This is a genomic window from Dendronalium sp. ChiSLP03b (assembly GCF_034531165.2).
Lineage (GTDB): Bacteria > Cyanobacteriota > Cyanobacteriia > Cyanobacteriales > Nostocaceae > Dendronalium > Dendronalium minutum.
On record NZ_JAVRBR020000040.1, the window covers coordinates 1 to 41,651 of the forward strand.

At 40.5% G+C, this 41,651-nt stretch carries 25 protein-coding genes and 3 pseudogenes; 16 read left to right on the top strand and 12 right to left on the bottom strand.

What is annotated here, in order from left to right:
- Positions 1 to 237: 237 nt before the first annotated feature.
- From RMY31_RS09415 to RMY31_RS09435, 5 genes are all read right to left on the bottom strand, one after another.
- Positions 238 to 2,133, bottom strand: a complete 1,896-nt coding sequence (locus RMY31_RS09415; RefSeq protein ID WP_409877814.1) for an iron uptake porin — start codon at positions 2,131 to 2,133, stop codon at positions 238 to 240.
- 330 nt (positions 2,134 to 2,463) lie between these two features.
- Entirely contained in the window at positions 2,464 to 3,276 is an 813-nt protein-coding gene (locus RMY31_RS09420) for a response regulator (RefSeq protein WP_322664382.1), read from the bottom strand.
- A complete protein-coding gene (locus RMY31_RS09425) occupies positions 3,269 to 5,794 on the bottom strand; it encodes a hybrid sensor histidine kinase/response regulator (RefSeq protein ID WP_322664380.1) in 2,526 nt (841 codons plus the stop codon). The genes RMY31_RS09420 and RMY31_RS09425 overlap by 8 nt, the downstream gene beginning before the upstream one ends.
- A gap of 132 nt (positions 5,795 to 5,926) precedes the next feature.
- The gene (locus tag RMY31_RS09430) at positions 5,927 to 7,435 is read right to left on the bottom strand and encodes an ABC transporter substrate-binding protein (protein ID WP_322664378.1); all 1,509 of its coding nucleotides are present in this window, start codon (positions 7,433 to 7,435) and stop codon (positions 5,927 to 5,929) included.
- A gap of 87 nt (positions 7,436 to 7,522) precedes the next feature.
- Positions 7,523 to 7,822 (bottom strand): hypothetical protein, encoded by a 300-nt coding sequence (locus RMY31_RS09435; protein ID WP_322664376.1) that lies wholly within the window; start codon positions 7,820 to 7,822, stop codon positions 7,523 to 7,525.
- Between the two features lie 495 nt (positions 7,823 to 8,317).
- On the opposite strand from RMY31_RS09435, the gene RMY31_RS09440 reads away from it, so the two are divergent.
- From RMY31_RS09440 to RMY31_RS09485, 10 genes and pseudogenes are all read left to right on the top strand, one after another.
- Complete coding sequence (locus RMY31_RS09440) at positions 8,318 to 9,601, top strand: serine hydrolase (protein WP_322664374.1); 1,284 nt, start codon at positions 8,318 to 8,320, stop codon at positions 9,599 to 9,601.
- Between the two features lie 250 nt (positions 9,602 to 9,851).
- Positions 9,852 to 10,361 carry a pentapeptide repeat-containing protein gene (locus RMY31_RS09445; protein ID WP_322664372.1) on the top strand — a complete coding sequence of 170 codons (510 nt, stop codon included), beginning with the start codon at positions 9,852 to 9,854 and terminating at the stop codon, positions 10,359 to 10,361.
- Positions 10,362 to 10,905: 544 nt separating this feature from the next.
- On the top strand, positions 10,906 to 12,699 hold the full coding sequence (locus RMY31_RS09450; RefSeq protein ID WP_322664370.1) for a peptidoglycan-binding protein: 1,794 nt from the start codon (positions 10,906 to 10,908) through the stop codon (positions 12,697 to 12,699).
- 675 nt (positions 12,700 to 13,374) lie between these two features.
- Positions 13,375 to 14,580, top strand: coding sequence for a response regulator (locus RMY31_RS09455; RefSeq protein ID WP_322664368.1), 1,206 nt, complete (start codon positions 13,375 to 13,377; stop codon positions 14,578 to 14,580).
- A gap of 460 nt (positions 14,581 to 15,040) precedes the next feature.
- Positions 15,041 to 15,402: pseudogene (locus RMY31_RS09460) on the top strand (response regulator transcription factor).
- 54 nt (positions 15,403 to 15,456) lie between these two features.
- Complete coding sequence (locus tag RMY31_RS09465) at positions 15,457 to 15,927, top strand: chemotaxis protein CheW (protein ID WP_322664366.1); 471 nt, start codon at positions 15,457 to 15,459, stop codon at positions 15,925 to 15,927.
- A 132-nt stretch (positions 15,928 to 16,059) separates the two neighbouring features.
- Positions 16,060 to 19,356: a GAF domain-containing protein gene (locus RMY31_RS09470; RefSeq protein WP_322664364.1), complete on the top strand. Its 3,297-nt coding sequence runs from the start codon at positions 16,060 to 16,062 to the stop codon at positions 19,354 to 19,356.
- A gap of 297 nt (positions 19,357 to 19,653) precedes the next feature.
- Complete coding sequence (locus RMY31_RS09475; RefSeq protein ID WP_322664362.1) at positions 19,654 to 23,277, top strand: hybrid sensor histidine kinase/response regulator; 3,624 nt, start codon at positions 19,654 to 19,656, stop codon at positions 23,275 to 23,277.
- Between the two features lie 631 nt (positions 23,278 to 23,908).
- Positions 23,909 to 25,912: a potassium channel family protein gene (locus RMY31_RS09480; RefSeq protein WP_322664360.1), complete on the top strand. Its 2,004-nt coding sequence runs from the start codon at positions 23,909 to 23,911 to the stop codon at positions 25,910 to 25,912.
- An 82-nt stretch (positions 25,913 to 25,994) separates the two neighbouring features.
- A pseudogene (locus RMY31_RS09485) lies at positions 25,995 to 27,231 on the top strand (sensor histidine kinase).
- 32 nt (positions 27,232 to 27,263) lie between these two features.
- Here RMY31_RS09485 and RMY31_RS09490 read toward each other — a convergent pair.
- From RMY31_RS09490 to RMY31_RS09510, 5 genes and pseudogenes are all read right to left on the bottom strand, one after another.
- Positions 27,264 to 28,373 carry an NAD(P)/FAD-dependent oxidoreductase gene (locus RMY31_RS09490; RefSeq protein WP_322664359.1) on the bottom strand — a complete coding sequence of 370 codons (1,110 nt, stop codon included), beginning with the start codon at positions 28,371 to 28,373 and terminating at the stop codon, positions 27,264 to 27,266.
- A gap of 140 nt (positions 28,374 to 28,513) precedes the next feature.
- Positions 28,514 to 29,623, bottom strand: a complete 1,110-nt coding sequence (locus RMY31_RS09495; RefSeq protein ID WP_322664357.1) for a histidine decarboxylase — start codon at positions 29,621 to 29,623, stop codon at positions 28,514 to 28,516.
- A 487-nt stretch (positions 29,624 to 30,110) separates the two neighbouring features.
- Positions 30,111 to 32,327, bottom strand: a complete 2,217-nt coding sequence (locus RMY31_RS09500; protein ID WP_322664356.1) for an adenylate/guanylate cyclase domain-containing protein — start codon at positions 32,325 to 32,327, stop codon at positions 30,111 to 30,113.
- Positions 32,328 to 32,445: 118 nt separating this feature from the next.
- Positions 32,446 to 33,210, bottom strand: coding sequence for a DUF928 domain-containing protein (locus RMY31_RS09505; protein WP_322664353.1), 765 nt, complete (start codon positions 33,208 to 33,210; stop codon positions 32,446 to 32,448).
- A 242-nt stretch (positions 33,211 to 33,452) separates the two neighbouring features.
- Positions 33,453 to 33,793 (bottom strand): annotated as a pseudogene (locus RMY31_RS09510) (helix-turn-helix domain-containing protein); the annotation flags it as partial.
- A 165-nt stretch (positions 33,794 to 33,958) separates the two neighbouring features.
- On the opposite strand from RMY31_RS09510, the gene RMY31_RS09515 reads away from it, so the two are divergent.
- A complete protein-coding gene (locus tag RMY31_RS09515) occupies positions 33,959 to 34,288 on the top strand; it encodes a hypothetical protein (RefSeq protein ID WP_322664348.1) in 330 nt (109 codons plus the stop codon).
- Positions 34,289 to 34,468: 180 nt separating this feature from the next.
- On the opposite strand, the gene RMY31_RS09520 is transcribed toward RMY31_RS09515, so the two are convergent.
- Positions 34,469 to 34,912, bottom strand: a complete 444-nt coding sequence (locus RMY31_RS09520; RefSeq protein ID WP_322664346.1) for a hypothetical protein — start codon at positions 34,910 to 34,912, stop codon at positions 34,469 to 34,471.
- 149 nt (positions 34,913 to 35,061) lie between these two features.
- The gene (locus tag RMY31_RS09525; RefSeq protein WP_322664344.1) at positions 35,062 to 38,073 is read right to left on the bottom strand and encodes a valine--tRNA ligase; all 3,012 of its coding nucleotides are present in this window, start codon (positions 38,071 to 38,073) and stop codon (positions 35,062 to 35,064) included.
- A 61-nt stretch (positions 38,074 to 38,134) separates the two neighbouring features.
- On the opposite strand from RMY31_RS09525, the gene RMY31_RS09530 reads away from it, so the two are divergent.
- The 5 genes from RMY31_RS09530 (at position 38,135) to RMY31_RS09550 (ending at position 41,606) form a co-directional block, all read left to right on the top strand.
- Positions 38,135 to 38,602: a GxxExxY protein gene (locus RMY31_RS09530; protein WP_409877815.1), complete on the top strand. Its 468-nt coding sequence runs from the start codon at positions 38,135 to 38,137 to the stop codon at positions 38,600 to 38,602.
- Between the two features lie 41 nt (positions 38,603 to 38,643).
- Entirely contained in the window at positions 38,644 to 39,906 is a 1,263-nt protein-coding gene (locus RMY31_RS09535) for an MFS transporter (protein WP_322664342.1), read from the top strand.
- An 18-nt stretch (positions 39,907 to 39,924) separates the two neighbouring features.
- Positions 39,925 to 40,899: an N-acetylglucosamine kinase gene (locus tag RMY31_RS09540; protein WP_322664340.1), complete on the top strand. Its 975-nt coding sequence runs from the start codon at positions 39,925 to 39,927 to the stop codon at positions 40,897 to 40,899.
- Positions 40,900 to 41,012: 113 nt separating this feature from the next.
- Positions 41,013 to 41,153, top strand: a complete 141-nt coding sequence (locus RMY31_RS09545) for a hypothetical protein (protein ID WP_409877816.1) — start codon at positions 41,013 to 41,015, stop codon at positions 41,151 to 41,153.
- Between the two features lie 6 nt (positions 41,154 to 41,159).
- Positions 41,160 to 41,606: a hypothetical protein gene (locus RMY31_RS09550; protein WP_322664338.1), complete on the top strand. Its 447-nt coding sequence runs from the start codon at positions 41,160 to 41,162 to the stop codon at positions 41,604 to 41,606.
- Positions 41,607 to 41,651 lie beyond the last annotated feature (45 nt).

Consider the following 41,651-nt stretch of genomic DNA (forward strand, 5'->3'; position numbering starts at 1 on the left):
GATTCTAATGCAACATTTTAGCCTTGACACGCCACTACTGGCGTGTCAAGGCTAAAGTAGTGCAATAGAAAAATTCGATTATGTGTCTAAACTTCAATTTTTCAGAGATTTTTAATGCAACATTTTAGCCTTGCCATGCCACTACTGGCTACTCAGCAACGCCAGTCGCCTCAACGGGGGGAACCCCCGCACGGCGCTGGCTCCTCAGCGCTCAGCACTTTCAAGCTAGCGCGAACGCTAAAAGCTGAACGTCGTTCTAAAACCACCTATAATAATATCTTCGTTGTTAGCATCTTGGTTTGGCGCTGTAATCCAAGTCAAAGAGGGAGTTATAGAGATTTGGTCTGAAAGCTGATGCCGATAATAAGCTTCGATATGCAGTGATGTATCATTTTTAAACTTTGGATATGGTATGTCGCTTCTTAGACCCGTAAGAGTCGGCTCCATGCCTACAACTAATCCCCCTTGGTTTCCTTTCTTAAACAAATCAGGAAAGGCAGCTTGCACTGAGTAAGTCCAAATATCAGCATCTCCTTTACCAAGTAGTCTGGCTTGGATGAGGTTAGCCCAACCCCCAATTACCACTTTCGGACTTATAGCGAAGTAGCCACCAATTTGATAAGCATTGCTACTAACCGCTGATGCTTCGTCAAACAAAACACCAGCATCATCAAAACGATTTGCCAGGGCAGTACCGACAAAACCATTGCCTCTGAAAACTTGACCATTATTAAAGCCAAAATTGCCAGGATTAAAGTAGCCGTGTTGATATAAAAGTTGCAAAAACAAGCCAGGATTGGGGTTGTAGTTAATCTGGGCAGCAGCAACGTAGTCTCCATTGAACAAACCCCCTGCTTGGGACTCGTTGGCAAAAGTTCCTAAGTAGGTCAAAGTTAGTACTGTTGAGTCTACAACCTTATAACTGGCTGCAATACCAGCCCCTCCCCCCACTAAATAAATAGGGGGTGCCTCGGCAAAAGCACTAGTAGGGCCGCTACCAAGGCGATAGTAAGGAAGAAACTGGGAGAGTAAAATTGGACTAAAACGATACCTATTAGCTGCAACCACATTTATTAATAAATTTTCACCGATTGGAAATTGATATTCCAAACCGAGTATTCTAAAAGTGTTAAGAGTATCGCCTGAACCAGTGGTATCGCTTGAACCTTCTCTTGTAGAACCGACATCTCTGCCATTGTTGTTTGTTGCTAGCTCAGGAAATGCAGAGCTTGTGGCTCCAATAGCGGTAAATAACGAATCTCGACCTGTAAAGCTAGTCAGCAGGCCCAAGAAGAGATTGTATTGAACGTTAGCTTGGGGATTACCATCTCCTGAAAAATAAGCATTAGTTTGAACTCTTAAATTACCCAACAGTTTGGTGGTGGTAGAGAATTGATTTGCTTCTATTTCCGCTGTTTGAGCTTCTAGTGTATCTACACGACCGCGCAGAGTTGCCAGTTCGGCAGAAAATTCATCTTGTAAGCGCTTTAAAGATACTAAGTCTTCTTTAGTAACTAGATTATTTGTCGCTGTAGCAATCAGTTCGTTTATCCGGTCTAAACAAGTATTCAAACCTGCGGCAAATTCATAACGGGTTAAAGCACGATCTCCACGGAATGTAGCATTAGGATATCCAGCAATACAACCGTAACGCTCAACTAGCGATTGCAAAGCAGCAAATGCCCAGTCTGTTGATTGTACATCAGAAAACTGAGAAACACTATTAATTTGCCCTAAACTTTCATCAGTATTGCTATTCTCTTCGTCAAAGTTGTAGTTTGGCTTGACGTTATTATCTGAATAAAAGTTAACAGGAGCAGAACTATTTGGCAGCCACTCTACTTGACTAGTATTTGCTAGATTTAAGCTTGATGAAGTATTTGAAGATGTTTGAGCAGATTGGTTAAAAAAAATGACAGAAGCTGGGAAAGTTTTTGTATTTACCTGATTTATAACAGGAATTTGAAGCTCGATCGGGTGTGACTCGTTAGTAATTTGTGGTTCTTGATGAGGAAATGTTTGAGTGGGAGTTGCTTGAGGTGTGGTTGAACTATCTATAATTGTTGCTTGAGAAGGATTAATACTAATAACTGAAGTAGCGATCGCAGCAACTGTCACAATTGGACTAGTCAATAATTTTTTTAAAAAAAACATTTTCGTAACTCCCATACCACACATTAAATGCACTGAAACGCGAAAACTAACTTTATACTTTAAACTTTTAGGTTAGCAGCAGTACATAAGTATAATTATTTGTAATAAAGTTTTAAAATATACCAAATTTTTTCAGAAATCTTTGAATTAATAACTTCCAACAAGTTATGCTTCTGCCTAATCTTATATGAATCGCAGCTATGAATTGAATCCAACAATTAACATAGGGTAGGTGATGTAGTTTCTAAACAAGCAAGGGAAACTTATTAAAATAATTACTTCTAATCCACAGCGATCGCCTGTTCAAAATTACTCAGAGTTAAGATAGCGGATGCTAGCACAATGGTATTCTTGTCCGTTAAATTCTAGATAATCGACGCTGATTTCTACGTTGACATGGCGATTATCTTGAGTTCGGTGAGTAGATTCAAGCACTAAAGAGCCTTTGCTTCTCACTTCTTGCCAATGCGATCGCCACTTAGCTTCCTGATAATTTGGGTCTATATCATAAACAGACATGTTCAGCAATTGTTCGCGAGAGTAGCCTAAATTACGGCCAGCTGCTTCATTTACGTAAACAAACTGGGCATCGTAATTCACAAAAAAGATCGAATCCTTAAATCTGTCTAAGTAAAACTGACTAAGCCGCAGTGCTGATTCTGCTTTTTGGCGATCGCGAATTTCCTGTTGTAAAAGTATATTTTGCTCTGTGAGTTGCTTTTGCAACCTACGAATAGTCAAATTATTCTCTACACGAGCAAAAACCTCTTCTTCGCTAAAAGGTTTGGTGATGTAATCGACCCCACCAACAGCAAAAGCTTTGACTTTATCGAGTACTTCATCCAAAGCGCTAATAAATATTATTGGAATATCGCGGGTTTTCTCGGAAGCTTTCAGGCGTTGACAAACTTCATAGCCATTCATATCTGGCATCATGATGTCAAGTAAAATTAAATCTGGTGGGGCAGCTTGGGCTGTCTTTAAAGCTGTTTGTCCGTTAATGACTCTGCGGATTTCATACCCCATCTGAGTTAGCATAGCAGATAACAGTCGCAGATTGTCTGGAGTATCGTCAACAACCAGAATATTTGCTTTCGGCAGCTGAACTCGATCGTTATCCATTGTTTTCTGGTTGTGTTAAATCAATGACTTTATCAATGCGAAAGTTATTGACCCAATCAGTCAGGGCGTGTGCTAAATAAGCTGATTCTTCAGGAATTTGCTCGAGCAAGCTGAAAATCAGCTTCTCATCAGTACACAGAGCTGCTTGGTGTAGCTGTGCTATCCACGCAGAGGGCATCCGAGCTAGCGCCCCTTCTAATGATAAAAGCTGATGGTGTGAATTTTTTCCTAATTGCTCTTGTTTAATAGTTGCTTGCTCATAGACATAACGCACCCCCAGATATTTAGCCATTTTGTTCAAGATGACCTCCTCGCGGAAGGGCTTACGTACAAAGTCATTACAGCCTGTAGATAGAATCACAGACCGTTCCTCATCAAAGGCGCTAGCAGTCAAAGCAATGATGACAGCAGCTTGGCCTTTTAGAGTACCTCTAATCTGTTTTGTGGCTTCATACCCATCCATCACGGGCATTCGCATATCCATCCAAATCAGATGCGGTTCCCAACTTTCCCAAAGGTTTATCCCTTCTTGACCGTTTTCTGCTTCGCGCACCTCAAAGCCAAGTGAACCCAGCATTTTGACTAGGAGTAGACGATTCTCCCATTTATCTTCAACTACTAAAATACGGTACTTTGGTTGATTGGGTTCTAGAGCGATCGCTCTTCGTTTTTGTTGGAGAATTTGAACTTCAGTTACTGCGGTTGGACTAATTTGTATCTCAAAAGAGAAAATAGTTCCTTGACCCAAAGTACTGCTGACAGTAATATGTCCACCCATCAAACGCACGAATTGTTGACTAATGGTTAAACCCAAACCTGTTCCTTGCTGAGATTTCCGACCAGCTTCGGTTTGGACAAAGGGTCTAAACAATTTTTCCACTTCATCGGGTGCAATACCAAGACCAGTATCTTCTATTTCAAAGTGAAGGTGAGTGGGAGGTGGGGACTGGGGATTAGGGAACTCAGGGCCCCCTCTGGGGATTAAGGGCAATGGAGACTGAGAATTAGAAGTTTCTCCATTTGCAGTCTTTGCTCTGACGCGGAGTGTTACACCACCTTCTTCAGTAAATTTGATGGCGTTACCAAGAAGGTTAATTAGCACTTGACGCAATTTACTTTCGTCTGTTTGCAAGTATTGGGGAAGTTCGGGGCTGCGCTCAAAAATTAGCCGTAAACCTTTGGATTCTGCTTTTAATTGGAACATCTCTTCGAGTGAGTCAAGCAGACTGTGTAGGTTAAAGCTGTTTTCGTTGAGTGTTGTCAGACCTGCCTCAATTTTGGCCATTGACAATACGTCATTAATTAAGGTCAGCAAATGCTCGCCACTGCGATTAATAATTTCCAGATGTTCTAACTGAGAAGGATTGATAGAGCGATCGCGGATCATAATCTGAGTGAAGCCGAGTATGCTATTGAGGGGTGTGCGGAGTTCGTGGCTCATGTTTGCCAAGAATTCGCTTTTAGCACGGTTGGCAGCTTCAGCTTCTTGGGCTTTTACCTCTAATCTGTGGCTGTAATTTTCTAGCTGTTCGCGAGAAATTTTCAACTGCCGCGTCAGCCAATACACTCCGAGCAATAGCACTCCTACCGACACCAGTCCTACTAGCACAATTGACCCTGCCAGTTGGCGAGCTGGGGCAAATGCTTCTGCCTGATGCATCTCCACCAATAAAGCTAGGTCTTGGTCATTCAGCCAGTGATAGACTCCAATTACTGGCACATTAGCGTAGTTATTATAAAGTCCAGAACCACTAACTCCGCTCATGGCTGCATCAATGCCTTGGCTGCTAATTCCTTCAGGAAAATCTTGGTTGTTGGCTTGCCCTTTCGAGATAAAAGTGTTTTTAGTGACTAGAGATCCTACTAAGTAGGTTTCGCCGCTTTTACCCAAGCCTGTACGTTCGCGGACAATACTATCAATTCTGTTTAAGTTCAGGTGAGCTAAAATTACACCTTGGCGGACTCCGGCTTTGTTACGTAGAGGTGTTGCCAAGGTGACTGATGGTTTACTAGTCAGAGGTGAAACATAGAAAATCGGGGCGAAAGAATCCCCAATCTCATTTTTTTCAAAGTAGGTAACGTTAGCTAAAATTTCGTAGTCGCCTTCGCGACTCTTATTAGTAGATACGATAATCTGATTACTGCGGTCAAGAATAAAAACTTCTTTAAAACTAGGCTTGATTTTGGCTACAGCCTTCAGGTAATCTGAAAGAATTTTTTGTGATGCACGATAATTTGCATCAGAGCGTTGTTTGGAACTAAATATGATGTTTAGATTGCTTTGGATGTCTGGAAACTGAGTTATGAGCAAAAAATCTCGTTGTTGATCTTCAAACCAACGGGCAATTTCTTCTTCTTTGAGAGTAGCAGCAACACTAAGTCGGTTAAAAGCAGCTTGCTTTAGTGCCTCCCTAGCTTTAAAGAAAGCAACTCCTCCCACCACACCAACAGTCACTAGGGACAGGAGTAAGAAAGAATTGGCGACTCTAGTGGTTAAATAATGATTCCAGAACTTCATAAGTTAGGGACTTTGAAATCCATTGGATTTTAGATTTTGGATGAAAAGTCTTAACTGTAATTTTGCATTTTACACTACTCCCTAATCCTATCTGGGCGCAAGGCCTTGCGCCTCTGCCCACTCCCGATCTTCTTAGCGCCATTGGGCGAAAATTTGCTTGATGCGTGCGATCGCTTCATCAGCTGCTTGCTCAGGAGTGATATGATTGACAACAATTCGATTGAGAGCCTTACCCCAGACATTTTCTGCCAAAACTAAGCTATAAGCTGGGTTTTGGATGCTGTAATAAAAGCGCGTTTCACCCGCAACTAATGTTTTAGTAACAGTCGATATATGCGGGTCAATGGGATTTGTCCAAAAGGAGTTTTGCCAGACTGGCTTCATGACTGGAAAATGACGACCTCCAGCAGCTTCGAGATATTTTTCTGTTACCTCTGGTCGGATTAAATAAGCGAGAAAGTCTTTAGCGATTTTCTGGTTCTGAGACTTAGCCAATAAAACCGCTTCTTTCAGGGTGACTAAGTAGCGCATTGATTTCCCGTTGGGTTTATTAGGAAATTCCATAGTGCCCAGCTTTTTATAATAGGTGTTAGGGTCTTGACGAACAGCAACAGGTATCGACAGCGTGACGTTGGGAGTCATCACCAAAGCGCGATTCAGTAATTTGCGATTATTGTCTGGATTTAACCATTTGATTGCATCTGGTGGGACATAACTCTGCTGGTAAAATTTTGTATACCAATCTAAACTTTTCACAATACCTTGACGCACGTTCAGTTCATCGAGTCGAAGTTGACCCTGTGCATCTAGAAGTTGAATATCGTATGCCTCTAATATCTGCTCAAATAAGTAGTAAGTATCGGAAGCGCCGATAGAGAAAGGAAATCCTAACCCGTAAATTTTTGATTTTTTATCTTGTTTTTGTTGTCCTTGGAGGTCATCCTGCACTTGTTTCCAAAACTCCCAAAAACCATCCCAATCTTTCGGAATATCACTTTCATTCCGACCTACTTGCTGGAGTAAATCCCGCCAATAAAAGATGTGAATAGTTCCTTGATGAATTGGTACTGCATAGTAGCTTTGTTTTTTAGTAACGTTGCTATAAAAGTAAACAGCTTTTAGTATACCTTCAGAAAAAAAACTCTTAACTGGCTCAATTACATCTGAAACATCTGCTAGTTTGCCTGCCCAAGCAAGCCGTGGATTTAGCTCTGTCTCAGCATTGTAACCCATCATAATATTAGGTGGATTGCCAGACTGAATTGCTCTTTGAGTTTTCTGTGGTAGTTCGTCGTTAGTATAAAAAGAAAGTTTAACTTTATTACCAGTTTGTTTTTCCCAGTTGCGAACAATCTGCTGGAGTGCTTCATCTTCTTCTACGGTGAAGGCCTTATCACACCAAATCTTCAAAGTTTTGCCAGTACTAGCAGGTGCAATAACTGAAGATAGGTCTGATTTCGACGTATGAGTACAGGCAATAAAAATCAAATTAAGTATTAATGCTATGAGTACATAACAACGATTTAACTTTTGGCGGAGCTGAGTTTGCTTGCGTACTGAATTATGGTTTTGATGAAATATTTGCTGATGCTTAAAATATTTGATAATTTGATAAAATTTTCTTTTAAATACTATGTTCACAGCAGCTCACCTTGAATCTCCTTGTTGTTGCTGATTGAGGTAATTATCTTTGAATCGGGAATTGAGTAAAAAATTAGTTGTTTTGAATTAGCGCCATTGGGGGAAAATTTGCTGAATGCGGGCGATCGCCTCGTCGGCTGCTTGCTCGGGAGTGATACGATCTAAAACTATACGAGTTAAAGCCTTACCCCAAACATTCTCATCTAAAACTATGCTATGAGCTGGGTTTTGGGAACTATAATACAGGCGAGTTTGACCCTCAAGTATTGTCCTAGCAGCAGCTGAAATATGCGGAGCGTTGGGATTTGTCCAAAAAGGATCTTGCCAAACTGGTTTCAGTACTGGTAAATTGCGTCCTCCCGCAGCTTTGAGATAATCTCCTATCACCTCTGGTTTGCTTAAATAAGTTAATTTATCTAAAGCTAGCGATCGCAGTCAACTTTGGTTAAGTAGCCCTCATGAACAGCTTACACCAGATGAAAACGTTAAAAGAGGCGCATGGCCTTGCACCTGTACAGGAATTGGGACTAGGAAAGATTAAATTTTTACTTTCAACCTTATGCCTTCTGCCTTCGGATTAAATATTGTAATTTTCATCAAAAATCATCGGTATTGAACCTCTGAAAATACTTTTACGTTTATTTCAGCTTCTCAGCCTGAATATATTGATTTTTCAGCAATTAAACCCCAATATTTTGATTGAAAATAAATAAAGCATAAATATCAGTCAAAATTTTTTTATTTTGTAGTGGAACTATTTTGTGCTATCAATGTCTTGACTAAAAAATTATCACTTATTTTCATCTGCTTTCTTCCGGATATACCGGGGAAGCGAGGAAAATTTGTGCTAGTAAATCCTACTGTCGCTCATAAATCACACGAATGAGATTACGCTTTTTCTTGCCTAGCGTTATCAGCATTTTGCTGCTTTCTTCTGCTGCCAAAGCAGCTAGTTTAGAATCTTGGTACTTTGACACCGCACAAAATCAACTCAACATCACTACAGAGTCGGGAGTTCAACCAAGAGCATTTTTAATTAATAATCCAACGCGACTAGTTATTGACCTTCCTAAAACCCAACTCGATGGAAATACGGTTCGTCAACGCTTTGGCTCAAAAGTTCAAGAAATACGCATTGGAAAAGTTGACTCCGACACAACCAGATTAGTGGTTGAATTAGCACCTGGATACACAATCTCTCCTGAAAAATTGCTCATTAAAGGTGACTCTTCCTCTCACTGGATAGTTAACTTTGCATCAATTGAGCGCAGCAATGATAATATTGCGTCCTCTGTTGAAGAAAAGATTCCTGTTACCATAGGTGGTGTTTCTCCTTTTGCTGGCGTTGTTCCTTTAGGCAGAGAAATATCGCAGCTAAGTTCTCAGGTTAAAGGATTGATGGCTCGTTACGGTTCTCTGGAACCGGGAATGTTTTTCTTGGATTTAGACACTGGTAACTATCTGGACTTTAACGGTGAGAAAGCATTTCCAGCTGCTAGCACAATTAAGTTTCCTGTTTTGGTGGCGTTATTTCAAGAAGTGGATGCAGGTAGAGTCAAGCTCAATGAAAGCTTGGTTATGCGGCGTGACTTAATGACTGGGGGTTCAGGAGTAATACAGTACAAACGACCTGGAACTAAGTTTAGTCTTTTGGACACTGCTACCAAAATGATTACCATCAGCGACAATACCGCTACCAACATGATTATTGACCGCTTAGGTGGTAAGGCTAAGTTAAATCAGCGTTTCCGGAACTGGGGACTACAAAACACTGTGATTCGGAATCTGCTTGGCGACTTCAAGGGTACTAACACAACTAGCGCTAAAGATTTGGTCAGACTGTCAGCGCTAATTGTTAATCAGAACAATCAAGTACTGAGTAATTCTAGTCGTAGCCAGGTCTTGAGTCTGATGCGTCGTGTCGAAAACAGAAGCTTACTACCTTCTGGACTTGGTAAAGGCGCAGTAATAGCTCACAAAACTGGAACGTTGGGAGTGCTTCTCGGTGATGCCGGTATTATTGAGATGCCGTCGGGTAAACGCTATTTAGCAGGCATTATGGTGAGAAGACCTTTTAACGATTTAAGAGGTAAGGCTTTTATTAGTCAAGTTTCCCGACTCGTGTATAGCTACTTAGGTCAGCCGAACATAGCTAGCCAACGTTGATAAGTAGAAGGTAGAGGGGTAAAGGAGCAGAGGGGAATTTATTACAAGTCTTTTCCCCCATCTCTTCATTTCCCCTACTATTTCGATGGAGGATAATGTCTCTGATTGGCAGTGGGAAAAAATAGTGTTTAATCACTTGAATTTATCAATTGGAATAAAGATAGTATTTGATATTATTAATCGACTTATTTAAAGTAAAAACATCAAGCAGTTTAGTGGCGGTTCTAAGAAGCAAAGCCGCCGAAGTCTTATGAATAAATCAACTTCAAAAAAATTAACTAACTGGCTCGTCAGCGCAGTATTTCTGGTACTTGTAGGGGCATTTTCTCTACTTAACCAGCCTAGTGCTAGCGCTCAATTACAAACACCACCCGTAACCACGCAATATACAGCTGTTCCCATAACATCCGTAGCAGCAAACGTTAGGCATTTACTAGAAACTAACGAATGTGTAGGGTGCAACCTCATGGGAGCTACGCTCAAAGATGCAAACTTGCCTGCTGCAAATCTGGAAAATGCAAACTTACAAGGTGCTGACTTAGAAAGAGCAAACTTACAAGGAACTAATCTGCAAGGTGCAAACCTACAAGGTGCAGATTTGGGCAAAGCGAACATCATCGGAGCAAACTTGGAGAGAGCTAACCTATTTGATGCGGACTTAGAGAAAGCAAATCTCACAGACGCGAATATATTAGGCGCAAACTTCCAAGGGGCTGATTTGGAAAAGGCGATCGGGCCACAAGGATTCACTATGCAGTGATGAAAAGTGTATAGCTATAGTGCGTTAAAAACAAAGGCAGCTATGCTAGAGGATGACAGTTGCTACAACTTTGGCAACCAAAGCAAGGCGCTGTCTCCAGGAAACTGATTCCAGGGAAGATTCTTTAGATTCACAAAACACTACAAAATTGTCAGCGTATCTAACAACAGGTTTAATAAACATTAAGTATATCTTCATGGAGAATCGGTATAGTTGTTAGGACTTACGCATTGACAGCATTTGAAATAACCCACGTAACCAGCTAAGAACAACTTTGAAAACTCATAGAGTATTGTCCTAGCTGACGGATCTATCACTAATAGAGAAGCTACAGTTGCTTTCTGTAAGGTGGGCTTTTTGCCCACCTATTCCTCATTTTTCATTAGCAGATGCAATTGATGAGGCATATCAGACTAAACAGTTTGGTAAACAGAGGCAGAAAAACTTTCATACTCATTTAACACCTATACTTTTACAAGTATAATTATTTAGATGTAAGTAACATTTTTTACTATTTAAGCCTTGCTTTGGCTATTCCTTAACTATGGACACACTTGCCTACCTTCATTTAGCCGAAACTTATGAGGCTGCTGCTAATTCGGAACTGCAAGTTGTTGCTGATTCCGATTTATTTTTCCGAGAACTAGAGTGGGCAAAGGATTGCAGAGGAACGTTGATGCTCTTGGCCTCTTTTGCGGTTGGTCTGGGTTGTTTTAGCTGGTCTAACCCAGCTCTAGCTTTAAAAAAGGGTAACAGAAGTTCGCAAGTGACAGCCCTCCAGCAAAAGCTACAAGCATCTGGATACTTTCAGGAATCTATCACAGGATATTTCGGCCCCGTAACAGAAGCAGCTGTAATTAAATTTCAGAAAGCCAATGGATTAATCGCTGATGGGATTGTTGGCCCCCAGACGTTATCAGTGCTGGAATCTGGTTTAGGAACATCAAAACCTTCATTCTCCCAAGACACTGCCCCGTCTTCTTCAGTCAATGATGAGCAAGCAAAATTGGCTGTCTCTCCTTTACTTCTGCGAAGAGGTGTCAACAGTTCTCAAGTGATTTCCCTCCAGCAAAAACTGCATACAGCGGGATACTTTAAAGAACCCATTACAGGATATTTTAATGCTGCAACTGAAGCGGCTGTGATTAGATTTCAAAAAGCCAATAGACTAGTTGTTGATGGCATTGCTGGCCCAAAGACACTATCAGCACTAGAATCTAGTCCAGAAACACCGATATCCTCAGCTTCCCAAGCTACTCCTTCGTATCCTGTGGTTGCTGAAATCCCTAAACAACTAAAAAATCACGACAAAAAAGAGGATATCCAGAAAACTTTTCCCAGTCCTCAAAGCCAGATGAAGCTCACAAAAACTATTTCTGGCAAGATTTCACCCAAATCGGTAGTGTATTCGGGTAATGGTTTATTCTTTGCCCAAAACATGATGTATAACCATACGATAACTGTATACAACCGAGAGTATGAGTTAGTCAAAGTCATTCCTGATGAAGTAAATTTATCCAAATACGGTTATTCAAACTTTAAAGGTAATTACAAAGGTGCGCCTGTCGAGGCCAGTTTTTCCCATAATGGCAAGTATGCTTGGGTTTCTAACTACAAAATGTATGGTCCTGGTTTTAACAGGCCTGGTAGCGATAAATGCAGCCCATCTCAAAAAACTGACAAAAGTTTTTTGTATCGAATTGATACTGAAACTTTAGATATCGATCGTGTAATTCAAGTTGGGTCTGTGCCAAAATTTGTAGCAACTTCAGCCGATGAGCGTTTGGTACTAGTTAGTAACTGGTGTTCCTGGGACTTAAGTGTTGTAGATACTGAAAAGAATCAAGAAATTAAACGGATTAAACTAGGCCCATATCCTCGAGGAATTGTTGTGGATGCCGCTTCAGAAAAAGCCTATGTTGCCGTAATGGGTTCTTACGAAATAGCGGAAATAAATCTCAGAAATTTTTCGGTTAAATGGCTAAGAAATATTGGTCAGTCACCACGGCATCTGAACATAGACCCCGCAGGTAAGTATCTCTACGCCTCATTGAATGGTGAAGGTAAAATTGCCAAAATTAGTTTGCCAAATGGTAAGTTAATAAATAAAATCTCCACAGGTAATGCTCCGCGTAGCATGGTTCTATCGGATAATGGTCAACGGCTTTACGTTGTTAATTACGGGGACAACACAGTCAGTAAAGTTCGCACCAGTGACATGAAAGTAATCCAAAAAGTTAATGTTGATGCCAATCCAATTGGGATTACTTACGATCCAGAAACTAGGGAAGTTTGGGTAGCTTGCTATTCTGGTAATATTATGGTGTTTCAGGATTAAATAAAAAGTTTATTAGCAGTGTAGAGTTTTACTGTTTGTCCATTTGATTTGCTAAAAATATGTGGAAACTTACCATTGTAATATTCCTTAATTCAACGAAATTCAGATAACGACATTCAGCAACTCTACATCATTGATAGATAACTATAAATATTATTAGTAATAATAATTTATTTCGCTTATTCACGCTTAAAATACAATATTTATTAATAAATATAAATTTTGTAACAATAGTTTAACATGTTTGAAAGTCTAATAAGACAATCAAAAATTTACATAACACACTATCTTTTTAAATAAAAATCAGAAATTCCACGGTTATGAATTAGCATCAAAGTGCTTAATAATGATATAACACTAATGAATGCATCTTAATCTTGGAGTGTAGCAATCTTACTTGAGAGGTGAAAATTAGTGAGGCAGTAGAGTCATTTGAGAGGAAATTCTGTATGAGATAGCTCCTCTACTAGTACTGCATTTGCTGTCTCCTCACTTCTGTTGAGTCTCTCAATGTTGACTCAAGAAAGCTATATACCACCACATCTAAAATAAATGGGCTGCTATCAGAATTAGCTTGCCGATTTTATTTGCGATCGTAAATATGCTTGCAGATAACTATATAACTAGTGTGGGTTTTGAAAGGGCTGACTTACTTCTTAATTCAGGGAACAAAGTATGACCCACCCGGAACTGATGGTATCGAATAATATACTTAATGAATTTAAAAACTGTACTCAACTGCAATATAATGGGCAGTTAAATATTAAGAGTTCAAAAGGAAATCAATGGACTTTTTACTATCGGTTAGGACGAATTGTTTGGGCAACAGGGGGAACTCATCCTTTTAGACGTTGGCGGCGTTATATGGCTCAACATTGCCCACAAATTGATGTGGATAAAATGCAGTTACGCCAGCAAGACATATCAATTAGTTACTGGGATTATCGCCTCTGGGAGATTTTGTATAAAAAACAAAAAATTCAACGAGAACAAATTAATACTATTGTAGAAAATACGATCGCAGAACTTTTATTTGACCTAGCACAGCAGACAAATTTTGTGGCTGGAAGTTGCGATCGCAATCAAGAAGTCATTCTAGAAACACCAATGAGCTTCACGAGCGCAGATGTGTCTATGAAGTATATGCAGGACTCGTGGAAGATGTGGTCAGAAGCTGGTTTAGCGAATTTTGCTCCTGACTTAGCACCAATCTTGCGGAAACCAGAACAACTCCAGCAGTTGGTAAGTCCATCTGTCTACAAAAACTTTGTAACTTTGATTAACGGCAAACACACACTGCGGGATTTAGCAGCAAAAATGAAGCAGAGTGTTTTGCCTGTCACTCGTTCGTTACTTCCCTATATTCTCAAAGGCATTATTGAACTAGTAGAAGTACCCGATTTGCCTTTGCTAGTTACGGATGTAAAAAACAATATCTCCACACAACCAAAAAAATCGACTGCCCCACTGGTAGCCTGTGTGGATGATAGCCCTCAAGTCTGTAAAATGTTAGAGGAAATTCTCACCTCAAATGGCTTAAGGTTTATCAAGATCCAAGATGCTGTACAAGCTCTACCAACTATCATTCAAGATAAGCCAGATCTAATTTTCTTAGATTTGATCATGCCAGTCGCCAGCGGTTATGAAATCTGTACTCAGTTGCGACGAATTTCTGCCTTCGCTAATACACCCGTGATTATCTTAACGGGCAACGACGGTCTTTTAGATAGAGTCCGTGCTAAGGTAGTTGGTTCTACAGATTTTCTTACTAAACCTGTAGCAACCGATAAAGTCATGAGTGTAGTACGTAAGTATCTACCTGTACAGGCTCCTCCTCAAGTTAACAGCAAACCTCAATCTTCTTTAAAGGTTTGTCCTTAGGAGGCAGAAGAATTTTAAATTTAAGATTTAAGATTTTTGATTGAACAATATAAAATCCAAAATTTGATGGGCAAAATAGGTTTTCAGTATTAGGTTAGCACTTGTACAAAATTTGGATAGGTAGTATTTGTTCAGATTCCTGACAGGAGAAAACTTTTTCTGAAAAATTTTAATCGCAACTTCAAAATCTAAAATCAAAAATTAGTATTAGTTATAGTCATACTAAAAAAATTTTGTTTTGGATTTAATGACTATAGTCTCTACTATTTGTTGGAGTCATAAAATATTTTTGTGGCTTTTAATATCAATGTGAAAGATGTGAAGATTAAGTATTTTTTCTGAGTCATATATAGCAATGATGAATCAAAATTAGATAAATACAAGTTTTTGTATTTATCTAATTTTGATTCACCTTTGAAATTTGCTTTTCATCTTTAGGATAAGTTGATAGATAGTTATTATGAATACCGTTTTGGTTGTTGAAGATGGTTTGACTAATATGGAAATCCTCAGCCGTTACTTGCAACAAGCAGGTTATTCTGTGATAAGCGCTATAAGTAGTGAAGAAGCTCAAGTCAAAACAGACAGAACTAAGCCAGACCTAATATTTCTCGACGTAATTTTGCCAGGTAAAAGCGGATTTTAAATTTGTAGAGAGCTAAAAAATAATCCCGATACTAGTAAGATACCTATGGTTTTTGCTCTACAAAAAATAGCGATGTAGATAAAATTTGGAGCAATATGTTAGGTGCAGAAGCTTACCTTTCTAAGCCGATTAATCAAGAAGAACTCATATTAATTTTAAAGCAATTAAGCAAATAAAAGTATATACAATAGTAAATCAAAAAATTATTAACAATTAAAGGACAAATTACTTTGGACAAGCAAAAATTTTTAAGTTTTAATTTAGGAGTAAGAGATACAGCAGTAATTTCGTTGCAGCACGTTACAGAAGTTGTGCAAATATCATTGGCGGAAATATGTGCCGTGCCTCAAGTGCCGAGTTGTGTTTTAGGTATATACAACTGGCGTGGCGAGATGCTTTGGTTGGTTGATTTAGAGGAGATGCTAGGTTATTCATCACTTTCGCAAGGAGGAAATTTTCTCTCTAAAATGATGGTTATTGTATTAGAGATAGAAGGTAAATTTTTGGGACTATTAGTGCGGCAATTTATGGATATTGAGTGGCTTGATACTAGTCAAATGAAAGCTCCATCTACTGAGTTATTTTACTCGAAAATGACACCTTTTTTACGAGGATACTTTATTAATAATGCTGAGGAGATGATGTTTAGTTTAGATGTAGTAGCAATTATTCAGTCTCCTATGTGGGCTATTCATAATTGACAGTCATACTTCTAAGGGAGAGAGCATTATACATTTGCTGGTATCAAGTTTAATTCAAAAATACCTTAGAATATCGAGCTTTTAATTAGTAAATTATTAATCTGATAATAACAGAAGTTGAGGTTTTTGGAAATGACGATCGCTTATCATAAAAGTCAGGAAAATGAACATCTACTTTCTGAAGTTAAATCTTTAGAAAATCAGGAAATGACTGTTAATAATTTATCTCCATTAAATGTAGTTTCTCAAGAGTTTAAAATTTGGCGACAGCAATTGCAAGAAATTGTTACTCAGATGCGCCAACCTTCAGATATGGATACACTCCTGAAAGTTACTGTAACAAAAGTCAGGGAGAAAATTGCTAGCGATCGCGCCTTGATTTATCAATTTAATTCGCTGGAATCCGGTACTGTTTTAGCAGAATCGAGAACACTAGGTTGGACACCTACTCATGGCGAAAATATTCCCGGAATTCTTTTTGGTTTATATAGCAATCAAGACTATTTAGAACCTGTAGCTGTTGACGATATCAATCAGATACAACTCACACCACATCAAAAACAACTGCTAGAGAAATTTCAAGTCAAAGCCTGTTTGAGTTTACCGATTGTACTACAAGGTCAAATATGGGGTTTACTAGCAGTTAACAGCTGTACTTCTGCACGCCAGTGGCAAGAAGCTGAAATTACTCTGCTATCTCAAGTTACAACAGAACTAGCTCATAGATTGCAGAGCTTTGAATTTCAAAGAGAATTGCATCAGCGAACATTAGCAAAAAAATCAGTAGCTAAAGTCGTTGACAAGATTCTGCGGGTATCGAATGTCGATAAACTGTTCCAAACAACCACTCAAGAAGTGCGGCAATTACTCAAATGCGATCGCGTCGGTGTTTATCGTTTCAGACCAGATTGGAGTGGCGAGTTTGTCGCTGAATCAGTGGGTAATGGTTGGATAAAAATGGTCGGCCCTGATTTTTATATGGTCTGGGAAGATACTCACCTGCAAGATACCCAAGGAGGACGTTATGCCAAGGGTGAAAGTTTTGTAATTAATGACATCTATAAAGCAGGCCATTCTCAATGCCACGTTGATATTTTAGAGCAGTATCAAATGATGGCATATGTCATTGCACCGATATTTTCTGGGCAAAAATTATGGGGCTTGCTAGCAGCTTATCAAAATTCTGGGTCTCGCGATTGGCAACCTTGGGAAGAAGCCTTTTTGACTCAGATTGGCTTGCAATTTGGTGTGGCTATCTCCCAAGCAGAATATATAGAACAAGTGCATACAAAATCTGAGCAACTAACTCAGATAGTTGAACAAGAGAAAGCTTTAACCAAGATCGTTAACCGCATCCGTCAATCTTTAGATGTAGATAGCGTCTTTAAAACGACCACTCAAGAAGTACGGCAATTACTAAAATGCGATCGCGTCGGTGTCTTTCGCTTCAACCCCGACTGGAGTGGTGAATTTGTCGCTGAGTCAGTGAGTAATGGTTGGGTAAAATTGGTAGGCCCTGATATTAAAACTGTCTTGGCAGATACTCACTTGCAAGAAAATCAAGGGGGTCGATATGTCAAAAATGAAAGCTTGGTTGCTAATGACATCTATCAAGTGGGTCATTCTCCCTGCCACGTGGAGATGTTAGAGCAGTTGGAAGTTAAAGCCTATGTGATTGTACCTGTATTTTCTGGCGAACAATTGTGGGGCTTGTTGGCAGCTTATCAAAACTCAGGCTCTCGTGATTGGCAACCTTGGGAAGTTAACTTTTTGACACAAATTAGCTTGCAATTTGGTATAGCGATATCACAGGCAGAATATCTCGAACAAGTGCGGGTGAAATCTAGACAACTAGCGCAGTTAGCCGAACAAGAAAAAGCTGTCACTAAAATAGTCAATCGCATTCGGCAATCCTTAGATGCACAAGACATCTTCAAAACAACCACTCAAGAAGTACGGCAATTACTAAAATGCGATCGCGTCGGTGTCTTTCGCTTCAAACCCGACTGGAGTGGTGAATTTGTCGCTGAGTCAGTAGCTCATGGTTGGGTAAAACTGGTAGGTTCTGATATCAAAGCCCTCAGTGAAGATACTTACTTACAAGAAACTCAGGGAGGTCGCTATGCTAAAGGTGAAAGCTCTGTAGCTAATGACATCTATCAGGCTGGTTATTCTCCCTGCTACGTTGAAATGTTAGAGCAGCTTGAAGTCAAAGCTTATGTAATTGTGCCTGTATTTTTTGGCGAGCAATTGTGGGGCTTTTTGGCAGCTTACCAAAATTCTGGCACTCGTGATTGGGAAGAATCGCAAGTCACTTTGTTAGCACGCATTGCCGACCAGTTGGGACAGGCATTACAACAAACTGAATATTTGCAACAACTACAGGCGCAATCAGCAAAATTAGCAGAAGCAGCAGCCCGGGAAAAGGCAGACAAGGAATTACTACAACAACGTTCGATTCAACTTTTGACAGCCCTTAGACCTGCCCTAAACGGTGATTTAACAGTACGTGCGCCAATTACAGAAGACGAGCTAGGCACGATCGCTGATGCTTACAATAATACCCTGCAAGCACTACGGCAAATTGTCATCCAAGTCCAAGCAGCTGCCCAACAAGTTGCCCAAACCTCTGGCGACAGCAATACTTCACTAGCAGGACTGACCAATCTAGCAAAACAACAGTCCGATGATATTACCCAAGCTTTGGGCGAAATTCAACATATGGTGGACTCTACTCAAGCTGTAGTGGCTAACGCCGAGTTGGTGCAAGCAGCGGTGCAACAAGCCAACCAAACTGTAGAGTCTGGCGATACCGCGATGAACTTAACTGTCAAAGCCATCCAAACGATTCGCGATACCGTCGCCCAAACTAGCAAAAAGATTAAACGCCTTAGCGAATCTTCGCAAAAAATCTCCAAGGTGGTGAATTTAATTAGCAATTTTGCCACACAGACAAACGTACTAGCTTTGAATGCAGCGATTGAAGCCACCCGTGCAGGTGAATATGGTAAAGGCTTTGCAGTGGTAGCTGATGAAGTTCGTTCTTTGTCTCGCCAGTCAGCAGCAGCCACCATCGAAATTGAAAAATTAGTCCAAGAGATTCAAGCAGAAACTGGAGAAGTCGCCGTAGCGATGGAAGCTGGTATTCAGCAGGTAGTAGAAGGAACAAATCTTGTCAGTGAAACTCGCCAAAACTTAAATGCGATCGTTTCTGCAACTGCCGAAATTAGTCAGCTAATCCAACAAATTACCGCAGCTACTCATAAACAAATGGGACAATCTGTAACAGTAACAACATCAATGAAAGATGTCGCGGAAATTGCTGACAAGACATTTGCTGAATCGCAAGAAATTGCTACTGTCTTCCAAGATTTATTAGGAATGGCGCAAGAATTATTATCGACAGCAAGTAAGTTTAAAGTCAATTAAAAAAGAGTTAGGAGTACAGACGCGATTAATCGCGTCTGTACAGGAGTTGGGAGTTGAAAACATAGGCTTGAAAATCCCAGCTTCAAAACTTTACCATTAACTCTTAACTGTGAGTTTTGAGTGGCAGCCAGTGGGATAGAAAATGGTAGAAAGTATTATTTTTTATAACATTCAAAACTAGTAAATATTGATTTAACAAATGAACTCGCTTATGCAGACGAAATCATTCGTATTTTGAATTCAATAGTAAAAACAACTGAGAACTCCATAAATTGAGTAACTTTTAACTCCCTTTTTATGATTACAGACGCAGAAATTCGCGAACAAGGCTACATCTATTTTTTGGCAGAAGCACCAGAATTAGTGCAAACTATCGAGCAAGAACTGTTTAGCTTGTCCGAAGGTTATAACATTACCAAAATACATAATATGATGCGGGCAACTCACACAATTAAAGGTGGAGCGGCTACCGTTGGAATAGAACTAATTCAGACGATATCCCATTCTCTAGAAGATGTATTTAAAGCTCTGTACAACCCAAATCTGGTAATTGATGCTGAATTGCAAACCCTCTTACTACAAGCTTACGAATGTCTTAACTTAGCATTAACTAAAGAATTAAGAATAAGTAGTATAAATGATGAGGAAATTATTCAGCGAGCTACTTCAGTTTTTGCCCAAATGCAAGCAAAACTTGGTGATGATTTTGGCGCTGATACTCATATTCCCACTTCCCAGGAATTAGGATTTGATATTGTTCAATCAATATTTGAAGTGGGAGTAGAGCAACGCCTCAAAAGTCTTGTAGAAACAGTTAGCAATCCTCCAGATAATGCTAATTTACTAAATTTTTTAGTCTCGCAAGCTGAAGTTTTTCTTGGACTTGCAGAATCTTTAAACTTACCTGGATTTGGAGAAATTGCCAAAACAATTCTAGCAGCACTGCAAGCAAATCCTGCCGAGGTATGCCAAATTGCAGAAGTTGCTCTTACAGATTTACAGCAAGCACAAAAAGAAGTACTAGCAGGCGATCGCACTTCTGGCGGAACACCTTCTCCAGCGTTACAAAAACTTGCAATAGTGGCATCTGTGGAATCACATGCCGATTCATATGATACACCAGCTACAACAAATATCAAGCCTGCATTTGTAAGTATTGGAGAAGAATTTTGCCGATTTTTAACTGCATCTGGCAATACTAAAAATGAACGCATAAAACCAACAACTGCCAAGTTGTATTTAAAAGTAATTCAGTATATTTTAGGTTGGTTTAACCATCAGATGGAAGTACCAGAGTCAGAACTGGCGCTGACTTTACTTATTTCCAACAATCATGAAGAAACCCAATTTAGTTATATTGAAAATTGGTTAGGCAAATTTCTGGATTTTGTCCGAGATGAAGAAGATAGCTACAATCTTTGTCTTTATCGCCATGGTGTCATTTTAATCATTTTACTTGCTGTTGCTAAATTTCACTATTCTGCACATAAAAATGACAGCAACGTTATTTTGATCCAAAAGTTGCAAAACAAAATTAGCCAATTAGCAAAAGAATATAAAAAATATCCTCCTGTAACTGCTAAAGAAAAAAATTGGCTTGATAATCCTAAGTTAAAAAAATTGCTCTTTGTTAAAAATATATCTTATTCAAGTGATAATCTTGTAGAGGCAATATGGGGAGAAGAAGCTTATCAAAATATTAATGAGGAAATCGAAACTAACAAAATTACAGAAAAATATCAGATTAAGGATTATTTAAAAGCAGTTGAACCATGGTCTGCCAATGAAAATAATATTATGAATATTCCTGGCTCAACTATAAAAATTAACGCTCAAATAGAAGAACAATCCCAGTCTGTTAAAAGTAAAAAATATCGACAAAATTCGTTTGTGCGTGTGGATACAGAGGGGCTACAACGCATCAATTATTTAGCAGGAGAATTGCTAATTCATCAAAAACGACGGACTTTACATGATGAACAAATACAAGAAATTATTGAACAATTATTGCAACGACTTAATAGACATCAAGAAACTTTAAATCAATTACGCGATCTACCTTTACAGAGACAAAACTTTACATTACAATACACACAAAATTTTGCTAGTGTGAACTTTGATTCTCTAGAAATGGATGTATATACAGAATTTAATTTGACGTTACATGAAACCATAGAAGAGACGCTACAGCTACAAGAAACTACAGAATCTCTTGACTTACTCCTCAAACAAGCAACTCAAATTAGTGACAAAAAACAGAGTTTAGCTTTTAGTATCATCGATAATTTAGTAGAAGCGCGGATGTTACCATTGGGAAATATCCTCAATCGCTTTCCCCAGACGATCAAAAATTTAAGTAATGTTTATCACAAGTTAGTAGAATTGAAACTCACAGGCACAGGAGTGTTAGTAGATAAAGCCATAGCTGAAAAGCTCTATGAACCCTTATTACACCTAGTACGTAACGCTTTCGATCATGGTATTGAATCTCCACAAATTCGCCAGGAAAGTGGTAAAGCAAAACAAGGTTTAATCGAAATACATGCCTATCATCAAGGAAGCCAAACTATTATCGAAGTTCGAGATGATGGACAGGGTTTAAATTTGGAAAAACTTCGTAAAAAAGCTATTGAAATTTATCACTTACAAACGGAAGAAAAAGCTAATATCTATGCTGCTAATTTAACTGAATCCGAACTTTTAGATTTAATGTTTTCGCCCGGATTTACCACTGTTGATAAAGTAAGTAAAATTTCTGGACGTGGTATAGGGTTAGATATTGTACGTTCACAGATGCAGGCACTTAACGGCTCAGTTTCAGTTCAATTCTTGCCCAATCAAGGAACAACCTTTATACTTAAGATTCCTTTTTCTATGACTACAGATAAATTAATGCTAGTCCAGTCTGGAGGTATTGTTTATGCCTTGCTTTTGGATAGTATCGAAAAAATATTAATTCCTTCTGCTCAGCAAATTAAGGAGTATGAAGGTAAAAAAGTCTTGCATTGGAACACCGACCAAGATGAAGCTATGGTCAGCATGCATCATCTTTCAGATTTGATGTATTATCACAGTTCATTTTTCAACAGTGCAAGTTTACCCAGTATGCCAACTACTCATGACACAGAAATCATGAAAAGTCCGGTACTTTTACTGCGGCGAAATCAAGGAATTTTTGGTTTAGAAATTGACCAAATAATTGGCGAACAAGAACTGGTAATTAGACCTTTAGGAAATGCGATCGCTCCACCAAAATATATTTATGGTTGTAGTAGCTTAGCCAATGGTAATCTCATCTTAGTAATTGATGGTGCCCTACTGTTGGAGTCTAACGAAATGCAAGCAACTCTTGATATTACAGCACTACCAGCAGCTTATTCTACTAAGAAAAATCCCTTGCAGATATCAGGATATACTGCTCCATCAATCCCATTACTAAGTGCTTCTGCTTCCACAGATACTATAGAACAACCACTAATTCAGTCTCTAGAACCATATAACAAAACACCAAAAGTAGTCTTGATAGTAGATGACGCAATTAGTCTTCGGCAAACCCTTTGTCTCACATTGCAAAAATCAGGCTATCAAGTAATACAAGCACAAAATGGCGTAGAAGCTCTAGAACAGTTGCAACAACATCCCGAAATACAGGTTGTGATCTCCGATTTAGAGATGCCGCGAATGAATGGTTTTGAGTTATTAGGCAATCTCCGACAAAACCCAAATTTTGTAAAAATACCAGTAATAATTCTTACTTCCCGCAGTGCGGATAAACATCGCCAACTTGCTCAAGAACTAGGCGTACAGGCTTATTTGACCAAACCTTATTTAGAGCATGAGTTTCTCTCTACTGTCGAAAGTTTAGTTAATAAAAACGTCAATAATTTAACTACATTAGTTATGACAAAAACACAATTTTAGTGATGATATATTGACTACTCTATATCAATTAGAGTATTTTAAAAACTTCAATTAAAGACAAGTTTATCTCATGCCTGTTGTGTCCAGGAAAGATCGGCCTATTCAATAGGCTTAAATAAATTGAATATTTGTGACTTTTAGAATTTGACTTATGTAAATCGGTGCTAGTAATCAAAAACTAAAAAAGTAATTTATTTAACATAGTGAAAAAGCTTAGTATATAAGGGATTAAATTAGCCATTACTTCGCAATAGTATTATGCTGTCGTGCCTGCGATTGCTCACTGTGCCGAAGGTGCAATTGCAGGAAGGCGATATTTATTTGATGTTTGTAATAGTAATGTAGCTCAACGAATTATTTGACCGCAGCGACAAATTCCAAGTCAATTCTACATACTTATAAACTCTGCTGATAAAAATCTAATTTTGCAATATTCTTAATACTGGATTATAGAAATTATTTAGATAGGCAATGCAGAAGGATTGTAAGTTGTGACAAACAATCTGCCGACGTAGCCAAAAAATCTGTCGCTCTACACCCAGATAATATGAAATAATTTTTTCAGTACATCTAACTAAATTGCGCTTATAAAAGAACAAAAACTGTACAGTACACCTTGACAGTCTTGATTATGGTACAGAATGCAACAACAAGTGCAAATTCTTTCTTAGTTTGTGGTCTTGGCAACCTAGGGCAGTATTGCGTATCTGTGCTCAAAGAGTTTGGGGTAAAGGTAAATGCTATTGAACTAGCAAATATTCAAAATTGGAAAATCCCGGACTTACCTGACTTAGTAGACAAATTGATCGTTGGTGACTGCCGCCAACTCAAGATATTAGAACAAGGGGAAATTCGCCAGTGTCGGGCAATTCTAATTGTAACCAGTGATGAACGCGTGAATATTGCAGCGGCATTTGCGGCGCGATCGCTCAATCCCGATATTCGCTTGGTGATTCGCTCAGCCCAAGACAATCTCAATGAGTTACTGAGCCAAAACCTGGGTAATTTTGTTGCCTTTGAAGCCACTCAACTACCAGCCAAAAGCTTTGCACTAGCAGCCTTAAGTAGTGAAACTAGAGGATTTTTCACTCTAGAAAATCGGTTACTGCGAGTGGTAAGAGTGCCAATCGATATTTCCCATCGTTGGCATCACCGCCAACTTGACGAAATCAATAGTGCAAACAGACGAGTTCTCACCCACACAAGGGCAGGAAAACCTTTACCAAAGCGATTTTACCAATGGGAACCAGATACTAAAGTTCTCCCAGGAGATACTATTGCCTATATTGAAGCAACCGAAAATTTAGTTGCTCGCTCAGCACGACCTGTCACAAGTATTAGGCAATTGTGCAGTGCGCTGGTTACGGGTATGACGTGGCAAAATCTGCGTAGCAAGCTGACCCAGTTTTGGGAAGAGAGCAGCCAAACCAGTCGCGTAGCCTTTGTTAGTGGCATTTTCATCGTCAACCTATTCTTATGTGGAACGCTGCTGTACAAGTCGCAATATCCCAACATCACTTGGCAAGATGCCCTGAATGTCGCCCTCGTTCTGAGCATCGGTGGCTACGACAACTTATTTGGTCAACTACAACTATCCTTTCCAATTCCCTGGTGGCTGCATCTGTTTAGCATCAGCCTGACTGTCGCAGGGACGGTTTTTGTTGGCATTCTCTATGCCATCATGACTGAGCGCCTTTTAGCTGCCAGATTCCAGTTTACCAAGCGTCGTCCTCCGGTTCCCAAAGCAGACCATGTAGTGCTGATTGGTTTGGGGAGAGTAGGTCAACGAGTGGCACAACTGCTGCAAGAACTCAGACAACCCTTGGTAGGAGTTCACAACACCGACCTAGAACCAGGCGTGCTATCACAAATGCCCCTAATTTCGGGAAATATTAGAAATGCCCTGAATAGAGTCAATATCACTACTGCCAAAAGTGTAATTGTCGTCACCGATGATGAAGTAGCAAACCTAGAAATTGGCTTGAGAACCCATGCTGTTAACCCCACAGCCAACTTGACGATCCGCACCTTTGACCCGCGTTTCAGCGAAAACGTGGCTCGACTGCTGCCCTATGCCAGGGTTTTAGGTGTTTATGCAGTGGCAGCTGAAGCATTTGCAGCGGCGGCGTTTGGTGAAAATGTCCTGAATTTGTTTAGCTTAAACAAGCAAACCACACTAGTCACGGAATATCAAATCGAAGCCAACGATACCCTCAACGGCAGATTGCTTGCAGAGATTGCTTACGGCTATGGAGTTGTACCAATTTACCACGCTAAAGCCGGGCATCAAATTGCTAAGTTTATGCCTTCTGATGATACCAAGCTGGTTGTAGGCGATCGCTTGGTGGTTTTGGCAACAATTGCAGGACTGCAACGAGTAGAACGGGGAAATATTACAGCTGGTCAATGGTTTGTACAAATCGAAAGAGCTAATTCATCAGAAGCTGTATTTGAAGGTGCGGCGGTAATCTCTAGGGTTGCTGGCTGTGATATGTATATGGCAAGAACGCTAATGAACCAACTACCCGCAACGCTACAGTATCCGCTTTACAAACACCAAGCACATCGTTTAGCGAACGAATTGAGTAAATCCCAAGTTTCTGCTCGCATAGTTCGTAGCGCTGCTTCGCCATAAGTAGCCGTCATGAACTGCGTACACTAGAAAGAGCGGCAGAGGGGCAGAGGAATTGATGGCAGGAACGCAAAATGCTCGGTTCATGGAACATCCCGATGATGTTGCAGGCATTGAGCAGGCGATGGTGGAGTCTGCCCAAACCCTAACTCAGTTTGTGCATGAGTGGCGAATCATCACACCATCAGCAACTGTCAAATGGGTGCAAGCGGCATCGCGCCCCGAACAACAAGCGGATGGTACGATCGTTTGGGATGGTTTAATTATGGATATTAGCGATCGCAAACAAGCCGAAGCAGCTCTCCAGCAGTCTGAAACCGAACTACGTCAGAAATCTCAAGACTTAGAGCAGACTCTAAAAGAACTCCAAACCATGCAACTGCAACTGGTGCAGAATGAAAAAATGTCGGCTTTAGGAAATTTAGTTGCCGGGGTTGCTCACGAGATTAATAATCCTGTTGGCTTTATTGCTGGAAACATTGAACCAGCAAAAGACTATATAAAAGATTGGCGTTGCATAGTTGCGGGATGATTTAGCAACTTCTAAAATTCTCCCCCTGCCTCCCCTGCCTCCCCTGCTTACCTCAATTCATCCCACTGTTATGCAACGCCAAAAGATTTATTCGGGCTAATTGACCTGTATCAAGAAAAACTGCCTAATCCCGATGCTGAGATTGCAGATGAACATCAAAGCGATCGATTTAGAGTATTTGCGCCAAGACCTACCTAAGTGAATTAACTCTATGAAACTTGGGGTTGAACGGATTCGCAACATCAGCACTTCCTTGCGAACCTTTTCCAGAGCCGATAAAGATTACAAAGTTTTGTTCGATATTCATGAGGGAATTGAAAGTACAATTCTGATTCTCAAACACCGCTTAAAAACCAATTATGAGCGTCCAGCAATTGAGGTTGTAACAGAGTACGGAAAATTACCACTAATCGAGTGTTTTGCGGGTCAATTGAATCAGGTATTTATGAATTTATTGGCAAATGCCATTGATGCTTTGGAAGAATCTAATCAAGAGCGTACCCTGGAAAAAATCAATGCCAATCCCAATTGCATCACGATTTTGACATCAATGCCAGATAAAGATCGCGTAAAAATTCAAATTGCCGATAACGGCACAGGGATGACTGAGGAAGTCAAACAACGTATCTTTGACCATTTGTTTACCACTAAAGCAGTGGGCAAAGGAACTGGGTTAGGGTTGGCGATCGCTCATCAAATTGTGGTAGAAAAGCACGGTGGGGTGATTGAGGTAAATTCTGTACTGGGTCAAGAAACTGAGTTTGCGATCGTGTTACCCATCAACGGATAAACAAGATAATCCAAAATCTAAAATCCAAAATCTCAAATTGCATGACCGGCAGCCCATTGACTCAGTTCATCTGCTGTACGACGACCTGCTACAGCCTCAGCTAAAGCTAAACCAAGCAATGGCCCAAACTTGAAGCCATGCCCGGAAAAACCAGTCATTAACCATGAATTACCTAAACACTCTACAATAAAGCGCTCTTGAGGTGCGACTGTATAAAAACAGGTACAGCTCCTTTGCAAGCGATAGCGGTCAAATTCCTTTAATCGCTGTTTGCATTGCTCAAAGATGGTACGCGCCTCAGCTTCATCAGCTTCTCTCTCACAATCGGGATCGCCAGTCAATGTAAAGCGATGGTCGCCAATTTTCAGTTCAGTGCCGAGAACAGGAGGCACTAAATAAAAGCCACTGTCAGGGTCAATGTCAAGAATCATTGGTGCAGCGATCCATTGAGCTATTGTGTCAGGAGGTGGCTCAAGATAAACCACGACTTGACGTGATGGCGTGACACGCTGACTCAAATCTGGCAGTAGCCTCGTAACCCAAGGTCCAGCCGCTACTACCAACGTATCGGCATCTACGACAATTCCGTTGCTCAGTACAATCCGGGCAAGGTCAGGTACAATCTCGCGCACTTGCACTTGCGTATGAAAGGTTACTCCCCTGCTATTTAGGTGTTGTACCATTGCTGTAATTATCTGGTCAGCCAACAAAACACCGCCGCTATCCAGATAAAAGGCACTCTCCACGTCGTCAGCTACCAGCAATGGGAAAGTGTGCTGAAGTTGGTCAGCATCCAGCCACTGCACAGATAAACCAAGCTGACCCAAGGTATCAGCGGAGTCATTTGCCCAACTTTCTCCCGTTTTTGCCAGTACTAAAGTTCCGGTTGGTGCGTATAGCTTTTTGTTGATATCTGTCCACAGTTTTTCCCAAGCTTGATAGGCATCAGTCACCATGCAGGTGTAACCTAATTCGCTGCCGTAGGGATAGCGAATGAGCCGATGTTGGTCTACTGAAGAACCCAAAGAGTTAGGAAGCGCTTTTTGTTCGTACACAGTAACTTGATGACCATCACGCCAGAGCGCCCAAGCCGCTGACAGACCCACGATCCCAGCACCTACAACTGTAACTCTAAAAGTCACGCTGAGGAATCTCCTTACTTTGTGCAGCGGAAATAAGGATACTATAGCGGTTATAAGTCGAGTGCAATAACCCTTGATTGGCTAAACCTAGCAATAGTGCATTTTTAATTTTTAATTGGAGCGCAGCGTTACTTATTCAACTATGCTGCTATTACACTCATTAAATCTAGTTCTTGCAAAAGCTGTTTCAATATTAATTCATTATGATTTTGCATAACTACAATATGAGCAATTCTTCCATAACAAGCTAGTTGCCATCGTTTCTCGATTAACTTCTCTGGACGCTCAAATACAACCGTAGTGGAAAAGGGATTGAGAAGTGCAAAATGTCCTAATTCAGCAATTTTATTCTGGAAATATTCTGCTAACTGACGGCAGCGTAATACTTCCTCTTTAAACAGATGTTGTCGCTGCTGAATAGCATCCCAGAGTATAACTGGTGTTAATCCATTCCTACTCCCTGTAATTGTTGTATCCGTTGAACCGAGATATTCTATATCAAAGGATTGCACTTTTTGCTTGCGAGCTAGCACTACTCCACAAGGAATAGGAGAACCGATAAATTTATGACCACTAACTGCTATAGAACCAATTGGATATTGAGAGAAATCTAGAGGAGTAGCTCCTTCCATATAAGGAATGAGCATTCCTCCTAAAGCTCCATCTACATGAATGTGAAATTGACTTATATTTAGTTCAGCAAGTATTTGTACTATTTTACTAATATCATCTACTGCACCTGTAATTGTAGTCCCCACATTGACATTAATGATTGCAGGTTTATTTCGATTATTCGCAAGAGCTTGACGCAACGATGAATAATCTATTTCGCCATGGCTCTGACTTTTTACCTCTACAAATGGTATGCGAAACATCCTGGCAGCTTTGACTACTGAATAGTGACAATCAGCCGAACCATAAAGAATTCCATCTGGATATAATTCACGTCCCAACAAAATTCCATAAAGGTTTCCTTCTGTGCCACAAGATGTCACATATCCCCAAGTATCATCTTTTTCTAAATGATAAAGACCTGCAAAAAAACTAATTACTTCTCGTTCAAAATCCTTGGCGTTGATTCCATAATTACCTTCTACGTAGGCATCACCTAAGTTATTGAGTGTGTATTGTAAAAGTGGCAGTATATGTTGATAATCAAATGCGAGGTTATAAGGATAGCCAGCATGAAGCTTTGAACGACTTTGAAGACGCTGTAATAGCACATCAATCGACAAATCGGAACTAGACATATCTCTATAACCTTATACTAAATCTGTTTTACGTAAGAATTCGCAGCTCGTTCTTTAAATTACAAAATAAGTTCTTTTGCAAGTGATGTAAAGGATTACTTACGTACTTTACAGTATTTTGAAATAAACTCATATTTTTCTAAAAAAATTGTTAAGCAAAGATGGATATTATCAGTTTTACAGTAATGAAAAACTTTATTTATAATGTAAAAAAATTATGAAGTTATGATTATCTTGTATATCTGTGTTATTGAACCGTTATATGTCAAATGTGTTTAACATCATTCTCAATAATTTCGGTTTGTTTGGGTCTAAAGGCTGCGAGTAAAACTCATAGATGATAAAAGTGTGAAGCGTTGGTTGTTTATGAGTTTTAGCTGTTTTATAAAAATTAATATTTTCACAAAACAATCTGCGTAAAACAAGATTTTAAGTATATTTACTATTGTGGAATTTGGGTTAAGTGAAATTCTATTAATTTGTCGAATCAAACAGGCTGACATAGTGCATTGAGTACCGCGATCGCTTTTGGGGGAATGGCTGTAAAACGAATTAGAAAAACAGACTCATCAACTTTTTTGATTACCTTGGCATAGAGGTTTTCTTCTCCTGGGGGTAGTTCTGGTTCAATCAATAATTTGAGCTTGAGATTACTGAGCAGTTCTAATGAATGTAGCGATTGCAGTTGCGCCCCTTTTTCGGAAAGGCTAACTAATTCCCCTCGGAATACTGTTCCCCCTGCGTGTTTACCCTGTAAAACTGTATACTCTACAGGCAATTCTTGATTCAGGTTAATCATCGTTTCATCGTCTTGAGGCAAGAACAAGTTATATTTGCCGCCAATGCCACAAATTTCGTAAATTGTCACAGGGTCTTTTATTCCCTTGGGTTCTATTTGTAGTTGCCCAGCAATTTTGAGTTCAATATTGGCATCTTTCCTCGTATTTTCCGAAATAAAAATTTGCCCTCCGACGCTGTAGGACTCAATGCGGGCAGTTAGGTTAACATGACTGCCAATGACCGTATACTGGGCGCGTTTTTGAGAACCAATATTTCCTGCTACGACCTCGCCTGTATTGATGCCAATTCCCATTTCAAGGATTGGTAGGTTCATTTGCTGATTTTTTTCATTCACCTGCTGCATCGCCAATTGCATAGCCATAGCACAAGCGATCGCTCTTTGAGAATCATCTTTGCGACTAATCGGCGCACCAAACATCACAAAGATGCCATCACCCATAAACTCATTAATCGTACCTTTGTAATGATTAATCACCTCTGTCATTGCTCCAAAGTAAAGATTGAGAATCGTTACTACTTGTTCGGGTGGCAATTGTTCGGAAATGGCAGAAAATCCTCTTAAATCAGACACAAGCACCGTAACTTTGCGGCGTTCTCCTCCTAGCTTTAATCCAGAAGGAGTTTCGAGTATATTGGCAAGTACTTCATCTGTGAGATAGCGCCCAATAGTTTTTCGCATCTGAGCAGCGCTTTGGGCAATATATTGGGTGATAGCGATCGCAGATCCTGCAAATGCCAAAATTGAAGGTACAACGGGAATCCACCAACCAGCAAGAAACGCCAGAAAGCTACCACCGAGTAAACCGCCACCCACCAGAAAGACACTGACAACCATGAGACTCTTTTGGTTGCCGCTGTGGCGTTGTAGCCAACACAAACTAGCACCAATCATTGACCAGCCCAAAATTGCCAGCCATTCTAACGGCTCAGGCAAAGTCTTAATCTGCGGACGACCATCTATAGCTGCACTCAAAATTTGACTGACTAAATTAGCATGGATTGTCACACCTGCCATGCGTTCTGGGTCAGTAAGTACATTACTGCTGTAAGGTGTGTAGAATAAATCCTTTAAACTTTCAGCGGTTGCCCCAATTAACACCACCTTGCCCCGCATTAAGTTTGGTGGAATCTGGTTTTCTTGTACTTTTGTGAGGGAGACTCTTGTAAACTGTTGGATTCTGCCTCGATAGTTCAAAAGTACTTGATAGCTTCCTGCATCGGCTCGGACGTAACCGCCATCATTCGCTTCAAAAGTAGGAAAAACACCTCGACCTAACTGTAAGTAATTGGGGTTATTGGCTGCTGGTTGCTCGGTAATCCCTTGAGCTTTGAGGTACAACAACGCCAGTTTTAGTCCAAAACTTTCCAGAATCTCATCATTTTTTAAATTGAGGTACAGCAATCCTCGGCGAATTTTGCCATCCCCATCTAGAGGTAGATCGTTTGCCCCAATTTGATGGCGTTTTTTTAGTAATGGAGATGCATCAACCGAAGAACTATCGAAAGTATCAGAGATTTTTTGGACTCCAATCAAATTGGGAGTAGACTCAAACACCTTAACTAAAGCTTGATGACCGGGATTGACGGGTAGATCGCGATAAATATCTAAACCGATCGCTCTAGGTTGCTGCTGCCTAATCTTCTCTAGTACGCCAGCAAGCACCGCATCCGACATCGGCCACTGTCCCTGCTTGCGGATATCTGCCTCGTTAATCTCAACTATGACAATGCGTGTATCCACTGCCTCTGGTGGACGGAGGAGAAAAAACTGATCCAGTGTTGCTAATTCCAATAATTGCAACAATCCCGTCAAGCGGAGTGCGATCGTTAGAGCTGTAACATTGGGAACAGCCATCAGAACACCTCGCCATTGCCAAATTCGCGGTTTTAGCTTTGTCCACATAATACTTAAGTGCTGAGTTAGGAGTACAGACGCGATTAATCGCGTCTGTACAGGAGATAGGAGGCAAGAGCATTTATTACTTCTTCCTCGTCTCCCCTGCCCCCTGCTCCCCCATTTTTTATTTCTCCGCTTTGCAGCAGTCAATCATTGGTTCTGAGGCGATCGCGCTCAATCCAACTGATTTGAAAAATTGTCTCCAATCCAGCCGAGTTTTTAAACTATGAGGCTCAGAACGGCGTAGCTGCGCTAGAGTGGTCAGCGCTTCATGCCAAATTCCAGCTTCTGCATAGAGAGTTGGCTGCTTCCGTAAATCTGCCTTTGCTAGCGCCTGCGACAAGGATAATTCTGGTTGAGTGCGTTCCACCCAGCCATCTACAATAGGATTTTCGCTGGAGTCTTCAGGATCGCAAACGATTGTCAGATACCAGTGATAAGTTTTATTTACTGCCAGTGGAGGTGTTTTTTCCGGAAGTGTAAAGCTAATAATTCCGGGTCTATTCGGAAGTCTCAAAGTTGTTTCATAAAACAATTTCTGCTCCTTATGAGCCACAATTCTAAACTTGGCAGTTTTGACTGGAGATTGAGGCACATACCAGAAAAATGTTGGATGCTGAGCGAAAGTCAATCCTAATTTGTTTGAAGGTATTAAAGAGGTTAGTGGCTGATTTCCTGTTAAACAAGAAGAACCACGGGTTGAACCCCCAGCACTTGCAGGAGGATCTCCCCGCTTTGGTGGCTTAAATGCCTGACTAATTTGCCAAGTTTTTTCTGTACGGTGCAACTGAGCCTGTACCTGTGCTGTTGAAGCAGAAAGCGGCACGAGATTCAAACACGTAGGTAAGGAAAAGACTGCAAGATATAAGGACGGCTTAATCCATTTCATGTTGATGTAGGAGTGCCTTGGTATTAAATGTAGCCAAACTGATAAATTTTCACTTATAAGCTTGCTCCAAGAGTTTCAAACTTCTTGGCGATGAAAAGTCAGTTGACTAAATCAAGTGTTCCCAAAAGCAGAGTCAGACTTTACACTCAACTACGAACTGTAGATTTGCTCTAGCTATGCGGAAGTAAATCCAGAGAAACTACTATTATTACGTTTTCCTGTCAGTTCACTTAATCAATCTGCACCTTGCGGCCATTCCACAACTCACCGTCTGGTGCTTTGTCTTCCAGTACTTGCCACAGTTGCGCTTGTTGCACATCTGTCAAGTTTGGTTCTTTACCTGGGTTATGATGCGTCGATCTCCCAAGGCGCTCGTCCCAAACTGGTTATAGCGTTTTACTAACTAATAAATCCAGATTCTTGTAAATCCTGTGACTTGCGCCACCTCCTGAGGTGTTTTTCCTGTCGCTAATCACCAAATGATTTGGTAATGGTTGCGTTCTGTCGCTTCTGTTGCCTGACGATAACGAACCAACAGTTCTTCCGTACAAATGTGGTTGGCGATCGCAATTCGTTTGGGCATCAGACGTAAATAAATACACTGTAACGATTCCAGTTTTATGATAGGTATTTATCCCAACTTGATATTACTTATCTTTGAATGCAAATCTGTATGACAATACTATTTTCCGGATGAGCCAAAATAAAACTGAATAAAGCTTTATATTGAGTTTCCCTGTAAAAACTTATGGAATTGCCTCAACGCGTATCAATTCGCTACAAAGACACATCCTACAATATTAATGAGATACGCTTGAAAACTTTCCGCCTAGCGCTGCAAATATGGGAAGAACAAACTAAACCAAGAAAAACAGAGCTTTATAATTTTATATCGTCTTGCTTGAAACAAGTTGAGCGCCAAGATCGTTTTATGTTTTCTCTGCTATTTGTAGAATTAACAGACCTCATACGCAATTCTTCGCTGGACAGAGGAATGAGAGAGGTGTTGATTAAAACAGCTTTCAGTGAGTTTGCTTGCGCGTTAACAGACTTTGAAGATGCTGCCAAAAAAGATTAGGCTTGTTTGAAATATAAATTGGTGAGAGACAAAATTGTAAATTTAGTATCTGTCTAACTAGAGCTATTGCTGTGGTTGCATGAATTGTCATTAACAAAGTTATTATTTTGTTACTAATATTTAGTAAAATTCATGCCCATATACAGAGACCTAGAGAGTTTTTAAAGTTTTGTAAATTGTTTACGAGTTGCCCCCATCATCTTTCGTGTGACCATTTTTGTCACGTTTGATACTTTCTTCTAAAGCTTGAATTTGTTCGCGACGGGCTTCCAATTCTAGAGAACGACGCGCTAAGTCTTGGTTTTGCAATGTCAGAGATTGTCGCCACTGTTCCGCTCGCTCTGCTTCCTGGTGTAAGAAATCAGGGGTAATGCCAGTGCTAAGATACGCTTGCACCAAACGTAGTACCCAATCAGTAGCTTCTTCTAGCCTTTCGATGTCGCCTGTAGGGGAAAGCTCAACTAAAACAAGCAATTTTTCACTCATAGTGTTTCCTTTTCCCAGGAGAATGAAAGCCTCTTCCGGGATAATTGCCCAGACATTATCAGCTTCCTGACGCGCTAATAAGCGCAACTGGTACTGGTCTAAAAATTCGTTTTTATGTACCTGGGCTAGATATAGCATGATCTTATTTTTGTTCTCATATCAAATTTTAAGTTCCAAAAATATTTTCTACTTTTAATTTTTTAAGAATTTTTAATTAATAATGGGCAATGGGAAATCAAAACTACCCCATTACCCATTGCAGCTATACTAAACCACGCAAGCAATGCTTACTGCAACGCCTGAAGGCGTAAGCGCAAAATTTCCGCCTGTTTTTCAGCCTCTGCTAATGCATCCCTTGCTCCTTGCACCACATCTGCTCTAGCTTTATCCACAAAATTAGGATTGCTTAATCTGGCGCTGAGAGAATTTACTTCTGCTTCAGCTTTGCTCAGACTTTTCTCTAGTTTGGCACGCAGGATTTCGATATCTACAACGTCGCTACTTAGGGGGATTAACACTTGGATTGTACCAATTACACCAGCGATGGCTTTTTCTGGTGCTTGTGGCTGTTGTGATTCTATCTCTGGCAGTTCTTTTTGGCTAGTTGGCTGGAAGAATTTGCCCCACAATTTTTGTCTAGCCTGTGCGCTGATTAAATTTTGAGTTATAAACCAACTGGCATAAACGAAACCGACCATTTCAAAGAAAGTTCCAAAAAAGGGAACATCATCAATTGCATCTGGGATAGCTAAAGCTACCCTCAAGAAGACAATCCCTACAATAGTTAGGGCAATGAATTTCAAACCTTTTTGGGGTTTTTTCTGAGCAAATGTTTGGCTTTTTTGTGCATCAGTAATGGTTAGAGTTTCCACCTTTGCCAAATCTTTAATATAAGATTGTCCAGCGGTGATAATTTGGCGTTCCTGTGCATTTTCACTTTGTAAATTCGCAGTTACTTTTGCCCCTGGTTTAATATCCGCCTCAGCGCGTAAATTCCGAATTGTGCGAATAGTGCCAATTAGCAGTTCAAATTGTTCTTCCAAAGCTGGATTAATTGAGTTGATATCTGCTTGAGGATAGGGTTGTAAAGATAAAGTTTGCGGCAAATCGGCTGGTTGTTGGGTGAGAGTCTGCCAAATTTCCTCAGTAATATGGGGCATAAAGGGATGAAGTAGTTTCAAAATCCCTTCCAGCACATAAGCGAGGGTTTGTTGGGCGACTCGCCGGGATGCGGGATCTGCACTTGTTTGCAACCGAGATTTTACTAGTTCGATATACCAATCGCAGAAATCGCCCCAAATAAATTCGTAAAGTCCTTTGGCTGCTTCCCCTAAACCGTAATTATCAATGTGATTGGCAGTTTGTTTAACAACTTGATGATAGCGAGAAAGAATCCAGCGATCGCTCAGTTCAGTAGCAATTGGTTCACCTAATTGGGCTGTGGTTTGACCGTCCAAATTCATCATCACAAACCGGGCGGCATTCCACAACTTGTTGGCAAAGTTACGGGATGCTTCTACTGAGGCTGACTCATCCTTTTTGCGATCGTACTCCAAGCGGATATCTTGTCCAGCCCCCGCGACTTCCTTAATCATGGCGTAGCGCAGGGCATCAGTACCGTATTTATCAATCAGCAACAGCGGGTCAATACCATTACCTTTAGTCTTAGATTGCTTTTGCCCGTTTTCATCCAGCACTAACCCGTGGATGTAAACATCTTTAAACGGCATTTGCCCAGTAAAATGTCCAGCCATCATCGTCATTCTGGCAACCCAGAAAAAGATGATGTCAAAGCCAGTTACTAAGGTAGTTGTGGGGTAGTAAGTCGCTAAATCTTGAGTTTGTTCTGGCCAGCCTAAAGTAGAAAACGGCCAAAGTCCAGAAGAAAACCAAGTATCTAGTACATCTGGGTCTTGTTCTAGCTGGACATTTTCGCCGAATTTTGATTTGGCTTTTTCCCAAGCTGCATCAGCTGATTTCGCCACCACGAACGGAGTGTTATCGGTGATTTGTCCACCCGTTTCACTGACAGCATACCAAGCGGGAATTTGATGTCCCCACCATAATTGGCGAGAGATGCACCAATCTTTGAGTTTGACTAGCCAATCACGGTAGACCTTAGTCCAGCGTTGAGGGACAAACTCTGGCGAATTTTTCTGGTCGAGGAATTCTAGCGCCCTATCTGCTAGCGGGCGAATTTTGACAAACCACTGAGTCGAGAGGAGGGGTTCAATGGGGACTTTACCGCGATCGCTATAAGGAACGGTATGCTTATAATCTTCTATCTTCACCAAAAAACCATCAGCTTCTAGGCGAGAAACCACATTCTTTCTGGCAACAAAGCGGTCTTGTCCTTGAAACTCACCAGCATTTGCATTCAGCGTACCGTCCTTATTGAGGATATTGATAAACGGCAGATTGTGACGCTTACCCATTTCAAAATCATTGGGGTCATGGGCTGGAGTCACCTTCACAAAACCAGTCCCAAATGTTGGGTCAACGTACTCATCACCAATGATGGGAATTTCTCGATTCATAATTGGTAGAGTTAGCGTCTTGCCAATTAAGTGCTGATATCTCTCATCATTAGGATTGACTGCCACAGCAGTATCACCCAGCATAGTTTCTGGTCGAGTTGTCGCCACCTCCACATACCCAGAACCATCCGTCAACGGATAGCGGAAGTGCCAGAGATTTCCATTGACCTCTTGGTTTTCCACCTCCACGTCAGACACCGCCGACTGAGAAGCCGGACACCAGTTCACCAGATACTCGCCACGATAAATTAAACCTTCTTCGTAGAGGCTAACAAAGGCTTCCAAAACAGCTTTCGATAAACCCTCATCTAAGGTAAACCGTTCCCGCGTCCAGTCTACCGAGACACCCAAGCGTCGCAACTGGTTGACAATCGTTCCCCCAGATTCTGCTTTCCACTGTTTAGCGCGTTCTAAGAATTGTTCGCGTCCCAATTCGTAGCGAGTTTTACCCTCTGCCTTGAGTTGCTTTTCCAACATCGTATGAACGGCGATGCTAGCGTGGTCAGTTCCAGGTAGCCACAGGGTATTGCGTCCTTTCATGCGGTGGTAGCGCACGAGGACATCAATTAATGCACTTTCAAAGGCGTGACCCATGTGCAAACTGCCAGTGACATTAGGGGGTGGAATGACGATGCAGTAAGGTTCGTCACCTTGGTTGGGATCGGCTTTGTAGACTTGGTTTTCTTCCCAAAATTTTTGCCACTTAGCTTCAGTGGTAAAGGGGTCGTAGAGACTGGGGAGATTCGGAATGGTTGCGGTCATGCGGGGAAAACTAAGGTGGAAGGACTCTAATAAATTTTGCCACAGGGTTGGAGAGGGTTTGATGGAAACGAACCACAGAGAGAAGTTGCGTGCGGGGGTTCCCCCCGTTGAGCAAACTTCGGTGGGCGCAGAGGACGCGGAGAGAGGAAATTTGGGCGATGAAATGAATCGGCTTACGGGCGGAGTGATTGGGGCAGCGATTGAAGTGCATAGGGTGCTGGGGCCAGGATTTTTAGAACAAGTATATAAAGAGGCGCTGATTATAGAATTTTTGAGGCGCGGAATACCTCATGAGTTTGAGAAGTGGGTGACGGTAAATTATAAAGGACATGAAGTAGGCAAGGGTAGATTAGATTTTCTGGTTGCTAACTGTTTAATAGTGGAATTAAAAGCTGTCCAGAATTTAGCCCCTATTCATGAAGCTCAAGTCCTTTCTTACCTTAAAATAACTAACTACCCCCTAGCCCTCCTGATTAACTTCAACGTCCCTCTCCTAAAAGACGGCATCAAACGCATTATCCTCTCTTAACAACTCCTCTCTGTGTCTCTGTGGTTCGTTAAAAAAAATCCATGAAACATCAAACCATACCCACTTCCCCTTGGACATTCATCCCCACCCTCTATTTCACCTCCGGCGTACCTTACGTAATTATCAACACCGTCTCCGTCATCTTTTACAAAAAACTAGGAATAGACAATACACAAATTGCCTTATGGACAAGTTTTCTCTACCTGCCTTGGGTCATCAAAATGTTTTGGGGGCCAATTGTAGATATTTACTCCACCAAAAGAAGATGGATACTGTACACCCAATTTGCCATGTTCTGCTGTTTGGGCTTAGTAGCCTTATTTTTACAAGTGCCCAATTTCTTTTTCCTGTCTCTCGCCGGATTGACAATAGGAGCATTCATTTCCGCAACTTATGACATCGCTACTGATGGCTTTTATCTCCTAGCTTTAAATCCAGAACAACAAGCATTTTTTGTTGGCATTCGTTCGCTATTTTACAGACTTGCTGTTATCTTTTGCTCTGGTATTTTGGTATTTATAGCTGGTAAACTTGAAGTATCTCTCCAGAATATCCCTTTAAGCTGGACTCTAGCTATTGGTTTTTCGGCTTTAATTTTAGCAATAATTTTTATCTTCCATCGCCTGATTTTACCCATACCAAAATCAGATAACCAACGACAGCCCGAAGAAACAGATAATATACCATTTTGGACAATAATTAGCTCGTATTTCGCTCAAGAGAAGATTATAGCTATCCTAGCATTTATCTTGCTCTACAGATTTGGTGAGGCAATGCTTGTCAAGATAGCCTCTTTATTTCTCTTGGATAAACAAGAAGTAGGCGGATTAGGACTCTCAACATCAGACGTTGGCTTAGTTTATGGCACATTTGGTGTAATTTCCTTAATTTGTGGCGGAATTTTAGGAGGATTGGTAATTTCCAAGTATGGATTGAAAAAATGTCTATTTCCTATGGCTTTAGCATTGAATTTACCCGATTTATTTTATGTTTATCTTGCTTATACTAAACCTTCGCTAACATTAGTGTATCCTCTTGTTTCTCTAGAACAATTCGGATATGGTTTTGGATTCACAGCTTTTAGTGTTTATTTAATGTATATTTCCCAAGGAGAATACAAAACTTCTCATTTTGCGATATCTACCGGCATCATGGCTTTAGGTATGATGCTACCTGGAATAATTAGCGGCTATCTACAAAAAGCGCTGGGATATCCATTATTTTTTATCTTGGTCTGTTTGCTCACTATTCCTGGAATGATTGCACTGTTTTTTATTCCTTTAAAAGAAGAATCATCCAAATAATTACCATTAATACAGTCCATGAATTATATTTTGGGAATAGATGGCGGTGGTAGCAAGACTGTTTGTGTCCTGATGGATGATGCGCGTCAAGTGCTAGGTCGTGGCGAAGCAGGCGCATCTAACTATCAGAGTATAGGCATTGAAGCAACACTAAAATCTATTGAATCTGCAATTTACGCGGCTGTAAATGAGGCGATAAATATTACAAATGCAGTCAGGATTGAAGCTATTTGCTTGGGTTTAGCTGGTGTCGGTCGCGCGGCAGATATCGAACTAGTAAAAAGTTTAATAAAAGAACTACAGAATAGTAAATTATTGCCTCTTACCTGGGATTTACAACCAGCAAATATTGTAATTTGTAACGATGCTCTGATTGCTTTAGTTGGTGGTATTGGCCATCCTGTAGGAATTGTAGTTGCTGCTGGCACAGGTTCTATAGTTTTCGGGCGAAATCATCAAGGAGAAACTAAACGAGTTGGCGGTTGGGGTTATATTTTAGGAGATGAAGGTAGCGCCTATAAAATTGCTGTTGCTGGAATGCAAGCAGCATTAAAAGCCTATGATGGGCGTGATATGTCTACGAGTTTAGTAGACGCGTTCACACAGCATCTTGCCTTGGCCAGTATAGAAGATTTAATAGAAGTAATATATCGGCGAGGATGGAGAGTAAAAGAAATAGCTGCTTTAGCACCAATTGTAGATTTAGCAGCAGCGGAAGGAGACGAGGTAGCAAATAAAATTATTGATGATGCTGTGCAAGAGTTAGTAAAAGCAACATCTACAGCAGTTGATGCCATTTTTAGCCCTAGTGAATTTTTGGAAGTTGTGACAACAGGAAGTGTCTGGCAAGCTAGATGCAAAATACATGAGAGATTTACAGCATCTATAATTAAGAAGTTTCCTCATATAAAAGTGATTTTTCCCAAGTACGAACCTGCTTATGGTGCTAGTTTATTGGCTTTGCAAAGGCTAGCGGGAGAATGGGGAATTTGAGCCATGTCTAGCCGCAAGCTGTTGTACATCAATGCATTTTCCACGAACCACAGAGGTGCAGAGAACAGCTTACTTATGTACGCGGCAAGCTATTGATTAGTTAACACCAGCAGTTGGGCAGAGAAGCTTTAGTAAAATTAATCGTCACCATTCTTGATGTAATTCTTCCAGGTGTCTGCTACCGTTTGAAGGAAACCTCGCACCCATACACTTATAACGGTTTAGAAATTGAGGTTTTAGTTGATGGCAACTGAATTGAAGTGGGAGAATGTGGTCAGGTTAATCTCGGTTTATTAAAACCAAGGTATAGAGCATTAGCATCAGGTTGGGGATTAGATCGCTTAGTGATGTTAGTTAAGGGGATAGATGACATTCGCTTGCTGCGAAGCACCCATCCCCGAATAGCTGCCCAGATGACGAACCTGGAACCCTATAATCTGGTATCTAATCAACCTAGTATCAGCCGCGATATGTTTATTGTCACCGGGATAGATACGGATATAGAAGATATTTGTGAACAGATTGTACGGGTGTTGGGCAATGATGCTGAATTATTAGAGTTAGTGGCAATTTTGAGTGACACTTACTATCACCAACTTACATACAAAGCCATTCAACGTCTAGGCATCCAACCTCATCAAAAAAATCTGCTAGTGCAGATGACTCTGCGGAGTTTGTACGCATCCATCACGAATAAAAAAACGTGAGTTCGACGGATTTAAAAACCCCTCTCCAAACCTCTCCCCTAAAAG

What these genes read in the sequence shown, in the direction of transcription:
- RMY31_RS09420 (WP_322664382.1), bottom strand. Translation starts at nt 3,276, where the DNA reads ATGGATAACGATCGAGTTCAGCTGCCGAAAGCAAATATTCTGGTTGTT.
- RMY31_RS09425 (WP_322664380.1), bottom strand. Translation starts at nt 5,794, where the DNA reads ATGAAGTTCTGGAATCATTATTTAACCACTAGAGTCGCCAATTCTTTC.
- RMY31_RS09440 (WP_322664374.1), top strand. Translation starts at nt 8,318, where the DNA reads ATGAGATTACGCTTTTTCTTGCCTAGCGTTATCAGCATTTTGCTGCTT.
- RMY31_RS09445 (WP_322664372.1), top strand. Translation starts at nt 9,852, where the DNA reads ATGAATAAATCAACTTCAAAAAAATTAACTAACTGGCTCGTCAGCGCA.
- RMY31_RS09450 (WP_322664370.1), top strand. Translation starts at nt 10,906, where the DNA reads ATGGACACACTTGCCTACCTTCATTTAGCCGAAACTTATGAGGCTGCT.
- RMY31_RS09455 (WP_322664368.1), top strand. Translation starts at nt 13,375, where the DNA reads ATGACCCACCCGGAACTGATGGTATCGAATAATATACTTAATGAATTT.
- RMY31_RS09470 (WP_322664364.1), top strand. Translation starts at nt 16,060, where the DNA reads ATGACGATCGCTTATCATAAAAGTCAGGAAAATGAACATCTACTTTCT.
- RMY31_RS09475 (WP_322664362.1), top strand. Translation starts at nt 19,654, where the DNA reads ATGATTACAGACGCAGAAATTCGCGAACAAGGCTACATCTATTTTTTG.
- RMY31_RS09480 (WP_322664360.1), top strand. Translation starts at nt 23,909, where the DNA reads ATGGTACAGAATGCAACAACAAGTGCAAATTCTTTCTTAGTTTGTGGT.
- RMY31_RS09495 (WP_322664357.1), bottom strand. Translation starts at nt 29,623, where the DNA reads ATGTCTAGTTCCGATTTGTCGATTGATGTGCTATTACAGCGTCTTCAA.
- RMY31_RS09500 (WP_322664356.1), bottom strand. Translation starts at nt 32,327, where the DNA reads ATGTGGACAAAGCTAAAACCGCGAATTTGGCAATGGCGAGGTGTTCTG.
- RMY31_RS09505 (WP_322664353.1), bottom strand. Translation starts at nt 33,210, where the DNA reads ATGAAATGGATTAAGCCGTCCTTATATCTTGCAGTCTTTTCCTTACCT.
- RMY31_RS09515 (WP_322664348.1), top strand. Translation starts at nt 33,959, where the DNA reads ATGGAATTGCCTCAACGCGTATCAATTCGCTACAAAGACACATCCTAC.
- RMY31_RS09520 (WP_322664346.1), bottom strand. Translation starts at nt 34,912, where the DNA reads ATGCTATATCTAGCCCAGGTACATAAAAACGAATTTTTAGACCAGTAC.
- RMY31_RS09525 (WP_322664344.1), bottom strand. Translation starts at nt 38,073, where the DNA reads ATGACCGCAACCATTCCGAATCTCCCCAGTCTCTACGACCCCTTTACC.
- RMY31_RS09530 (WP_409877815.1), top strand. Translation starts at nt 38,135, where the DNA reads ATGGAAACGAACCACAGAGAGAAGTTGCGTGCGGGGGTTCCCCCCGTT.
- RMY31_RS09535 (WP_322664342.1), top strand. Translation starts at nt 38,644, where the DNA reads ATGAAACATCAAACCATACCCACTTCCCCTTGGACATTCATCCCCACC.
- RMY31_RS09540 (WP_322664340.1), top strand. Translation starts at nt 39,925, where the DNA reads ATGAATTATATTTTGGGAATAGATGGCGGTGGTAGCAAGACTGTTTGT.